The sequence below is a fragment of the Pseudooctadecabacter sp. genome (genome assembly GCF_020627745.1).
Taxonomy (GTDB): domain Bacteria; phylum Pseudomonadota; class Alphaproteobacteria; order Rhodobacterales; family Rhodobacteraceae; genus Octadecabacter.
Window position 1 is genome coordinate 17176 of record NZ_JAHDGE010000002.1, and the last position, 55780, is coordinate 72955.

55 protein-coding genes (1 of these 55 cut by a window edge) are annotated in these 55780 nt (G+C 61.3%); 40 read left to right on the forward strand and 15 right to left on the reverse strand.

Annotated features, from left to right (window positions below):
- Nucleotides 1-937, forward strand: a 937-nt coding sequence (locus tag QZ653_RS01140) for a 3'-5' exonuclease (protein ID WP_296417126.1), incomplete at its 5' end; no start/stop codon positions are given.
- 8 nt (nt 938-945) lie between these two features.
- Here QZ653_RS01140 and QZ653_RS01145 read toward each other — a convergent pair.
- Entirely contained in the window at nt 946-1581 is a 636-nt protein-coding gene (locus QZ653_RS01145) for a LysE family translocator (RefSeq protein ID WP_296417127.1), read from the reverse strand.
- Nucleotides 1582-1653: 72 nt separating this feature from the next.
- Here QZ653_RS01145 and QZ653_RS01150 point away from each other — a divergent pair, with 72 nt between their 5' ends.
- Complete coding sequence (locus QZ653_RS01150; protein ID WP_296417128.1) at nt 1654-2106, forward strand: Lrp/AsnC family transcriptional regulator; 453 nt, start codon at nt 1654-1656, stop codon at nt 2104-2106.
- A gap of 239 nt (nt 2107-2345) precedes the next feature.
- Here the strand turns inward: QZ653_RS01150 and QZ653_RS01155 are convergent, their stop codons facing one another.
- Nucleotides 2346-2696 carry a DUF1127 domain-containing protein gene (locus tag QZ653_RS01155; protein WP_296417129.1) on the reverse strand — a complete coding sequence of 117 codons (351 nt, stop codon included), beginning with the start codon at nt 2694-2696 and terminating at the stop codon, nt 2346-2348.
- 150 nt (nt 2697-2846) lie between these two features.
- Between QZ653_RS01155 and QZ653_RS01160 the strand changes: the two genes are divergently transcribed.
- The 10 genes from QZ653_RS01160 to murD all read left to right on the forward strand — a co-directional run bounded on the left by QZ653_RS01160 (nt 2847) and on the right by murD (nt 14142).
- Nucleotides 2847-3947 (forward strand): Mrp/NBP35 family ATP-binding protein, encoded by a 1101-nt coding sequence (locus tag QZ653_RS01160; RefSeq protein ID WP_296417130.1) that lies wholly within the window; start codon nt 2847-2849, stop codon nt 3945-3947.
- Nucleotides 3944-4423, forward strand: coding sequence for a GNAT family N-acetyltransferase (locus QZ653_RS01165; RefSeq protein WP_296417131.1), 480 nt, complete (start codon nt 3944-3946; stop codon nt 4421-4423). Before QZ653_RS01160 ends, QZ653_RS01165 begins: the two co-directional genes overlap by 4 nt.
- A gap of 627 nt (nt 4424-5050) precedes the next feature.
- Entirely contained in the window at nt 5051-5545 is a 495-nt protein-coding gene (locus QZ653_RS01170; RefSeq protein WP_296417132.1) for a division/cell wall cluster transcriptional repressor MraZ, read from the forward strand.
- Nucleotides 5546-5548: 3 nt separating this feature from the next.
- Complete coding sequence (gene rsmH, locus QZ653_RS01175) at nt 5549-6526, forward strand: 16S rRNA (cytosine(1402)-N(4))-methyltransferase RsmH (RefSeq protein ID WP_296417133.1); 978 nt, start codon at nt 5549-5551, stop codon at nt 6524-6526.
- The gene (locus tag QZ653_RS01180; protein ID WP_296417134.1) at nt 6526-6879 is read left to right on the forward strand and encodes a cell division protein FtsL; all 354 of its coding nucleotides are present in this window, start codon (nt 6526-6528) and stop codon (nt 6877-6879) included. The genes rsmH and QZ653_RS01180 overlap by 1 nt, the downstream gene beginning before the upstream one ends.
- Nucleotides 6876-8669 (forward strand): peptidoglycan D,D-transpeptidase FtsI family protein, encoded by a 1794-nt coding sequence (locus QZ653_RS01185; protein ID WP_296417135.1) that lies wholly within the window; start codon nt 6876-6878, stop codon nt 8667-8669. Before QZ653_RS01180 ends, QZ653_RS01185 begins: the two co-directional genes overlap by 4 nt.
- Nucleotides 8670-8679: 10 nt before the next feature.
- A complete protein-coding gene (locus tag QZ653_RS01190; protein WP_296417136.1) occupies nt 8680-10176 on the forward strand; it encodes a UDP-N-acetylmuramoyl-L-alanyl-D-glutamate--2,6-diaminopimelate ligase in 1497 nt (498 codons plus the stop codon).
- On the forward strand, nt 10173-11597 hold the full coding sequence (locus QZ653_RS01195; RefSeq protein ID WP_296417137.1) for a UDP-N-acetylmuramoyl-tripeptide--D-alanyl-D-alanine ligase: 1425 nt from the start codon (nt 10173-10175) through the stop codon (nt 11595-11597). Before QZ653_RS01190 ends, QZ653_RS01195 begins: the two co-directional genes overlap by 4 nt.
- Before the next feature lie 55 nt (nt 11598-11652).
- The gene (gene mraY, locus QZ653_RS01200; protein WP_296417138.1) at nt 11653-12735 is read left to right on the forward strand and encodes a phospho-N-acetylmuramoyl-pentapeptide-transferase; all 1083 of its coding nucleotides are present in this window, start codon (nt 11653-11655) and stop codon (nt 12733-12735) included.
- Nucleotides 12736-12750: 15 nt separating this feature from the next.
- Complete coding sequence (gene murD / locus QZ653_RS01205) at nt 12751-14142, forward strand: UDP-N-acetylmuramoyl-L-alanine--D-glutamate ligase (protein WP_296417139.1); 1392 nt, start codon at nt 12751-12753, stop codon at nt 14140-14142.
- Nucleotides 14143-14447: 305 nt separating this feature from the next.
- Here murD and QZ653_RS01210 read toward each other — a convergent pair whose 3' ends face one another.
- A complete protein-coding gene (locus QZ653_RS01210) occupies nt 14448-15635 on the reverse strand; it encodes an NAD(P)/FAD-dependent oxidoreductase (protein WP_296417140.1) in 1188 nt (395 codons plus the stop codon).
- A 95-nt stretch (nt 15636-15730) separates the two neighbouring features.
- Here QZ653_RS01210 and QZ653_RS01215 point away from each other — a divergent pair, with 95 nt between their 5' ends.
- The 16 genes from QZ653_RS01215 to recN all read left to right on the forward strand — a co-directional run bounded on the left by QZ653_RS01215 (nt 15731) and on the right by recN (nt 31050).
- Nucleotides 15731-16357, forward strand: coding sequence for a hypothetical protein (locus QZ653_RS01215; protein WP_296417141.1), 627 nt, complete (start codon nt 15731-15733; stop codon nt 16355-16357).
- A 135-nt stretch (nt 16358-16492) separates the two neighbouring features.
- A complete protein-coding gene (ftsW, locus tag QZ653_RS01220) occupies nt 16493-17662 on the forward strand; it encodes a putative lipid II flippase FtsW (protein WP_296417142.1) in 1170 nt (389 codons plus the stop codon).
- Nucleotides 17659-18753, forward strand: a complete 1095-nt coding sequence (gene murG, locus QZ653_RS01225) for an undecaprenyldiphospho-muramoylpentapeptide beta-N-acetylglucosaminyltransferase (RefSeq protein WP_296417143.1) — start codon at nt 17659-17661, stop codon at nt 18751-18753. Before ftsW ends, murG begins: the two co-directional genes overlap by 4 nt.
- 34 nt (nt 18754-18787) lie before the next feature.
- Entirely contained in the window at nt 18788-20185 is a 1398-nt protein-coding gene (gene murC, locus QZ653_RS01230) for a UDP-N-acetylmuramate--L-alanine ligase (RefSeq protein WP_296417144.1), read from the forward strand.
- Nucleotides 20182-20409 carry a hypothetical protein gene (locus tag QZ653_RS01235; protein WP_296417145.1) on the forward strand — a complete coding sequence of 76 codons (228 nt, stop codon included), beginning with the start codon at nt 20182-20184 and terminating at the stop codon, nt 20407-20409. Before murC ends, QZ653_RS01235 begins: the two co-directional genes overlap by 4 nt.
- 127 nt (nt 20410-20536) lie before the next feature.
- The gene (locus QZ653_RS01240; RefSeq protein WP_296417146.1) at nt 20537-20791 is read left to right on the forward strand and encodes a DUF2484 family protein; all 255 of its coding nucleotides are present in this window, start codon (nt 20537-20539) and stop codon (nt 20789-20791) included.
- The gene (locus QZ653_RS01245; protein ID WP_296417147.1) at nt 20788-21054 is read left to right on the forward strand and encodes a DUF2484 family protein; all 267 of its coding nucleotides are present in this window, start codon (nt 20788-20790) and stop codon (nt 21052-21054) included. Before QZ653_RS01240 ends, QZ653_RS01245 begins: the two co-directional genes overlap by 4 nt.
- Entirely contained in the window at nt 21051-21296 is a 246-nt protein-coding gene (locus QZ653_RS01250; protein ID WP_296417148.1) for a hypothetical protein, read from the forward strand. Before QZ653_RS01245 ends, QZ653_RS01250 begins: the two co-directional genes overlap by 4 nt.
- A 41-nt stretch (nt 21297-21337) precedes the next feature.
- Nucleotides 21338-22276, forward strand: coding sequence for a UDP-N-acetylmuramate dehydrogenase (gene murB / locus QZ653_RS01255; protein ID WP_296417149.1), 939 nt, complete (start codon nt 21338-21340; stop codon nt 22274-22276).
- A 54-nt stretch (nt 22277-22330) separates the two neighbouring features.
- Nucleotides 22331-23281 carry a D-alanine--D-alanine ligase gene (locus QZ653_RS01260; protein WP_296417150.1) on the forward strand — a complete coding sequence of 317 codons (951 nt, stop codon included), beginning with the start codon at nt 22331-22333 and terminating at the stop codon, nt 23279-23281.
- Nucleotides 23269-24150, forward strand: a complete 882-nt coding sequence (locus tag QZ653_RS01265) for a cell division protein FtsQ/DivIB (protein ID WP_296417151.1) — start codon at nt 23269-23271, stop codon at nt 24148-24150. Before QZ653_RS01260 ends, QZ653_RS01265 begins: the two co-directional genes overlap by 13 nt.
- A 28-nt stretch (nt 24151-24178) precedes the next feature.
- Nucleotides 24179-25513: a cell division protein FtsA gene (ftsA, locus tag QZ653_RS01270; protein WP_296417152.1), complete on the forward strand. Its 1335-nt coding sequence runs from the start codon at nt 24179-24181 to the stop codon at nt 25511-25513.
- 177 nt (nt 25514-25690) lie between these two features.
- On the forward strand, nt 25691-27283 hold the full coding sequence (gene ftsZ / locus QZ653_RS01275) for a cell division protein FtsZ (RefSeq protein ID WP_296417153.1): 1593 nt from the start codon (nt 25691-25693) through the stop codon (nt 27281-27283).
- Nucleotides 27284-27492: 209 nt separating this feature from the next.
- A complete protein-coding gene (gene lpxC / locus QZ653_RS01280) occupies nt 27493-28410 on the forward strand; it encodes a UDP-3-O-acyl-N-acetylglucosamine deacetylase (protein ID WP_296417154.1) in 918 nt (305 codons plus the stop codon).
- A gap of 106 nt (nt 28411-28516) precedes the next feature.
- Nucleotides 28517-29365, forward strand: a complete 849-nt coding sequence (locus QZ653_RS01285; protein WP_412765983.1) for an outer membrane protein assembly factor BamD — start codon at nt 28517-28519, stop codon at nt 29363-29365.
- Nucleotides 29366-29400: 35 nt separating this feature from the next.
- Nucleotides 29401-31050, forward strand: coding sequence for a DNA repair protein RecN (gene recN / locus QZ653_RS01290; RefSeq protein WP_296417156.1), 1650 nt, complete (start codon nt 29401-29403; stop codon nt 31048-31050).
- A gap of 88 nt (nt 31051-31138) precedes the next feature.
- Here recN and QZ653_RS01295 read toward each other — a convergent pair whose 3' ends face one another.
- Complete coding sequence (locus QZ653_RS01295; RefSeq protein ID WP_296417157.1) at nt 31139-32515, reverse strand: FAD-binding oxidoreductase; 1377 nt, start codon at nt 32513-32515, stop codon at nt 31139-31141.
- A gap of 67 nt (nt 32516-32582) precedes the next feature.
- Here QZ653_RS01295 and QZ653_RS01300 point away from each other — a divergent pair, with 67 nt between their 5' ends.
- Nucleotides 32583-34271, forward strand: a complete 1689-nt coding sequence (locus tag QZ653_RS01300; RefSeq protein ID WP_296417158.1) for a chloride channel protein — start codon at nt 32583-32585, stop codon at nt 34269-34271.
- A 10-nt stretch (nt 34272-34281) separates the two neighbouring features.
- Here QZ653_RS01300 and QZ653_RS01305 read toward each other — a convergent pair whose 3' ends face one another.
- The 4 genes from QZ653_RS01305 to cobS all read right to left on the reverse strand — a co-directional run bounded on the left by QZ653_RS01305 (nt 34282) and on the right by cobS (nt 39432).
- Nucleotides 34282-34623 carry a DUF427 domain-containing protein gene (locus QZ653_RS01305; RefSeq protein ID WP_296417159.1) on the reverse strand — a complete coding sequence of 114 codons (342 nt, stop codon included), beginning with the start codon at nt 34621-34623 and terminating at the stop codon, nt 34282-34284.
- 90 nt (nt 34624-34713) lie between these two features.
- Nucleotides 34714-36498 (reverse strand): aminopeptidase P family protein, encoded by a 1785-nt coding sequence (locus tag QZ653_RS01310; RefSeq protein ID WP_296417160.1) that lies wholly within the window; start codon nt 36496-36498, stop codon nt 34714-34716.
- A gap of 64 nt (nt 36499-36562) precedes the next feature.
- Nucleotides 36563-38437, reverse strand: coding sequence for a cobaltochelatase subunit CobT (cobT, locus tag QZ653_RS01315; RefSeq protein WP_296417161.1), 1875 nt, complete (start codon nt 38435-38437; stop codon nt 36563-36565).
- A gap of 5 nt (nt 38438-38442) precedes the next feature.
- Complete coding sequence (gene cobS / locus QZ653_RS01320) at nt 38443-39432, reverse strand: cobaltochelatase subunit CobS (RefSeq protein WP_296417162.1); 990 nt, start codon at nt 39430-39432, stop codon at nt 38443-38445.
- Nucleotides 39433-39591: 159 nt separating this feature from the next.
- Here cobS and QZ653_RS01325 point away from each other — a divergent pair, with 159 nt between their 5' ends.
- The 5 genes from QZ653_RS01325 to QZ653_RS01345 all read left to right on the forward strand — a co-directional run bounded on the left by QZ653_RS01325 (nt 39592) and on the right by QZ653_RS01345 (nt 42834).
- Entirely contained in the window at nt 39592-40134 is a 543-nt protein-coding gene (locus QZ653_RS01325; RefSeq protein ID WP_296417262.1) for a sigma-70 family RNA polymerase sigma factor, read from the forward strand.
- Nucleotides 40131-40829, forward strand: coding sequence for an anti-sigma factor domain-containing protein (locus QZ653_RS01330; protein WP_296417163.1), 699 nt, complete (start codon nt 40131-40133; stop codon nt 40827-40829). Before QZ653_RS01325 ends, QZ653_RS01330 begins: the two co-directional genes overlap by 4 nt.
- 105 nt (nt 40830-40934) lie before the next feature.
- Entirely contained in the window at nt 40935-41495 is a 561-nt protein-coding gene (locus QZ653_RS01335) for a fasciclin domain-containing protein (protein WP_412765982.1), read from the forward strand.
- Nucleotides 41496-41648: 153 nt separating this feature from the next.
- Complete coding sequence (gene msrB, locus QZ653_RS01340; protein ID WP_296417164.1) at nt 41649-42113, forward strand: peptide-methionine (R)-S-oxide reductase MsrB; 465 nt, start codon at nt 41649-41651, stop codon at nt 42111-42113.
- A 187-nt stretch (nt 42114-42300) separates the two neighbouring features.
- On the forward strand, nt 42301-42834 hold the full coding sequence (locus QZ653_RS01345) for a hypothetical protein (RefSeq protein ID WP_296417165.1): 534 nt from the start codon (nt 42301-42303) through the stop codon (nt 42832-42834).
- A gap of 3 nt (nt 42835-42837) precedes the next feature.
- On the opposite strand, the gene QZ653_RS01350 is transcribed toward QZ653_RS01345, so the two are convergent.
- Nucleotides 42838-43470: a J domain-containing protein gene (locus QZ653_RS01350; RefSeq protein ID WP_296417166.1), complete on the reverse strand. Its 633-nt coding sequence runs from the start codon at nt 43468-43470 to the stop codon at nt 42838-42840.
- 75 nt (nt 43471-43545) lie between these two features.
- On the opposite strand from QZ653_RS01350, the gene QZ653_RS01355 reads away from it, so the two are divergent.
- Nucleotides 43546-43800: a BolA family protein gene (locus tag QZ653_RS01355; RefSeq protein ID WP_296417167.1), complete on the forward strand. Its 255-nt coding sequence runs from the start codon at nt 43546-43548 to the stop codon at nt 43798-43800.
- Here the strand turns inward: QZ653_RS01355 and QZ653_RS01360 are convergent, their stop codons facing one another.
- Entirely contained in the window at nt 43801-44268 is a 468-nt protein-coding gene (locus QZ653_RS01360) for a DUF4177 domain-containing protein (protein ID WP_296417168.1), read from the reverse strand.
- Between the two features lie 218 nt (nt 44269-44486).
- Nucleotides 44487-45998, reverse strand: a complete 1512-nt coding sequence (gene gatB / locus QZ653_RS01365; RefSeq protein ID WP_296417169.1) for an Asp-tRNA(Asn)/Glu-tRNA(Gln) amidotransferase subunit GatB — start codon at nt 45996-45998, stop codon at nt 44487-44489.
- A gap of 179 nt (nt 45999-46177) precedes the next feature.
- On the opposite strand from gatB, the gene QZ653_RS01370 reads away from it, so the two are divergent.
- Nucleotides 46178-47008, forward strand: a complete 831-nt coding sequence (locus tag QZ653_RS01370) for a transglycosylase SLT domain-containing protein (protein WP_296417170.1) — start codon at nt 46178-46180, stop codon at nt 47006-47008.
- On the opposite strand, the gene QZ653_RS01375 is transcribed toward QZ653_RS01370, so the two are convergent.
- From QZ653_RS01375 to pepN, 4 genes are all read right to left on the reverse strand, one after another.
- Nucleotides 47005-47862 carry a lysophospholipid acyltransferase family protein gene (locus QZ653_RS01375; protein ID WP_296417171.1) on the reverse strand — a complete coding sequence of 286 codons (858 nt, stop codon included), beginning with the start codon at nt 47860-47862 and terminating at the stop codon, nt 47005-47007. The genes QZ653_RS01370 and QZ653_RS01375 overlap by 4 nt on opposite strands.
- 77 nt (nt 47863-47939) lie before the next feature.
- Nucleotides 47940-48359, reverse strand: coding sequence for a hypothetical protein (locus tag QZ653_RS01380; RefSeq protein ID WP_296417172.1), 420 nt, complete (start codon nt 48357-48359; stop codon nt 47940-47942).
- Nucleotides 48356-48877 (reverse strand): hypothetical protein, encoded by a 522-nt coding sequence (locus QZ653_RS01385; protein WP_296417173.1) that lies wholly within the window; start codon nt 48875-48877, stop codon nt 48356-48358. The genes QZ653_RS01380 and QZ653_RS01385 overlap by 4 nt, the downstream gene beginning before the upstream one ends.
- 52 nt (nt 48878-48929) lie before the next feature.
- Nucleotides 48930-51491 carry an aminopeptidase N gene (gene pepN, locus QZ653_RS01390; RefSeq protein WP_296417174.1) on the reverse strand — a complete coding sequence of 854 codons (2562 nt, stop codon included), beginning with the start codon at nt 51489-51491 and terminating at the stop codon, nt 48930-48932.
- A 103-nt stretch (nt 51492-51594) separates the two neighbouring features.
- On the opposite strand from pepN, the gene QZ653_RS01395 reads away from it, so the two are divergent.
- From QZ653_RS01395 to QZ653_RS01410, 4 genes are all read left to right on the forward strand, one after another.
- On the forward strand, nt 51595-53082 hold the full coding sequence (locus tag QZ653_RS01395) for an FAD-binding domain-containing protein (protein WP_296417175.1): 1488 nt from the start codon (nt 51595-51597) through the stop codon (nt 53080-53082).
- The gene (locus tag QZ653_RS01400) at nt 53083-53256 is read left to right on the forward strand and encodes a DUF2256 domain-containing protein (protein WP_296417176.1); all 174 of its coding nucleotides are present in this window, start codon (nt 53083-53085) and stop codon (nt 53254-53256) included.
- A gap of 100 nt (nt 53257-53356) precedes the next feature.
- Entirely contained in the window at nt 53357-55489 is a 2133-nt protein-coding gene (locus QZ653_RS01405) for a malate synthase G (protein ID WP_296417177.1), read from the forward strand.
- 106 nt (nt 55490-55595) lie between these two features.
- Nucleotides 55596-55780: the start of a GlcG/HbpS family heme-binding protein gene (locus QZ653_RS01410; RefSeq protein WP_296417178.1), read on the forward strand. 244 nt of this gene lie beyond the right edge of the window; the window shows 185 of its 429 coding nt (coding positions 1-185); the start codon lies at nt 55596-55598; its stop codon lies beyond the right edge, outside the window.

The following is a 55780-nucleotide window of genomic DNA, read 5'->3' on the forward strand; positions in this document are numbered from 1 at the left end:
CAAGGGCAAAGGTGGCGCAGCGCTGCGTGAATTGGTGCAGGGGTTGGACCGGTGGTACAAACAGCTGCGCGACGAGGCGGACACCCACGTCGAAGTGGCCGAAATGATCCTGGACGAGAGCGGCTACACCGGTTTCTGGCAGAACGACAAAACGCCAGAGGCCCCGGGGCGGTTGGAGAACCTCAAGGAACTGGTCAAGGCCCTTGAGAATTTCGAGAACCTTCAAGGGTTCCTCGAACATGTGTCGCTGATTATGGACAATGCGCAGGATGAGGAAGACGACAAGGTCACGATCATGACGCTACATGCGGCCAAGGGGTTGGAGTTTCCGGCGGTGTTTTTGCCCGGCTGGGAGGACGGGTTGTTCCCGTCGCAGCGGTCCATGGATGAAAGCGGTCTTAAGGGTCTCGAAGAGGAACGGCGGCTGGCCTATGTGGGCATCACGCGGGCGGAGCGGCATTGCTGCATCAGCTTTGCGGCCAACCGGCTGGTGTACGGCCAGTGGCAAAGCCAGATGGCGAGCCGGTTTATTGATGAGTTGCCGGAAGAACATGTCGAGGTCCTGACGGCCTCTGGCCTCTATGGTGGCGGCATGGCGGCGGCGGCCAATCCGGCATCGGTGGGCATGGGATCGGACCTGCACCAGAAGGCGGCGGACGCCAATGTCTACAATTCACCCGGCTGGCGCAGGTTGCAGGCGCGCAGCCAGCAGCGCGGCGTATCGCAGCCGCAAGAAAGCCGCAACATGGTGATCGACATGACGGCGTCGTCCTCGTTCACGGTGGGCGACCGCGTGTTTCACCAGAAATTCGGCTATGGCGAGGTGATGGAGATTGAGGGCGACAAGCTGGTGATTGAATTCGACAAGGCCGGTGAAAAGAAGGTGGTGGCGAAATTTGTGGTGGGTGCTGCGCAGGCCAACGATGTGCCGTTTTGAGGCGCGCGTCAGAATTTTAGACCGCCGGTCCAGCCGTCTGGCCACAGGATCGGGTAGAGCGTTGCAACCAACAGTACGGCCATAACCACATTGAATACACGCAGACGTGCAGTCGAAGTAAGAAACCGGCGCATCTGTTGTCCCAATACCGTCCACGACGCCACACAGGGAATGTTGACCGCGCCAAAGACCAACGCAACCAACCCCACTGCCACCATGGACCTTTGCCCGTCCACAGTGGCGTAATTGGTGATTGCATAGACCGCCATGGTCCAGGCCTTCGGGTTGACCCATTGAAAGGCGGCGGCTTGTAGAAAGGTCATGGGCACGCCGCCGGTTTCGGGCGCATCGGGCAGTTTCGGCGCGGCGGTGGCGATTTTCCATGCCAGCCACAGCAGATACAGGACAGACACGATCTTTAGGATGCGATCCGTCACTGGATAGGCATCAAACACCTGCATCAGGCCCAAGCCCACCAGCACGATCATCACCGAAAACCCGATCCCCACGCCCAGCATGTGGGGCAGGGTCCGGATCAGGCCGAAATTGGCACCTGACGCCATCAGCATCGTGTTGTTCGGCCCCGGTGTGATGGAACTGACGAAGGCGAAGGCCACAAGGGCAAGGAAGATGTCATAACTCATGACGCAACCCTATCGCGCAAAGGGCACAATGAAATTGCTTTGTTGCTGCCTTTTCGGGTAATGTCACAATCCATGACCGAGAATGACCCCATCAACGCGCGGATATTGCGTGAATTGCAGGCCGATGGCCGCATGTCGAACCTTGATCTGGCGGACAAGGTGGGCCTCAGCCCCTCGGCCTGTTTGCGGCGCGTGCAGGATCTGGAACGGCGGGGCATCATCACCGGATACCGCGCCCGCCTTGATCCGGCCCAAACGGGGCGGGCCTATGTGGTCTATGTGGCTGTGGGTCTGGCGGAGCATTCCAAGGCGGCGCAAGAGGCGTTCGAGGCGGCGATGGCGCGGTTCGAGGACGTCACCGAATGTCACAATATTGCAGGTGCCTTTGAATATCTGCTGAGGGTCGAGGTCGCGGATTTGGCGGCCTACAAGACCTTTCACACCGACCGGCTTGGCACAGTGGCCCATGTGCGGTCCATTACCAGCTACATGGTCATGGGATCGCCCAAGGACACGCGGGCCTAAATTCCCCCCCACAAACGAAAAGCGCCGGAACCCGGGAGGAGGTGGGTTCCGACGCTTGTCTGTTGCCCCGAGGGAGGACGGGGACTTGGTGTTCCTGGATCAAGTGCGGCGGTGTCAGGGAGGAGGAGAGACACCGCCGCGTCTTGATCACAACGTCCTGGCCCTAGGGAGGAGGTGGGCTTGGACGCTAGTTACGGGGTCCCTAATGGGAGGAGAAAGAACCCCGATCCTGTGAGCCGTTAGCGAATGGATGCTTCCAACGCGATGCGATCAATGTCGCCGGCTGTGATACCGATGTCCGCCAACTCACGACGGGACAAACGGTTCAATTCTTTTTTCGTCTGGGCGTACTTTTCTTTCTGAGCCCGACGAACTGCGGCAGTTTCGCGCCAGTTTGCGATCAGGGCGGTGATGGAAAAGCCACCGGTACGGATATCAGTTACAAACGCCATTTTTGGCCTCTTTCGGTTGCGACCCTTGTCTGCGGGTCTCGGGTTGCGACGCCGTGTTGCGCCTTCGAGATCACATTTAGGCTTTTGCTGCGGTTGCACAATGTTTTCGTTGGCAATGCTGCTATGCAGAAAGCGCATGGTTAATGACTTGAAATGCCTGCCTTTTGTCCAAAGGGTCAAATTGACGCGAGGGAAGTTTAGAGATTGGACACCTGTGTCCCTCTGTTGTCTAAGGATCGGGCGGTTTATGAACGCCGCGACGTATTTGCAGGGAAGTGGACACAATCCATGACACAGACCAATGACAGCATTCAGGCCGCTTTGGGCACAATCGGCCTGCCGGATGGGGGCGATCTGGTGTCGCGTGACATGATCCGCGCCCTGTCTGTGTCCGGTGGGACCGTTCGATTCGTCATCGAAGCCCCCGATGCAGCCACCGCCAGCCGGATGGAGCCTATTCGCCAAGCGGCTGAGGCGATCGTGTCCAAAATGGACGGGGTCGACAGCGTCTCTGTCGTGCTGACGGCCCATGCACCGCAGGGCGGGGCGGCCAAGCAACCGCCGCCGCCTGCGGACAAAACACCGCCGAACCTGACCATCGGTCGCCACCCCACGCCACAAGCAGGGCCAGAGGGCGTGCCGGGTGTGGACCGGATCATCGCCATCGGGTCGGGCAAAGGGGGCGTGGGCAAATCCACCGTATCGTCGAACCTAGCCGTGGCGCTGGCCAAGCAGGGCCGTCGCGTTGGCCTGCTGGATGCGGATATCTACGGGCCAAGCCAGCCGCGCATGATGGGGGTGAACAAACGTCCCGGCTCACCGGATGGCAAAACAATCATTCCGCTCCAGGCCCACGGCGTGACGATGATGTCCATTGGTCTGATGGTCGATCCGGCCAAGGCCGTGGTCTGGCGGGGGCCGATGTTGATGGGTGCGCTGCAACAGATGCTGACGCAGGTCGAATGGGGGGAGCTCGATGTGCTTCTGGTCGATTTGCCGCCCGGCACCGGTGATGTGCAGTTGACGTTGTGCCAGAAAACCCACCTGACCGGCGCGATTGTCGTCAGCACGCCGCAGGATGTGGCTTTGCTGGATGCGCGCAAGGCGCTGGATATGTTCGGGACGCTGAAGACCCCGATCCTTGGTTTGGTTGAGAATATGTCGACATATATCTGTCCCAACTGCGGGCATGAGGCGCATTTGTTCGGCCACGGCGGCGTGGCACAGGAGGCGCAGGACATTGGGGTGCCGTTCCTTGGCCAGTTGCCGATTGATCTGGACACGCGCCTTGCCGGCGACGCAGGCACGCCCATTGCCGCAGGCGACAGCGCCATGGCCGAGGCCTATGCGACGCTGGCCAAGCGTCTGATCGACGGCGGCATGGGATGATCATTCGCCGCGCGACACCGACCGATTGGCCCGCCATCTGGAACATTCTGGAACCCGTGTTCCGCGCAGGCGAAACCTATGCCGTGGCAACAGACATCACCGAGGACGCGGCGCGGGCCAAATGGCTGGACACGCCAGCGGCCTGTTTCGTGGCTGAAAGCGACGGCATTTTGGGCACCTATTATATACGTGCCAATTTTGACGGGCACGCGGATCATATCTGCAACGCAGGATACGTGACCGCGCAGGACGCCGCAGGGCAGGGGGTGGCCACGGCCATGTGCCGCCATTCCCTGACAGCGGCCCGTGATCTGGGCTTTGCCGCGATGCAGTTCAATCTGGTGCTGGCATCCAACACCCGCGCGGTGGCGTTGTGGCACCATCTGGGATTTGTCACTGTGGGCACCTTGCCGGACGCATTCCGCCACCCGACCCATGGGCTGGTGGACGCCCATATCATGCACAAAACTCTGTAACGGGATGTCACGGCACCCATGGGAAACCGTGGGACGGCGGGGGATTTACGAATCAAACCCTTGTGAATCGGCATGATTCTGCCGCGATCAGCAGGGGAATGACCCCGTTCAGGGTCACAAAACGCCCGTTTTGGCCCCCGACAATGGCCCGAAGTTGCGAATTAACGGGAATATCTGGAACTTTTTTCAACTTTCGGCGCTCCACCATATGTTGTGGTCCCGATTGCACAGAACCGCCCCATCTGCTCGAAATCGACCAAAATTCACACAAGATCCAGTGTTGGAAGGTGCCCGAAAACACCATCTAGTACCATGAAGTGCCAAAAAATCCTTGGCGGACCATGAATTCCCGTGCATACAGGATCACAAGAAGACGGGCAGACAACACGGGGCACCAAACGACCCCACCGACCACCCAGGTCAGGTTTCATACAGGCACCCAAGCTTCTTGAACGAAGAGATCCGGCGCGCGAGCGAGCAGACATCCCCCCAGGTGGCGCGCGCAGCTGGACATCCCGGCAACGGGAAGAAGTCGGCGGATCAGGCAGTGGCAGCAGTCTGATCCGCCGTTTTCCGTTTAACGGACCAAATTTCATCGGGGGGCGAACGAGAAGGGGCCGCGGGACAGTGGGTCTGAGTTTCAGAGGCGAATTCCACCAGAAGGTGGACGGCAAGGGACGCATGTCGATCCCGGCTGATTTTCGTGCTGTTCTCTCAGACGGTGATCCGCGTTGCCCTGAAAATCCCCTTCCGCGACTGGTCGTCTTGCATGGCTCCCACCTTGAGGGCTGCCTGCATGTCTACACCATCGAAGCCATGACCGAGATCGAAGAGGGCATCAAAAAGCTGCCCCGCGGGTCTGTGGCACGCAAAAAGGCATCCCGCAAAATCCTTGGCAAATCTTGGGAAACCGAGGTCGACAAAGACGGTCGCATCGTGCTGCCCCAGCGATTGCGCGAACAGATCGGCCTGACGGGGCTGGCGACCATGACCGCCATGGGCGACTATTTCGAGCTTTGGGATGCGGACACCTACGAACGCTTTGAGGCAGAGGAGGACGATGACGACGACATTGATCCGCTTCTCTACCTCGACAGCACGCAGCCACCGGGCGACGACTGACCGATGGGAACCGCTGCCGCCTCTCCCCCCCATATTCCCGTTCTGATCGGGCCGCTGATTGCGGCCTGTTCGCCTGTTCAGGGCACGTGGCTGGATGGGACGTTTGGCGCTGGCGGCTATGCGCACCGCCTGCTTGAGGCGGGCGCAGACCATATTATCGGCGTCGATCGTGATCCGTCGATCTTGCAGATTGCCGGGTGGGCGGTGGACCACCCCCAAGTCACGCTGGTCGAAGATACATTTTCCAACCTTGACGCGGTGGCCACTGATCTGGACGGCGTTGTCCTCGATCTCGGCGTGTCGTCGATGCAGCTTGATCAGGCAGAGCGCGGATTTTCATTCATGAGGGACGGTCCGCTGGACATGCGGATGGGACAGGAGGGGCCAAATGCAGCTGACATTATCAATCACGCGGCGGAAGCCGACATTGCTGACATTCTATTTACGTACGGCGAAGAGCGCGCAAGCCGCCGCATCGCCCGCAAAATCGTGGCCGAGCGCGCCGACAGCCCCATCGAAACTACCCTCCGTCTTGCGAAACTGATCGAAAGTTGCCTGCCGCGTCCCAAGCCGGGCCAGTCGCATCCCGCGACACGCAGCTTTCAGGCGATCCGTATTGCGGTGAACGACGAATACGGGCAGCTGGCCGCAGGGCTTGAGGCCGCCGAACGTGCGCTCAAACCGGGCGGCCATTTGGCGGTGGTGACCTTCCATTCGGTCGAAGACCGCATGGTCAAACGGTTCTTCCAGCAACGCGCGGGCACCACCGGCAACGCCAACCGCTACGCCCCCGCACTGGCCGAAGAAACGCCCGCGTTCAGGATTGTGACCAAAAAGGCCGTGGGCCCCGACGCGGATGAGCTTGAGGCCAACCCCCGCGCGCGGTCGGCGAAACTGCGGGTGGCCACGCGCACAGATGCGCCCGCCGGACCGGTGGACCGGTCAAAACTGGGAATGCCAATGTTGAAGGATAAGCGGTGATGCGGTCACTTCTTTATATCATGTCGGGATTGATGGTGATGGGGCTGGCCTATTGGGCTTATCACGAAAATTACGAAACTCAGGCGTCCTTGCGTGAGGTGCGCGATCTGCACCGTCAGATCGGCGCCTCCCATCAACGCCTGAACGTGCTTGAGGCCGAATGGGCCTACCTCAACCGTCCTGATCGTCTGCGTGATCTGGCGGAGTTGAACTTTGACCGGCTGCGTCTGTTGCCCTTGATGCCCGATGGTTTTGGCCGGATCGACCAGATCGCCTATCCGGGCGGCATCGTGTTTGACCTGACCAATTCGGTTGAGGTGTCCTCCGACAATGCACCTGAGGCCTCCCAATGATCCGCACACCCCTTCGCCCGCTGGCCCGTATCCTCAAAGCCCGCGAACAGGGTCAGAACCCCGACGCGATTGAGGCTGAGAACAAACGCATCCGTCACGAAGACGACCGCGACCGCGCGCGCCTGCAGGCGGAATCGCGGCTGCTGGTCATGGGGGTCGCGTTTTTCTGCGCCTTTTTGGTGGTCGGTGCGCGGATGGGCATGTTGGCGGGATCTGTTCCGCAAGAACCCACAGCACAGGCCACAGGGTCGCCCATCATCGGGCAACGCGCTGATATCGTGGACAGAAATGGCCGCGTTCTTGCGACAAACCTTGATACGCATAGCCTTTATGCGCAAATCCCCGATATGATCGACCCGCCCAAAGCGGCGCGCGAACTGGCGGCGATTTTCCCTGAGCTGGACGAAGAAGAATTGCTGGCCGATTTCACCGGCAGCCGCCGTTTTCTGTGGATCAGACGTGAGATTTCGCCCGAACAGATGCAGGCCGTCCACGACATTGGCGACCCCGGTTTGCTGTTTGGCCCCCGTGAAATGCGGCTTTATCCCAACGGGTCTGTCGCGGCCCACATCCTTGGCGGCGCAAGCTACGGACGTGAAGGCGTGCATTCGGCGGAAGTCATCGGCGTGGCAGGTGTCGAAAAGCATTTCGACGATTTTCTGCGCGATCCGGCCAACGAAGGCGCGCCACTGGAATTGTCGCTTGATTTGACAGTGCAGGCCGCATCCGAGCGTGTTTTGCATGGTGGCATGATGTTGATGCAGGCCAAGGGCGCGTCGTCCGTGCTGATGGATGTGCACACGGGCGAAATCATCTCAATGGTGTCCTTGCCCGATTTTGACCCCAACGACCGTCCCCGCGTGTTGACGGCTGAGGACAACGCGACGGATCAATCCGACAGCCCGCTGTTCAACCGCGCCGTACAGGGCGTGTATGAATTGGGATCGGTGTTCAAAATCTTCACTGTGGCGCAGGCGATTGAACTGGGCTTGATCAACGCAGGCACGATGATCGACACCTCCGGACCGCTGCAATGGGGCCGGTTCCGCATCCGCGATTTTCACAACTACGGGCCGGAACTGACCGCCGAAGACGTGATCGTGAAGTCGTCGAACATCGGCACCGCACGGGTGGCGATGATGATTGGTGGCGAACGTCAGCGTGATTTCCTCGGCCAGTTGGGGCTGTTGGAAGAAACAGAGGTCGAGATGGTCGAGGCCGCGACAGGCGATCCCTTGTTGCCGCCCAACTGGTCGGAAATTTCAACGATGACAATCTCTTACGGACATGGGCTGTCATCCTCGCCGGTGCATTTGGCGGCGGCCTATTCCAGCCTGCTGAATGGCGGCACGCGGGTTTTGCCCACGCTGATCCGCCAGGATGGCCCACAGAACGGACCGCGGATTGTGTCTGAACGGGTGTCTGCCACGGCGCGCGATATGTTGCGCGCTGTGGTGTCGCGCGGCACGGCATCCTTTGGCGATGTTGAGGGCTATGAGGTCGGCGGCAAAACCGGCACCGCCGACAAACCGCGCCCCACAGGCGGCTATTACGACGACCGCACCATCGCGACCTTCGCATCAGTCTTTCCGGCGGATGACCCGCGTTATGTTCTGATCGTGACGCTGGATGAACCCACGGTTGAGGCATTGGGCGAACAGCGCCGCACCGCCGGTTGGACAGCCGTGCCGGTGGCCGCTGAAATGATCCGCCGCGTGGCGCCGTTGTTGGGCATGCGACCGGACGTTGAAACCATCACGCCAACGGGTGTAACACTGACTTCGAATTAAGGAGTCAGGCATGAGCAGCGACGCGGATCACCACACATCGACCCTCGCGGCTTTGGGTCTGACAGCGCAGGGCGGCAAGAACCCGACGATCACGGGGTTGAGTGTGGACAGCCGCACCGTGACCGATGGCACCTTGTTTTTCGCTCTGCCCGGAAGCGCGGTACATGGCGGTGAATTCATTCAATACGCCTTGCGCATGGGGGCCGCCGCGATCCTGACGGACGCCAAAGGCGCGCAGATCGCGGCCAAGGAACTGGCCGCCAGCGATGCCGCCCTGATCGTGGCCGAAGACCCGCGCGGGGCGCTGGCGCAGACGGCGTCCCTGTGGTTCGGGGCGCATCCTGAAACGGTGATTGCGGTGACGGGCACCAACGGGAAGACCTCCGTGTCGACCTTCGCGCGCCAGATCTGGGTCGAGATTGAACAATCTGCCGTCAATCTGGGCACCACCGGCGTCGAAGGCGTCTGGACCCATCCGCTCAAACACACCACGCCCGAACCCATCACGCTGCACCGCACCTTGGCCGCCGCGAAGGCGCAGGGCGTGACCCACGTGGCGATGGAGGCCTCGTCCCACGGGTTGGACCAGCGCCGGTTGGACGGGGTGGTGCTGTCTGCCGCGGGCTTCAGCAATTTCACGCAAGACCATCTGGATTATCACCACACGTTTGAGGCCTATTTTGACGCCAAAATGGGCCTGTTCACGCGGCTGCTGCCCGACGATGGCGTAGCGGTGATCAACATCGACGACCCAAAGGGGCCGGAGGTGGTGGAAATCGCGGAACGCCGTGGTGTCGAAGTCATCACCGTCGGTCGCCACCCGGACGCGCGCCTGCATCTGAATGCCCAACGTTTTGATGCCACGGGCCAGCAGATCCTCTTTGACTGGCAACGGGGGCGGTTTTCCGCGCGCCTGAACCTGATCGGCGGGTTTCAGGCCGACAACGTGTTGCTGGCCGCAGGGCTGTGCATCGCATCCGGGTCCGACCCCGAAGAGGTGTTTGACACGCTGCCCTATCTGACCACCGTGCGGGGCCGGATGGAACATGCCGCCACGCGCAAAAACGGCGGGTCGGTCTTTGTGGATTACGCGCATACGCCCGATGCGGTGGCCACGGCTTTGCAGGCCATGCGCCCCCATGTGATGGGCAAACTCATTGCCATTGTCGGGGCAGGGGGCGACCGCGATGCGGGCAAACGGCCCCTGATGGGGGCCGCTGCGGCAGAACATGCCGATGTGGTCTTTGTCACCGACGACAACCCAAGATCCGAGGATCCGGCGACAATCCGCGCCGCCGTCATGGCCGGCGCGCCCGAGGCCACCGAAGTGGCCGACCGGGCCGAGGCGATCCTGCGCGGCGTTGATGCCCTTGGCCCCGGTGATGCGCTGCTGATTGCAGGCAAGGGACATGAAACCGGCCAGATCATTGGCGACGATGTGCTGCCCTTTGACGATGTGGAACAGGCCAGCGTGGCCGTGTCGGCTCTGGACGGAGACATCATATGACCCTCTGGACAGCCGAAGACGCCGCCGCCGCCACAGGGGGTGAGGCCACGACCGGTTGGGCGGCCACAGGCGTCAGCATCGACACACGCACCATTCAGCCGGGCGATTTGTTTGTGGCGTTGAAAGCCGCGCGCGATGGCCATGACTTTGTGAAAATGGCGCTGGACAAGGGGGCTGCGGCGGCGCTGGTGACCCACCGGCCTGATGATGTGGCCGAGGACGCGCCGCTGTTGATTGTGCCCGATGTTCTGGCAGGGCTTGAAGCGATGGGCCGCGCGGCCCGCGACCGGACCGACGCCCGCGTTCTGGCCATCACCGGCAGCGTGGGCAAAACATCCGCCAAGGAAATGGCACGCGAGGTGTTGTCGCGCCAAGGCAGGACCCACGCGGCAGAGGCGTCCTACAACAACCACTGGGGTGTGCCGTTGACCCTTGCACGGATGCCCGCCGACACGGAATTTGCCGTGATCGAGATTGGCATGTCCAACCCCGGCGAGATTGCCCCGCTGTCCCATATGGCCCGCCCGCATGTGGCTATGATTACGACCGTCGCCGCCGCCCATCTGGAGGCGTTTGACGATATCACCGGCATCGCCATCGAAAAGGCGTCCATTTTCAAGGGGCTGGAACCGGACGGCATTTGCATCTTCAACACCGATATCGACGCGGCGTCCCTTGCAAAGGTGAACGAAGCCGCAAGGGGTACGCCGACGTTGCGCGTGGGCACCGACCCCGAAAACCCCTTCCACCTTGAGGATGTGCAGCTTTCCGAGGGCAGAACGCTCGCCCGCGCGCAGGTCCGTGACCTTGGCCCGCTGATGTTCAAACTGAACACCGCCGGTCGCCATTTTGCGGCCAATGGTCTGGCCATTCTGGCGGCCACACAAGCCCTGGGTGCCGATCCGGTTCAGGCCGCCCTTGATCTGGGCCACTGGCAGCCGCCTGCGGGGCGTGGCACCCTCGAACATGTGTCAACGGATCCCGCGCGCGAAGAAACGGTGGCGTTGCTGGATGATGCGTTCAATGCCAATCCCACGTCGATGACCGCCGCGTTGGAGGTTCTGGCCTCCTACATGCCGACCGACAATGTGGGGCACGTGGTTAAAGGCCGCCGCGTGGCGATTTTGGGCGATATGCTGGAACTGGGCGCGGATGAGATGCAGATGCACGCGGCCATCGCCAGCGATCCGCATATGGCGGACATCCATCTGGTTCACTGCGCAGGTCCGCGCATGAAGGCGCTTTATGATGCGCTGCCCGAAGACAGGCGTGGTCAATGGCATGACACAGCCACGGCACTGGCCGCCCAAACGACCCGTTTGATTGACGCGGGCGATGTGGTGCTGGTCAAGGGGTCCAAAGGGTCGAAAGTCAGCCTTGTCGTTGACGCCATCCGCAAACTGGGGCATCCCGACAGCTAGGTCGGACCCGCGAAAGCGGCCTGAATGTAGTGATAAGACCACAAGGAACAGGCACATGTTGTATTGGCTTACGGCGCTTAGCGATGGCGGCGATTTCTTTAACCTCTTTCGCTACATCACGTTTCGCGCCGGCGGATCGTTTCTGACAGCGCTGATTTTCGGCTTTCTGTTTGGTCCGACCCTGATCCGTGTGCTGCGGGCCAAACAGGGCAAAGGCCAGCCCATCCGCGACGATGGCCCCGAAAGCCATATGGCCAAGGCGGGGACGCCAACCATGGGGGGGCTGTTGATTGTGGGCGCGTTGCTGACATCGACGCTGCTCTGGGCGCGGCTGGACAACCCGTTCATCTGGATGGTGCTGTTTGTAACGCTATCCTTCGCGTTGATCGGGTTTGCCGATGACTACGCCAAGGTGTCCAAACAGACGACCGCCGGTGTCAGCGGCCGTGTGCGCCTGTTGATCGGGTTCGGCATCGCCGGTGCGGCGGCGTTCTGGGCTGCGCAATATCACCCCGAAGACCTGACCTACCAACTGGCCCTGCCTGTCTTCAAGGACACGTTGCTGAACCTTGGTATCCTGTTTGTCCCCTTCGCCATGATCGTGATCGTGGGTGCGGCCAATGCCGTGAACATGACCGACGGTCTGGACGGTCTGGCGATCATGCCGGTGATGATCGCAGCAGGCACCTTTGGCGTGATCGCCTACTTCGTGGGGCGCGTGGATTTCACGACCGAACTGGGCTTGCATTATGTCCCCGGCACCGGTGAACTAGCGATCTTCGCAGCCGGTCTGATCGGCGGGGGCCTTGGGTTTTTGTGGTACAATGCCCCGCCTGCGGCCGTGTTTATGGGCGACACCGGCAGCCTCGCCCTGGGCGGCGCTTTGGGGGCCATCGCGGTGGCCACAAAACACGAAATCGTGCTGGCGATTGTCGGGGGTGTCTTTGTGGTCGAAGCCCTGTCTGTGATCATTCAGGTCCTCTATTTCAAACGCACGGGCAAACGTGTGTTTCTGATGGCGCCGATCCATCACCATTATGAAAAAAAGGGCTGGGCCGAACCGCAGATCGTCATCCGGTTCTGGATCATTTCGCTGATCCTTGCCGTGATCGGTCTGGCCACGCTCAAAGTGCGTTAAGCAAGGGGCAAGACCATGATTCCAGTGCAGGGTGTTACCGGCAAAATCATCGCCGTTCTGGGGCTGGGGCGGTCCGGCCTTGCGACAGTTGCAGCCTTGCAAGCAGGCGGCGCGCAGGTTGTTGTCTGGGATGACAGCCCGACGGCCGACGTTAAAGCCAATGATGCGGGCGCGGACCTGCGCGATCTGACAAAGCAGGGCGCATTTGACGGCATTGATGCGCTGATCACCTCGCCCGGGATTCCGCATCTTTACCCCGAACCCCATCCCGCCATCGCCAACGCCATGGCTGTGGGCGTGCCCGTGGACAACGACATCGGCCTGTTTTTTCGCAGCTTTGCGACCGCCGAGTGGGACAATTTCGACACGATGCCCAAGGTCATCGCGGTCACGGGCAGCAATGGCAAATCCACCACCTCCGCGCTGATCCACCACATTCTGGAAGAGGCGGGCCGCCCCACCCAGCTGGCCGGCAACATCGGGCGCGGCGTTCTGGACATCGACGAGGCGCATGACGGCGAAGTGGTCGTTCTGGAACTCAGCAGCTATCAAACCGAACTGGCCCGCGCGCTGACCCCCGATGTGGCGGTCTTCACCAATATCAGCCCCGATCATCTGGATCGCCACGCAGGTTTCGGCGGCTATGTGGCGGCCAAACGGCGGCTGTTTTCCGAAGGCGGGCCGGACCGTGCCGTAATCGGTGTGGATGAACCCGAAGGCCGCTACATTGCCAATCAACTGACCGAAGGCCCCACCGATGACCGCGTCTTGCGCATCTCATCGGGGCAAAAGCTGGATCGCGCCGCGTGGTCGGTCTTTGCGCGCAAAGGGTTCTTGAGCGAATACCGCAAGGGGCGGCAGGTGGCGTCAGTGGATTTGCGCGACATGCCCGGTTTGCCAGGGGCGCATAACCATCAGAACGCCTGTGCCGCCTTTGCGGCCTGTCGCGCCCTCGGCATCGGTCCGCGCGTCATCGAAGCGGCCTTTCACAGCTTCAAGGGGTTGCCCCACCGCAGCCAGTTGATCGCGGAAAAAGACGGCGTGAAATACGTCAACGACAGCAAAGCCACCAACGTCGACAGTGCGGCCAAAGCGCTGGCGGCCTTCAAAAACATTCGCTGGATTTGTGGCGGGCTTGAAAAGGAGGGCGGGCTTGCGGCGCTTCTGCCCGCTCCAAATGTGACCAAAGCCTATGTCATCGGGCGTGAGGCTGCGGGTTTTGCCATGCAACTGAAGGGGCTTGAGGTTGAGGTCTGCGGCGACATGGCCACCGCCGTCGCCAAAGCCGCCGCCGATGCGCAGCCCGGCGACACTGTCCTGCTGGCCCCCGCCGCCGCGTCCTTTGATCAATACGACAGCTTTGAAAAGCGCGGGGAAGACTTCATCGCCCGCGTCCAGGCGCTCTAGGGCCTGTGGACATTCATATTCCGCCCCCCGCGCGAGACGCATTTTGCTGCTGGCTCTCTGATTTGAGGGCAGCACTGTGATCATTGGAAGCGAAAATCTGAGATGGCAGAGGCAAAATGCGCCGCGCCCCGAAGGGGTTTCGCCAAAATTGCCCATTTCTGCGTTAAGAGAGCTTGAAATAGCCGGCTATTCCTGCGCTCTCCTGCCTTGAACTGAGCAATTTTTGTCTGAAACGGGGTGTGGACTATGAATGCCCACAGGCCCTGACCCTGTTTCGTTTTGCCAAAAATACTCAAAATCTGACGTCAGCCAAGCCGCGCGGCAATCGCGGTTCCTGCGGCATAGCCCGATGACCACGCCCACTGGAAATTGTAGCCGCCCAGCCAGCCGGTCACATCCACGGCTTCGCCAATGAAATAAAGACCCGGCACGGCCTTGGCCTCCATGGTTTTGGACGACAGACCGTCCGTATCAACCCCACCCAACGTGACCTCCGCCGTGCGGTATCCTTCCGTGCCGGACGGTTTTAACGACCAGTTTGCCAAAACCTCACATATCGCGTCTATGCGCCCGTCCGAGATGTCGCCCACATTGCCGGTCAAATCCATTTCGCCGCTGAGGTAGTCCACCAGACGGGGTGGCAGGTGGGCGCCAAGCGCCGTGGTGAGGGCCTTCCGGCCCTGATCGCGGCGCTGGTCTTTCAACAAGGGGGCAAGGTCAAGGTCGGGTGCGACGGCCACGGTCACGTCCTCACCGTCGTGCCAGTAACTTGACGCTTGCAGGATGGCGGGGCCGGACAGGCCGCGGTGCGTGAACAACATCGCCTCGTCAAAAGATGTCCCGTCTTGTGTCGTCACCCGGGCGGGCGTTGCCGTACCCGCCAGCGGTTTGAATTTCTCGTCCGAAAAGGTGAACGGCACAAGGGCAGGGCGGGTGTCGGTGACGGCCAGCCCGAACTGCGTCGCGATCTGGTAGGCCAGCCCTGTCGCGCCCATTTTGGGAATGGATTTGCCCCCCGTCGCCACGACCAGGGCGCGCGCCTGAACCGTGCCGACCTTGCCGTCGCGGCTGAGGCGGACATGGAAAAGATCACCGTCGTGGCTGACCTCCTCGACCGCCGTATTCAGCCATAGCCGGGCCTGGGCGGCCTCCATCTCGGACCGGAGCATGGCAATGATGTCTTTGGCGCTGGTGTCACAGAAAAGTTGGCCCAGCGTTTTTTCATGCCACGGGATGCGATGGCGGTCCACGAGGTCGATAAAATCCCACTGGCTGTAGCGGGCGAGCGCGGATTTCGCGAAATGGGGGTTCCGGCTGATGAAATTTGCAGCCGTCGTCCCAAGGTTGGTAAAGTTGCAGCGCCCCCCGCCTGAGATGCGGATTTTCTCACCCGGCGCTTTGGCGTGATCAATGACGAGCGTCTTGGGGCCTGCGAAGGCCGCAGCCTGTAATCCGGCGGCCCCCGCGCCGAGGATGAGTGTGTTGACCTGCATCCTGTCGAGGTGCATGAGAATGTCGCAATGTGCAAGTGCGGCCATGCCGCAGTCAACTTAACCGGTGACCCCCGTCAGAGAAAGGGACAGCAAAGGTGTCAAATCCCGCAGCCACTCAGGGTGCGATGTCGCACCGTCCGGTTGTCATCACGGGCCCGCCGCGTGTCGGGAAATCCATCGCTGCCGATCGTGTTGCCCGTGCATTGGGATTTATCGTCATGGCGGCTGATGAGCTTCGTCTGTCGTTCTGGGGGCTGGCTGATCGGGACGAACGGCAGGCCAAACGCCGATCTGTTTATGACGACGCGATTTACGGGTCTGATGGCAGGGTCGTGGTGGAGGGCTGGGATTTGATGCTTCATGATATGCTGGAAAAATCCCTGCGGTTCGAACTGGGCGCGTTTGACGGCGGCCGCGTGGATTTGCGTCATGCCGTTGATCTGCGGACACGGTTCGGCGCGCGTGTCTTTGCTTTCGGGGCCGCTTTGGATGATGCGGGCACCCGCATTGCGGCCATGCGGCGACATGCGCAAAGCGGCTATTCGTGGATCGCCGGTCTGTCCGACGCAGAGATTTTGCCCATCGCCGAACAGTCGCGCACCATGAGCCTGTCCCTGCGGGACGCCGCACGAACAGCGGATGTGCCCTATTTCGAATGCCGGTCGGCCAGCTTTGAAAACGACATGGACCGCGCCGTCGCGGCCATTCTGGCAACTGCCTGACAAACCGCCGTCAACGACCGCCATTGTCTGACACGTTTGCAGTCTTCGTTTTTTCTGGAAAACGAAGGGGGAAGGGGCTACTGTTCTATTCAGACCCGGCAAACGGGCGCATCGAGGCAGTAAGGCAGCAGTACCATGACAGAGATGGTCTATGGCGCGATCCCCGTGGGGTCGGGTGATCCGGTTCTTCCACGTTGGTGGCGGACGGTCGACAAATGGACGTTGTCCTGCATCCTTGCCCTGTTCGGGATCGGGTTGTTGCTGGGGCTGGCCGCGTCGCCGCCCCTGGCTGCTAAAAACGGGTTTGAGCCGTTTCACTATGTCCAGCGTCAGGCCTTTTTCGGCTGCGTGGCGATTGTGGTTTTGTTTGTCACCTCAATGATGTCGCCCACGCTGGTGCGTCGTTTGGCGGTGTTGGGGTTTCTGGCGGCTTTTGTGGCCTTGGCGGGGTTGCCGTTTCTGGGCACCGATTTTGGCAAGGGCGCTGTGCGCTGGTATTCGCTGGGCTTTGCGTCCGTGCAACCGTCCGAATTTCTGAAACCCGGATTTATCGTTGTGGCCGCATGGTTCATGGCCGCCAGCCAAGAGATCGGCGGACCGCCCGGCAAGATGTATTCCTTTGTGCTGACGGTCATTATCGTGCTGATGCTGGCCATGCAGCCCGACTTTGGTCAGGCCGCTTTGCTGCTGTTTGGCTGGGGCGTTATGTATTTCGTGGGCGGCGCGCCGATCCTGTTGCTGGTTGCCTTGGGCGGCGCGGTGATTTTTGGCGGCACCATTGCCTATTCCAATTCCGAACACTTCGCGCGCCGGATCGACGGGTTTCTGAACCCTGACGTCGATCCCACCACGCAGCTGGGCTATGCCACCAACGCGATCCGCGAGGGCGGGTTCTTTGGCGTGGGCGTGGGGGAGGGCACCGTAAAATGGTCGCTGCCCGATGCCCATACCGATTTCATTATCGCTGTGGCCGCCGAGGAATACGGGCTGATCTGTGTGCTGGCGGTGATCGGGCTTTATGCCACGATTGTGGTGCGCAGCCTGATGCGGCTGATGAAGGAACGGGACCCGTTTATCAGGCTGGCAGGGTGTGGTCTGGCCTGCATCGTGGGCGTTCAGGCGATGATCAACATGGGCGTGGCCGTCCGGCTGTTGCCCGCCAAGGGGATGACACTGCCGTTTGTCAGTTATGGTGGATCGTCCGTCATTGCGTCAGGCATTGCCGTGGGCATGTTGCTGGCCTTCACACGGTCGCGTCCGCAGGGGCAGATCGGCGACATTCTTTTGCGGCGGGGGCGCACATGACACAGCCTCTTTTGATCATCGCGGCCGGTGGCACAGGCGGGCACATGTTTCCCGCGCAAGCCCTGGCAGAGGCGATGCTGGCGCGCGGCTGGCGCGTGAAGCTGAGCACGGACGCCCGCGGCGCACGATACACCGGCGGGTTCCCGCACGCGGTCGAGATCGAGCAGGTCGGATCGGCCACATTTTCGCGGGGCGGTATCGGCGCAAAGCTCGCCGCGCCGTTCAAAATTGCAGGTGGAATTCTCGCAGCCGCCAGCCGGATGATGCGAGACAAACCGGCGGTGGTCGTGGGGTTTGGCGGCTATCCGGCCATTCCGGCCATGGCATCGGCATGGATATTGCGCAAACCGCGCATGATCCACGAACAAAACGGCGTATTGGGCCGCGTGAACCAGATTTTCGCCAAACGTGTCGATACTGTTGCCTGCGGCACGTGGCCTACAGAGCTTCCGGCGGGCGTGGACGGGGTGCCCGTGGGCAATCCGGTGCGCCAATCCATCCTTGAACGTGCGGGCGCGGGATATATCGCGCCCGGTGACTATCCGATGTCCATACTGGTCATGGGCGGGTCGCAGGGGGCCCGTATCCTTAGCGATGTGGTGCCGCCGGCAATCAGCGCTTTGCCATCGGAAATCCGCCGCAACATCCGTGTCAGCCATCAGGCGCGCGAAGAAGACCTTGAGCGTGTCGCGCAATATTACGCCGACGAAGGCATTCCGGCGGACGTTCAGACCTTTTTCAACGATGTTCCCACGCGCATGTCCGAGGCCCAGCTGGTCGTAACCCGCGCCGGTGCGTCGACCATTGCGGACCTGAGCATCATTGGCCGCCCGTCAATTTTGGTCCCCCTTGCCGCGGCGGTGCGCGATGAACAGACCGCCAACGCCCGCCAACTGGTTGAGGCAGGGGCCGCGATCATGGTGCCCGAAAGCAAATTGCATGTGGACAGTCTGGCCGAACAGATGGCGACCGTTCTGAGCGATCCGAACGGAGCGCTGAAAATGGCGCAATCGGCGCTCGCTTGCGGAAAACCCGATGCCACGCAAACGCTGGTTGATCTTGCCCTCGGATTGGCCGAAACGCCCTCCTGACCGAAGGACGATACGAATGGACGGAAGCCCGATCATGAACGCTGCAACAAAACTCCCCCTTGACGTTGGCCCGATCCATTTTGTGGGCATCGGTGGCATCGGCATGTCGGGCATTGCCGAAGTGCTGTTGAGCCATGGCTATGTCGTTCAGGGGTCCGACCTGAAGGAAACGCCGATCACCAAACGTCTGCAGGGGATGGGCGCGTTGATCTATACCGGGCAGCGGGCGGAGAATATCGACGGCGCGGCGGTCATCGTCATTTCAAGCGCGATCAAGCCCGGCAATCCGGAGCTTGACGCGGCCCGCGCGCGCGGCCTGCCCATTGTGCGCCGCGCCGAGATGCTGGCCGAACTGATGCGTCTGAAATCCAACATCGCCGTGGCAGGCACTCACGGCAAGACGACGACCACAACGATGGTTGCGGCCCTGCTGGATGGCGGCAATTTCAACCCGACGGTTGTGAACGGCGGGATCATCCACGCCTACGGGTCCAACGCGCGGGTGGGCGATGGCGAATGGATGGTGGTGGAGGCCGACGAAAGCGACGGCACCTTTAACCGGCTGCCAGCCACAATCGCGATTGTGACCAACATCGACCCAGAGCACATGGAACACTGGGGCACCGAGGAAAACCTGCACCGCGGGTTTTACGATTTCGTGTCCAACATTCCGTTCTACGGCGTGGCGGTATGCTGCACCGACGACAGCGATGTGCAATCGCTGGTGGGCAAAATCACCGACAGGCGGGTGGTAACCTATGGCTTCAACGCGCAGGCCGATGTGCGCGCGGTAAACCTGTCATACAAAGGCGGTCAGGCCCATTTCGATGTGGCCCTCCAGAACGAAGACCAGATGATCGAAGGCTGTGTGCTGCCCATGCCGGGCGATCACAACGTGTCCAACGCCTTGTCCGCCATCGCCGTGGCACGGCATCTGGGCATGAAGCGCGAAGAGATCCGCACTGCGCTGGCAGCTTTCGGGGGCGTCAACCGCCGCTTTACCCGTGTGGGCGAGGTGGGCGGCGTCACCATCATCGACGACTACGGCCACCACCCCACGGAAATCGCTGCTGTGCTGAAAGCCGCACGACAGGCCTGCGACGGGCGCATTATCGCCGTGCACCAGCCGCACCGCTACACGCGGTTACACCACCATTTCGATGACTTTTGTGCCTGTTTCAACGACGCCGATGTTGTTGCCATCGCCGAGGTTTTCGCCGCCGGCGAAGACGTCATCGAAGGGGCCACCCGTGACGATCTGGTCGCAGGACTGATCCGGGGCGGTCACCGGCATGCCCGCGCGATCACCGATGAGGACGATCTGGTTCGTCTGGTGCGCGAACAGGCCAAAGAGGGCGATATGGTTGTCTGCCTTGGTGCCGGTTCCATTTCCACATGGGCCAATAGCTTGCCAAAGCGGCTGGCCGATTGACTTATGAATGGCTGATCCTTGGCGCGATCGTGCTGGTGTCGGTCCTGCCGATGATCAAATGGCTGCGCCGGTTGCTATGGGCGTTTTCCGTGGCTTTTGTTGCGATGTTGTTGATCCATATGCAGCATAACCCCGGTGAGGCGACATTGGCGCTCGGCATGATGGGCAGCGGGCTGATGATTGCGCGTCCTGTCCGGCGGGCGGTTCTTGGGGGGCTGTTTTGATGTCGAATGGGCTGCGCCCATCCGATCCGCGCCGCTGCGCGGCGCAGGGGACAGCCGGGCAAGGGGGTGTGCATGTGCGAGAGGTGGATTTAGGTATTTTTGAACCAGAGAAAACAAGGCGTGGCGCGTGACCTGGTCTGTCATCGCCTTTTGCATCTGGGTGCTGTTGGCCAGCGTTACCGCGATGTTGCCCATGCGGCGGCAGTATGTTCCGGGTGTTACGCTTTTGGTGTTGGCACCGGTCTTGATCGGCTGGCTGGGCTATGATTTCGGCTGGGTCTGGGCCGCGGCTGGTCTGGCGGCCTTTGTGTCGATGTTCCGCAATCCGTTGAAATATTTCTTGGCCCGTGCGCGGGGCAAAACGCCGGAGATTCCGAAATGATGGCGGTGGGCGTCGGGTTTGTCTGGATCATTGCAGCCAATGTTCTCGCGCTTGTGCCCAGTCGCGACAATCACTGGACGCGGGCCTATGTGCTGATCGCGATCGGCATTCCGTTGCTGGGCTGGATCACCTATGCCAACGGGCCCTTTATCGGCCTTGCCTTCTTGCTTGGCGGGGCGAGTGTGCTGCGCTGGCCGGTCATATATCTGGCGCGGTGGCTGCGGCGAACTGTCGGGTCTGCGGATCATGGAGGGGGTAAATGAGCCTTCTTTTGCTGGCTGCAGTGACGGCCTCCTTTGTGTTTGTGATCTACACCGGTCTGTGGGGCGATCCTGCTTCGACATCGCTGATTGGTGCATATGTCGCCGCCAGCCTTGCGGCCTGGGCGTTGTCCATGGTGCGCAAGACATGGTCTGCGCGGGTCAAATGGGCGTGGATCGGCCTGTCCCTTGTTGTGATTTACGTCATTTTGTCCGGCCCGCTGAATTTCCTGCGACTGGGTTAGCGGTGCTTGGCACCGCGCCTGTCGCAGGCTAGGACGGGGCCATGATACAGCTGACCGATCTTCCGCCCGTGCGCGGTACCGTGACCGCAAACCGCGACCTGTCGTCCCTGACGTGGATGCGCGTGGGCGGGCCTGCTGATGTGCTGTTCCAGCCGGCAGATATTGATGATTTGAGCACCTTTCTGGCCGCCTTGCCGAAGGATATTCCGGTCTTTCCCATGGGGGTCGGGTCCAATCTGATCGTGCGGGACGGCGGCGTGCGCGGGGTCGTGATCCGTCTGGGGCGCGGGTTCAATGGGATTGCCTTTGACGGTGATCTGGTGCGCGCAGGCGCGGCGGCCCTTGATGCCCATGTGGCGCGTAAGGCTGCGGCTGAGGGTCTGAACCTGACGTTTTTGCGCACCATTCCCGGCTCCATCGGGGGGGCTGTGCGGATGAACGCGGGCTGCTACGGAGATTATATGGCCGATGTGCTGCAAGAGGTCCGCGTGGTGCTGCGCGACGGCACTGTCCAGACGCTGGCGGCGGCGGAGCTGAACCTTGCCTATCGGTCCTCGGACCTGCCCGAAGGGGCTGTGTTGGTCGAGGCCACGTTGCGCGCCCCGCGGGAAGACGCGCAGGTGTTGGAAGACCGGATGGCCGCCCAACTGGCCAAACGCGATGAGACCCAGCCCACCAAGGACCGCACCGCAGGCAGCACGTTCCGTAATCCGTCAGGGTTTTCCAGCACGGGACGCGCCGATGACACCATGGACCTGAAGGCGTGGAAGGTCATTGATGACGCGGGCATGCGCGGCGCTGTGCGAGGCGGGGCGGTGATGAACACCATGCATTCCAATTTCCTGACCAATGCAGGTGGCGCCACGGCGGCGGACCTTGAAGGATTGGGTGAAGAGGTCCGAAAAAAGGTTTACGACACCAGTGGCATCACGCTACACTGGGAAATTATGAGGGTCGGCGAACCGGCCCCAAAGGACTGATCCACCTGAACGGATCATAAGCCCCACAGGCAGGGGCCACGGCAAAGACAAATGATGGCCCGTCCAAAAGGGCCACGAAAGAGGCGGACAGTGTCGAGCAGGACACCCAAAACAGTCGCTGTCCTTTTGGGCGGCCCGTCGGCTGAACGTGAGGTATCCCTCAGTTCAGGGCGCGAATGTGCGGCCGCCTTGCGGACCGCCGGTTTTGACGTCGTGGAAATTGATGCGGGCGCGGATTTGCCCGAACAGCTGAAGGCGGCAAAGCCGGATGTGGTGTTCAACGGATTGCACGGGCGCTGGTGCGAAGACGGCGTGGTGCAGGGCGTGCTGGAATGGATGCGGCTGCCCTATACCCATTCGGGCGTCATGGCCTCGGCCATCGCGATGGACAAACAAAAGACCAAAGACGTCTACCGCGCCGCAGGGCTGCCCTTTGTGGACAGCGTTCTGGCGACCAAGGACCAGATCGAAAGCACGCATATGATGGAACCACCTTACGTGGTCAAACCCTTCAACGAAGGGTCCAGCGTGGGCGTTTATATCGTGACCGAACGGGCCAATGGCACGCCGACCCTCGCGCCTGATCTGCCCGAGACGTTGATGGTCGAAACCTATGCGCCGGGGCGGGAACTCACGACCGCAGTGATGGACGGGCGTGCGCTGACGGTCACGGATATCATCACCGACGGCTGGTATGATTACGCCGCCAAATATGAAACCGGCGGGTCGCGTCATGTGATCCCTGCCGATATCCCCCAGCCGATTTTTGACGCTTGCATGGAATACGCCGTGCGCGCGCACAATGCTTTGGGGTGTCGCGGGATGAGCCGCACAGATTTCCGCTGGGATGAAGCGCGCGGCCTTGAGGGCCTGATCCTTCTGGAAACGAACACCCAGCCGGGGATGACGCCCACGTCGCTGGCCCCTGAACAGGCGGCCCATTGCGGCATGTCGTTCCCGGATTTGATGGCTTGGATGGTGGAGGACGCGTCATGCGACCGATGAAGGCTGACCGCAAAGACCTGCCGCGCCGCGATCCGGCACCCAGCCGTTGGGGCTACCGCTATCAGCGGCTGATGCTGACACCGGGGTTCCGGCGGATGCTGCGGGTGGGCGTGCCTGCCTTGTTGATCGGCGGCATAGTTGCCGGATGGACGGCCCGTGATGCCAACCGCCAGATGATTGCCGATGCCTATGCGGATATGAAAACCCAGATCCAGCAGCGTGAGGAATTTCTGGTCAAGGTTATGGCCGTCGACGGGGCGGACGAGGGCCTTGCGGCAAATGTGCGCACGGTGTTGCCGGTGGAATTTCCGGTCTCCAGCTTTGATCTGAACCTTGAAGAGATGCGCCAGACGGTGGCGGCGCTTCCTGCGGTGGCTGAGGCATCGTTGCGGGTGCGGCCCGGCGGGATTTTGCAGGTGAATGTGACGCAGCGCCAACCGGTGGCGGTGTTCCGCGCGGCCGAAGGGCTTAAGCTGATCGACGGTGACGGCGTGTTGATCCGGTCTATTGTGGCACGCGCCGACCGTGCGGATTTGCCATTGATCACGGGGGACGGCGCCCGTGATGCTTTGACCGAGGGGCTTGAGATTTACCGCGTGGCGGGCCCCTTGGCCCCGCGCATGCGCGGCGTTGTTCGGATGGGGGAACGTCGTTGGGATGTGATCCTTGACAGCGGACAGCGCATTTTGTTGCCCACGGCCGATCCTGTGATCGCCTTTGAACGGGTGGTGGCCATGACGCAGGCGCAAGATTTGCTCGACCGGGATGTGGCCGTCGTCGATATGCGGCATCCGGCGCGGCCTACGATCAGAATGAACGAACAGGCGTTGACGAATTTGCGGCAGACAAGTGCGTCGGCGGAACAATAAAAAGACCATTCAGGCAGGTGTGTAGATTATGAGAGACCTTTACCAATCCCAACGCGCCCAACGGGCCATGCGTCAGGCGGCCATGCAACGTGGTGTTGTGGCCATTCTGGACGTGGGGTCGTCAAAAATTGCCTGTCTGGTGTTGCGCTTTGATGGGCCTGAACATTTTGGCGACAGTGACGGTGTAGGGTCCATGGCGGGGCAATCATCGTTTCGGGTGATCGGCGCTGCGACGACGCGGTCGCGCGGGGTAAGGTTTGGTGAGATTGACGCCATGGCCGAAACCGAACGCGCCATCAGGACTGCTGTGCAAGCGGCCCAGAAAATGGCCAATGTGCGCGTGGATCATGTGATTGCCTGCCTTAGCGGCGGGCGTCCCCGGTCCTACGGGCTGGACGGACAGGTCGATGTGCAGGGCACGGTTGTGACGGAAGGCGACATTGGTCGTGTGCTGGCCGAATGCGATGTGCCTGACATCGGGGCAGGGCGCGAGGTGTTGCACGCCCAGCCGATTAACTTTGCCCTCGATCATCGCAGCGGCCTCGCCGATCCGCGCGGGCAGATCGGGCAGACCCTGACGACCGATATGCACATGATGACCATCGAAGACAGCGTCATCGAAAACCTGCTCTACTGCATCAAACGGTGCGATCTGGAATTGGCGGGCGTTGCATCCTCGGCCTATGCGGCGGGGATTTCGTCGCTGGTGGAAGACGAACAGGAACTTGGGGCGGCCTGCGTTGATATGGGCGGCGGGTCCACCGGTATTTCGATCTTTATGCGCAAACACATGATCTATTCCGACGCAGTGCGCATGGGCGGCGATCACGTGACCTCCGACATTTCCATGGGCCTGCAAGTGGCCCCCGCCATGGCCGAACGGATCAAGACATTCTACGGCGGGGTCCTTGCCACCGGCATGGACGACCGCGAAATGATTGAGGTCGGCAGCGACACCGGCGATTGGGAACATGACCGCCGCACGGTCAGCCGCGCCGAACTCATCGGGATTATGAAGCCCCGTGTTGAAGAAATTCTGGAGGAGGTCCGCGTCCGTCTGGATGCCGCAGGCTTTGAACATCTGCCCAGCCAGCAAATCGTGCTGACCGGGGGCGGCAGCCAAATTCCGGGGCTGGATGGTCTGGCCTCCAAAATCCTCGGCCAGCAGGTGCGCATCGGGCGGCCCTTGCGCGTGCAGGGCTTGCCGCAGGCGGCCACGGGGTCGGCGTTTTCGGCGGCTGTTGGCCTGTCTCTCTTTGCGGCGCACCCGCAAGACGAATGGTGGGATTTCGACATTCCGGCGGAAAAATACCCTGCGCGGTCCTTCAAACGTGCGGTCCGCTGGTTCAAAGAGAACTGGTGATACGCAAGATTTCGCCTAAAACCCCAAATACGGCGAAAAATCACGGGCGACGCCCCACATTTTGCGGTGTTTTTGCGTTTTTTCCGTGACCATTCCGGCCAAGACCGTTAGGGTTTTGGGAAGATTCAGGCAAATACGCCCGGTGGGACGGGCCAAACAAAACAGGCGGACAGACACATGACATTGAACCTTTCCATGCCCGGTCAGGAAGAATTGAAGCCCCGCATCACCGTGTTCGGTGTGGGGGGCGCTGGCGGCAACGCGGTCAACAACATGATCGAACAGCAGCTGGAAGGCGTTGAATTTGTTGTTGCAAACACCGACGCGCAGGCACTGCAACAGTCCCGGTCGGATGCGAAAATCCAGATGGGCGTGAAAGTCACCGAAGGTCTGGGCGCAGGCGCACGGGCCACCGTGGGCGCCGCTGCCGCCGAAGAATCAATCGAACAGATCGTCGATCATCTGGCAGGTGCGCATATGTGTTTCATCACCGCCGGTATGGGCGGGGGCACCGGCACAGGGGCCGCGCCGATCATCGCGCAGGCCGCCCGTGAATTGGGTGTCCTGACCGTGGGCGTTGTGACCAAGCCGTTCCAGTTCGAAGGCGGCAAGCGCATGAAGCAGGCCGAAGACGGCGTCGAGGCGCTGCAAAAGGTCGTCGATACGCTGATTATCATTCCCAACCAGAACCTGTTCCGCCTCGCCAACGAAAACACCACCTTCACCGAGGCGTTCAGCCTCGCCGATGATGTGCTCTACCAAGGTGTCAAAGGCGTGACCGATCTGATGGTCCGTCCGGGTCTCATCAACCTCGACTTTGCGGACGTGCGCGCTGTGATGGACGAAATGGGCAAAGCCATGATGGGCACGGGTGAGGCCGACGGCCCCGATCGCGCCGTTCAGGCTGCCGAAAAGGCCATCGCCAACCCGCTGCTGGACGAAATTTCGCTGGAAGGCGCGCGTGGCGTGTTGATCAACATCACCGGCGGCTACGATCTGACCTTGTTCGAACTGGACGAAGCGGCCAACAAGATCCGCGAAAAAGTCGATCCAGAGGCGAACATCATCGTGGGGTCCACGCTGGACACCGACATGGAAGGCAAGATGCGCGTCAGCGTTGTGGCCACCGGCATTGATGCTGTCGCCAAGCCCCATGACATCCCCGTGCCACGCCGCCCCATGGCCGCCCCTTTGACCCAGCAGGTGACGGCTGAAGTGAAAGAAGAAGCGCCTGCCGCTGTGGTCGAAGCCCCTGCGCCCGCCGCCGAAGTTGAAGCGCCTGCACCGCAGGTCGCAGCCGAGGCCGCACCAGAGCCGTCCCTGTTCGACGCGGCCCCTGTCGCCGCGCCGACGTTTGACGCGCCCGCCGCCGCAGCAGCCGCCGAAGCGGACCTGCCACCGGCAGCCTACCAGCCCCGTCCGGAGCCTGCGATCGACGCGCCGGTTGACGGCTTCGTGGCCCCGCAGCGCCCTGCCGTTGGCACGCCAAGCCAAGAAACGCTTGATCGTTTGCGCACTGCAGCAGCACGGTCCGCACCTGCGGCCCCAACTGCCGCACCTGCGGAATCCGAAGATGCGGCAAAGCCCCGCATGGGCGGTTTGAACAGCCTGATCAGCCGGATGACCGGCCAGCAGGGCGAAGGTCAGGCAAAGGAGCGGCCCCAGCCGCCGGTTGCGTCGCTGCGCGAGGATCCGACGACTCAGCCCGAGGCCGACGAAGATCAGGAACGGATTGAAATTCCGGCATTCCTGCGCCGTCAGGCAAACTGATCCGACAGTGACGTAAGGTCACAATTTATTGGGAAAGGCCGCCGAAGGGCGGCCTTTTTTATTGTAAATACAGCGACTTGCCGCGCTGCAGCGAATATTTTGGCGGCTTTGTGCCGGATTGTGACAGTTGTGTTTCAGACCGTTGCAAACTGTGTGTTGAGGCCGGTGCCCGCCATCCTTAGGTCTTTATCAACCAAAAGGAGACGTTCGTGCAAACCACGCTGGACACCACTGTCGCATTCGAAGGAAAGGGCCTGCATACGGGCGCTTTCGCGTCTGCTGTGGTGCGACCGGCCCCTGCGGATCACGGGATTGTCTTTCGCCGGACCGATGTGTCGGAAAATGCGGACGTTCCGGCGCTGTGGTCCAACGTCATTGTGTCCCCCCTCAACACCCGGATTGAAAATGCCGCCGGCACCAAAGTGTCGACGATTGAACATATCATGGCGGCGTTGGCGGGCTGTGGCATTCACAACGCACTGATCGAAGTCAGCGGGCCGGAAGTGCCGATCCTTGACGGGTCTGCGGCAGAGTTTGTCGAAGGCTTCATGCGGGCAGGGCTGCGGTCCATGTCGGCCCCGCTGCGCGTGATCGAGGTTCTGAAACCGGTCACCGTGACGGTCGGCGGGGCGACGGCCACGCTGGCACCAGCGGACACGTTGCACATCGCATTCGAGATTGATTTCGCAGACCGCGCCATAGGCCACCAGACGAAGACATTGAACATGTCGAACGGCGCATTCGTGCGTGAATTGTGCGACAGCCGCACGTTCTGCCGGTCGTCGGATGTAGATGCCATGCGCGCCCAGGGTCTGGCGTTGGGCGGGACGCTGGAAAATGCGGTCGTTGTGGATGGTGCAGATGTCCTCAGCCCTGGTGGCTTGCGCCACCGCGATGAGGCTGTGCGCCATAAGATGTTGGACGCATTGGGTGATTTGTACACGGCCGGCGCGCCGATCCTTGGCCGGTATACGGGACAGAAAGCCGGTCACGCCGTGACGAATGCCCTGTTGCGTGCCCTGTTTGACGATCCTGACGCATGGGGCTGGGCCGTGGCGGATGCGGCGACCGCAGCGCGGTTGCCCGGTGTTGGAATCCGCTGGTCCGACCTTCCTGCGGTTGCATAAGCGTGATCGCGCAAAAGGCATTTTTCCTCTCATTTTTCTGTGCTAGACCCGTCGTAACCGAAGGCTATCTTCGGATCAGACATTGACGCGGGGGCGCCTTTTCATGATGGGCCGCAGCAGTACATCACTTCGATTTGGCCTGATTGCAGGCACCTTGGCTCTTGGCCTGCTGGCGGGGTGTGGCGGGTTCGACAGCCGTGCCGAAGGCGCGCTTGACGGCTACACCGCGCAAGAAATTTTCGAGCGCGGGGAATATGAACTGGCCCAAGGGGACGCCGATGACGCGGCCTTTTATTTCGGTGAAATCGAGCGGCTTTATCCCTATTCGGAATGGGCCAAACGCGCGCTGATCATGCAGGCGTTTGCCTATCACCGTGATCAGGATTATCCCAATTCACGGGCTTCGGCCCAGCGTTACATCGACTTTTACCCTGTCGATGAAGATGCGGCCTATGCCCAGTATTTGCTGGCGCTGTCCTATTACGACCAGATTGACGAAGTGGGCCGCGATCAGGGGCTGACATTCCAGGCGTTGCAAGCGCTGCGCGTTGTGATCGAACGCTATCCCGACAGCGAATATGCGCAGTCGTCTGTCCTGAAGTTCGATCTGGCGTTTGACCACCTTGCCGCCAAAGAGATGGAGATCGGTCGGTTCTACCTGAAACGCGATCACTTTGCCGCTGCCGTGAACCGGTTCCGCACGGTGGTCGAGGATTTCCAGACCACATCCCACACGCCGGAGGCGCTGCACCGTTTGGTGGAATCCTACCTGTCACTGGGTCTGGTCGAAGAGGCGCAGACCGCCGGTGCCATCCTTGGGTTCAACTACCAGTCCACCGAATGGTATGAAGACAGCTTTGCCTTGTTGACCGGTCAGGGGCTTGAACCGCAAGTTCTGGGCGACAACTGGCTGGCTGCGATTTATCGCCAGATGGTGCGTGGCGAATGGCTCTGATGGGGGAGGCGGGGTAACCCCCCGCCCTGTGCGACATGCTGCGCCATCTTGATATCCGCGACATGCTGATCATTGACCGGTTGGAGCTTGCGTTCCAGCCCGGCCTGAATGTGCTGACGGGTGAAACCGGTGCGGGCAAGTCCATCTTGCTGGATTCACTTGGTTTTGTTCTGGGCTGGCGGGGCCGTGCCGAACTGGTGCGCCAAGGGGCCGAACAGGGGGAAGTCACGGCAGAGTTCGATTTGCCCGACACCCATCCCGCATGGGACGTGTTGCGGGAGGCCGGTTTTACCTATGACGACGCGCTGATCCTGCGCCGCATCAACACCCGCGACGGTCGCAAGACCGCGTGGATCAATGACCGGCGCGTGAGTGGCGACATCCTGCGGCGTGTGTCTGAAACTCTCGTCGAATTGCACGGCCAGCACGATGATCGCGGACTTCTCAACCCCCGTGGGCACCGGATGTTGCTGGATGATTTCGGTGGGCTGACGGCCAAGATCGCCAAGGTCCGCACCGCGTGGCGCGCGCTTAGCGATGCGCGCAAGGCACTTGTGGCGGCTGAGGCGCGGGTGGCCGAATTGCAAGCGGAAGAGGAGTTTTTGCGCCATGCGGTGGCGGAGCTGGACAAGCTGTCGCCCGAGGCTGGCGAAGACGCGACCCTTGATCAACAACGCCGCCGGATGCAGGCCGCCGAGAAGATCGGCGAAGACATTTCCAAGGCATATCAGGCGCTTGGCCTGCAAGGGGCCGAAGGTATGTTGGGTGACGCGGCGCGTTGGCTGTCAGATGCGGCAGGGCAGGCGGACGGCACATTGGAGGGGGCCTTGGCCGCCCTTGATCGCGCGATGACCGAATTGAGCGAGGCGCAATCGGGTGTTGAGGCCTGTATGGACGCGCTGGCCTTTAACCCCCACGAACTGGAACAGATCGAAGAACGGCTGTTTGCCATTCGCGGTCTGGCCCGCAAGCATGATGTTCTGCCGGATGAATTGGGCACCTTTGCCGATGATTTGCGCGCACGGCTGACGGCCTTGGACCAAGGCGCGTCCGATCTGGCCGATTTAACGGCTGCCGTCACGGCGGCGCAGGCGCATTACGACACGGCGGCGGATGATCTGACGGCAGCGCGCACAAAGGCCGCCAAGGCGTTGGATACCGCCATGGCCAAAGAACTCGCCCCGCTGAAAATGGAACGCGCGGTCTTTGTCACCAATGTCGGTCCCGCAGAGGCAGGCCCCGACGGCGTGGACGAGGTGGCCTTTACCGTCGCCACCAACCCCGGTGCCCCTGCGGGGCCCATCGGCAAGATCGCCTCTGGCGGTGAACTCAGCCGGTTTTTGCTGGCGTTGAAGGTGTGCCTGACGGGGACGGACTCGGGTCTGACCTTGATCTTCGATGAGATTGATCGCGGCGTTGGCGGGGCCACGGCCGACGCCGTGGGGCGGCGGTTGTCACAGTTGGCGGGGCAGGGACAGGTGCTGGTCGTGACCCATAGCCCGCAAGTGGCGGCCCTTGGGGATCATCACTGGCGTGTCGAAAAGCGTCAGACAAAGGACGCGACGCTGTCGACGGTGGTCGGCCTGTCCGAGGGCGACCGCGTGGATGAAATTGCCCGTATGATCTCAGGTGATCGGATCACGGATGAGGCCCGCGCGGCGGCGAAATCCCTTCTGGTCGCGTGACCGCGTCAGATTGAAAATCCGGCAGGAATCGCCCTATCTTCGGTCCCATCGACGCCAAAAATGTTCGAAATAGACAAGCCGAATTGGCCTAGCCGTTGATGCGCACGACCTTGCCGGGGTTCAGGATGTTCTGCGGATCCATGGCGCGTTTGATCAAAGCCATGACGTCCCATCCGGTCCCGTGTTCAGCGCCCATAAAATCCAGTTTGCCCATGCCCACACCGTGTTCGCCGGTCACGGTTCCGCCCAAGGCCAGCGCACGGTCGGCCATCCGGTTGGACAGGTCCTTGGCCGCCGCGCGTTCCTCGGCGCTGTCGGGGTCGATTAACAGGATCGCATGAAAATTCCCGTCCCCCACATGGCCTAGAATTGGGGCCGGAATGGGCGAGGCGTCGATGTCCGCTTGGGTTTCCGCAATCGCCTGCGCCATGGCACTGATCGGCACGCAAACGTCCGTGACGATGGCCTTTGCGCCCTTGCGCCACCCCAGAATGGCCCAATAGGCGTGGTGCCGCATCCGCCAAAGCCGCGTGCGGTCTTCGGGGCGGGTGGCCCAATCGAAATCGGACCCTCCGAATTCAGCCGCAATTTCACCAAACCGCGCGACGTGTTCGGCCACGCCCGTGTCCGATCCGTGAAATTCGACCATCAGATGGGGCGTTTCTGGAAAGGTCGCGCCGGAATGGGCGTTGACGGCGACCACGCTGGCCGTGTCGAGAAATTCGATCCGCGCCATGGGGATGCCCATGGCGATGGTGGCCGTCACAGCGGCAATGGCGTCGTCGATTGTGCCGAAGGCGCAGGTGGCGGCGGCGACGGCTTCGGGCTGTCCCTGCAGGCGCAGGGTCAATTCTGTGATCAGGCCCAATGTGCCCTCGGACCCGACCATCAGGGCGGTCAGATCATAGCCCGCGCTGGATTTGCGCGCGCCTGATCCGGTGCGGATGATCCTGCCATCGGCCAACACGACCTCCAACGCCAGCACGTTGTCGCGCATGGTCCCGTAGCGCACGGCGGTTGTCCCGCTGGCACGGGTCGCGGCCATGCCGCCCAGCGATGCGTTGGCACCGGGATCAACCGGAAAAAACAGGCCGGTGGCGCGCAGGGCGTCGTTCAGCGCCTCACGTGTGATGCCGGGCTGGACGCGGACGGTCATGTCCTCTGCGCGGACCTCGACCACCTCGGCCATGTTGCGGAAATCAACGGTGACGCCGCCTTGAATGGCCGATGTGTGCCCCTCTAGCGATGTTCCCGCGCCGTATCCGATCACGGGGCAGGCGTGGTCGGCACAGATTGCCACGATCTGCGACACCTCGCCGGTGTTCTGCGGATAGGCGACCGCATCGGGCGGGGTCACGGCAAAGTGCGTTTCCGACTGGCCGTGCGCATCCAGATCGGACTTGGACAGCGACAGCCGATCGCCTAACAAAGAACGGAGCGCATGGAGCGCGGTTTCGATGGACATAAATCCCCCATTCCAATCGCCGAAAGTCTAGACCAGCCGTGCGCCAAGGAAAAGCAAAGGGGCTGCGATGAGCAAGCCGCAAAAGTCGGTGATCGGACAGGGGGTGGATGACGCCCTGTGCGCGTGTCGCGACGCCTGGGGTGTGATCCGCACCCGTGGGCCGAGCCAGGTCCAGTTCTGGTTCATTGCCTTGCTGGTGGGCATCGGGGCGAGCCTTCTGGCCATTGCCTTTCGTTTCGGGATCGAGACGCTGCAAACGCGGCTTTACGGCACCGATGACGTGGCCAATCTGCACACGACCATTGCCAATCTGGATTGGTGGTGGATTGTGACGATCCCTGTGCTGGGCGGTCTTGCCGTAGGCCTGTTGATGAACCGCTTTACCGAAGACGGACGCGTGCGGTCTGTGGCCGATGTGATCGAAGGGGCGGCGCTGTACGAAGGGCGCGTTGAACGCCGCCGGGGGCTGGCGTCGGGGGCTGCGTCCTTTATCACCCTGTCCACGGGCGGATCGACAGGCCGCGAGGGGCCGGTCGTCCATCTGGCTGCTATTTTGTCCAGCTATATCAGTAAGTTGATCCGTGCGGACGGTATCACCGGGCGCGATCTGCTGGGCTGTGCGGTGGCGGCGGCGGTGTCGGCAAGCTTTAACGCCCCCATCGCAGGCGCGCTTTTCGCGCTTGAGGTCGTGTTGCGCCACTTTGCCGTGCATGCCTTTGCGCCCATCGTCATCGCCTCTGTCGCGGGGACGGTCATCAACCGGCTGGTCTATGGCGATGTGACGGAGTTCATGTTGCCGAACCAAAACATCCTCGCCTTCTACGTGGAATTGCCTGCGTTCCTGATCCTTGGCCTCTTGTGCGGTCTGATTGCCGTCATCCTGATGCGGGTGATTTTCTGGATGGAGGACACGGGCACCGCCCTGCAACAGCGCACGGGTCTGCCGCGCTATCTGCGGCCCGCGCTTGCGGGGCTTTTGCTGGGCGTCATCGCGATCTTTTATCCACACATCATCGGTGTCGGCTATGAAACAACCTCTGACGCGCTGACAGGGCGGCTGCTGTTTCATGAGGCTGTGGTCTTCGTCATCATCAAGATCTTCGCCGTGGGCATCACCATGGCGGGCCGCATGGGCGGGGGCGTATTTTCGCCATCGCTGATGGTGGGCGCGTTGACAGGGCTGGCATTTGGTATCGTGGCCACCGCCATCTTCCCTGACGTGTCCGGTGAAGGCACGCTTTATGCGCTGGCAGGCATGGGCGCGGTGTCGGCGGCGGTGCTGGGTGCGCCGATTTCGACCACGCTGATCGTGTTTGAACTGACCGGAGACTGGCAGACCGGCATCGCGGTCATGGTGTCAGTGTCCCTGTCGTCCGCCTTGGCATCCCGTCTGGTTGATCGGAGCTTTTTCCTCACGCAGCTGGAACGACGCGGCGTGCATTTGGCGGCGGGGCCACAGGCCTATCTGCTGGGCACCTTTCAGGTGTCATCGGTCATGCGCAGCATGGATCACCCCCGTGCTGCCGATGCCGAGACGTGCGCGGACCTGATCAAAGAGGGGACTTACGTGTTCGAGGACAAGACCCTCGACCAAGCCATGCCGATCATCGAGGCGACAGGATCAAGCTTCATCCCCGTCGTGGCCCCAGCGCAGGGCGATGGCCCGCCGGAGTTACGCGGCGCCCTGTTTCAGGTGGATGCCTTGCGTGCCTTCAACCGCGCCTTGGCGGCGACGGCTGCGGAAGAACATTCCTAGGGTCCTGACCCTAAAGCTGCTCAACCGCGACCTTGTTGGTGTAAAACGCAAGGTGGCCTTTGATCTGCGCCACGTCGTCTTTCGGGTCCTCGTAGGACCATGCGGCGTCTTTGAACGTCCCGCTTTTGGCGACAAAATCATAGTGGGTTGCGACGCCTTTGTGCGGGCAGGTCGACACCGTGTCGGATGTTTCGAAAAACGCCATAGAGACGTCATCACGGGGGAAATAGATCACCTCGGGGTAGTCGCCTTCGGCCAGTTCCAGCGCGTTTTCCGTCTCGGCCAATACGGCGCCTGCCGCGCGCACAGACCATGTGCCCTGTGCTGGTCTGATCTTGATGTAATCGCCCATGCGATGTCCTCCCCAAAAAAGCGGTTGATCCTCGATCCTTCGATCCCGGATGTCTCGGCCTGCGCGTAGTTGTGTTGTGTAACGTCTAGGTTACAAGGGGGCGCAAGCGGCAGTGAGCCAATCAAGCGCCGCCCCATCTACACGTGGGCCGATTTTTTGCAGTGTATCAGAATGATAGCGATCAATCCAAGCGTGTTCGTCGGATGACAGCAACGTCACGTCAATCAGATGCCGGTCCAGCGGCACATAGGTGAGCGTTTCAAAATCCAGCATCGCGCGATCATCGCCGCCCTCAAGGGGGGCGGCCTCCTGCACAACGATCAGGTTTTCGATACGGATGCCAAAGGCACCCTCACGGTAGTACCCCGGTTCATTGGACAGGATCATACCGGGATCAAGCGGCGTCATCGACCGGCGCGACAGGCCCTGCGGCCCTTCGTGGACAGACAAATAGGCCCCGACGCCGTGGCCTGTCCCATGATCGTAGTCCTGTCCTGCCAGCCACAGCGGATAGCGCGCCAGCGCGTCCAGATCACTGCCGCGCACGCCCTTGGGAAACCGCGCACGGCTGATGGCGATCATGCCTTGCAACACGCGGGTGTAGCAGGTCTTTTCCAGCGCACCGACCTGACCCACAGCAAGGGTGCGGGTGATGTCGGTGGTTCCGTCCATATACTGCCCGCCGCTGTCCACCAGCAGCAGCTCGCCCACCGACACGGGGCGGTTGGTATCTTCGGACACGCGGTAATGCACAATGGCCCCATGGGGGCCTGCGCCGCAGATGGTCTCGAACGAGATATCGCGCAAGGCGTTGGTATCGCGTCGAAATCCTTCAAGGGCCGTGACCACGTCAATCTCCGTCAACCCGCCCTTTGGGGCCTCTTCGGACAGCCATGCAAGGAACCGCACCATGGCCGCGCCGTCGCGCAGATGCGCGTCCCGCGCGCCTGAAATTTCGGCGTCGGTTTTGCGGGCTTTGGGCAAGACACAGGGATCCTGCCCCTTGACCCAGTGATCGTCCTGCAGGGATTGTGCGATGGCGTAGGGTGTGCGGTCGGGATCCAGCCGCAAAGGGTGGTCCAGATCAGTCAAAGCGGCCAGAACAGCGCCTTCGGGTAGCACGGCCACGCCGTCGTCAAGAGACAGGCCAGCGGCCTGTTCCGGCTGGCAAAACACCTCAACCCGCGCGTCATCATGCAAGATCGCCATGGCATGGGGCACCGGATTGCGCGGAATGTCCGTACCGCGAATATTAAGCAGCCAGGCAACGCTGTCTGGCGACGCGATGAAGGCCGCACGGTGGCCCGCATCGCGCAAACCCTCAGCTAGTCGCGCGCGCTTGTCGGTCGACCGTTCTCCCGCCAGATCATCAGGATAGGCCGTGAACGGCGCACGGGGCGGGGCAGGGCGGTCGTCCCAGATCACATCAACCAGATTGTCCGTGGGCACCAAAGTAATGCCTGACCCGGCCAGTCCTTTTTCAAGGGCTTCGACTTGCCCGACCGTGTGCAGCCATGGATCGTATGCCAGCCGCTTGACGCCCTCTTGGGCGCGGACCCAGTCGTGCAGCTGGGTTTCGGGCCAATGGACGGGCGTGAACACATCCGCCACCTGATCGCGCACCTGAACACGGTAGCGACCGTCGATGAACACGCCAGCTATGCCCTTCACAACACAGGCAAAACCGGCCGATCCAGTGAAGCCCGTGAGCCACGCCAAACGATCATCGGCCGGCGCCACGTATTCGCCCTGAAACCGGTCCGCGCGGGGCACAATGAAACCGTCGACCCCGCGATCGGCCATAAGCCTGCGCAGTGCGGCCAGCCGAACCGGACCGGTCTGCGGTGAGGAAGTCACTTCAAACGTCTGAAACATGCGCTCGCCCTTGTTTCGTTTTGCCAAAAATACTCAAATCCGACGGCTGGGCCACGCGCGCGACTTATCCGGCGTTGCGCATTCCCAACACACGCGCCCGTTTGCGCGGGTCGCTGTCAAACAGGCTCGCCAGTTGTTCGGTCATGGCACCGGCCAGCTGTTCCACATCCGTAATCGTCACCGCACGGTCGTAATACCGCGTCACATCATGGCCGATCCCGATGGCGATCAGTTCCACCGCGCGCCGTTTTTCGACCATGGCGATCACATCACGCAGGTGTTTTTCCAGATAATTGGCGGGGTTTACAGACAGCGTGCTGTCATCCACCGGTGCGCCGTCGGAAATGACCATCAGGACCTTGCGGGCCTCGGGCCGGGCCATCATCCGGCGGTGCGCCCATTCCAGCGCCTCCCCGTCGATGTTTTCCTTCAGCAGACCTTCCTTCATCATCAGGCCAAGGTTGTCGCGGCTGCGCCGCCACGGCGCGTCGGCCCCCTTGTAGACGATATGACGCAGGTCATTGAGGCGGCCCGGTTGCTGCGGGCGGCCCTCGGCCAACCAACCTTCACGGCTCAGCCCGCCTTTCCATGCTTTCGTCGTAAACCCGAGGATTTCGACCTTCACCTGACACCGCTCCAGCGTCCGCGCCAACACATCCGCACAAATGGCCGCAATGGAAATGGGCCGCCCGCGCATGGACCCGGAATTGTCCAGCAAAAGCGTCACACAGGTGTCGCGGAATTCGGTGTCCTGTTCGACCTTGAACGACAAGGGCGTCGTGGGGTTGGCCACAACCCGCGCCAGACGACCCGCGTCCAGAATCCCTTCTTCCTGGTCGAAAGACCAGCTGCGGTTCTGTTGCGCCTGAAGGCGACGTTGCAGCTTGTTTGCCAGCCGCGACACAGCACCTTTCAGCGGTTCAAGCTGTTGGTCCAGATAGGCGCGCAGGCGTTCCAGTTCCGCCGGTTCGGCCAAATCCTCGGCCCCGATTTCTTCGTCGTGGTCGGTGGAATAGACCACATAATTGGGGTCGGCGTCGGACACGGGCTGGGGGGCGGGGGGCTCCATCGGGGCCTCGCCCTCGGGCATCTCGGCCTCTTCGGCCATCTCCGATTCCGCGCTGTCATCCATCGAAACCTGAGCTTCGGCGCTGTCCTGCTGTTCTTCCTGGGATTGTTCCGGCGTGCCTTCGGTTTCGTCCTCGTCACCGTCATCCTGACCGGTGGATTCGGGTTCCTGCTCCTCCTCCTCGCCGGTGTTGGCATCCTCTTCGTCGTCGCCCATATCATCGGGGTCATCGCCCAACTGGTCGCCGTAGCCCATGTCCTGAATGATCTGGCGCGCGAATTTGGCGAAGGCCGCCTGATCTTCCAGCGTGTCCTGCAACCCTTCCAGCGTGCCGCCGCAGTTGTCCTCGATGAATCCACGCCACAGGTCCATGACGTTTTCCGCTCCGCGCGGCATATCGCGGCCTGTCGCCAGATGACGGATCAGATAGCCTGCGGCGGTGGCCAGCGGCGCCTCGGACGCCTCGCGGATCTGGTCATAGCCCTTGCGGATCGCCTCATTGCCGATCTTGGCGTCGATATTGCCAGCCGTGCCCGGCATATGGCGCGCGCCCACGGCCTCAACCCGCGCGTTTTCCATGGCGGCATAAAGGTCCTGAGCCATCTGGCCCTGCGGCATGTATTTCGCGGCGACAGATGGATCGTGATACTTGTGGCGCAGCGCATAGGCATCCGCCGTCCCGCGCGCGATCAACACTTCCTCACGCGTCATCCGGCGGCTGACCTGAGGCAGACGCACGGTTTCGCGCGTGGCCCCGGGCGGGTCCACAGTAAAGCTGACGGCCAGTTCCGGATCGTCGGCCATGACCTTTGTCGCCTCGGCCAGCGCCTTCTTGAACGGATCAGCAGGGTTGTCGGAGGGTTTGTTCATCCAGGTCAGCCCAAGGATGTGCTCGCCGCACTCTCCGGCAGTTCCTCGTCAAAGCAGCGCTGGTAGAATTCGGCAACCGTCTGGCGCTCAAGCTCGTCGCATTTGTTGAGGAACGACAGGCGGAAAGCATAACCCACGTCTTGGAAGATCCGCGCGTTTTCGGCCCATGCGATGACGGAGCGGGGGGACATGACAGTGCTGAGGTCGCCGTTCATGAACGCCGTCCGCGTCAGATCCGCGACGGTGACCATCTGGCTGACTGTCTTGCGTCCGGCCTCGGTGTTGAATTGGGGGGCCTTGGACAGGACTATCGCGGTTTCCGCGTCGTGGCTGAGGTAGTTCAACGTGGCGACCAGCGACCAACGGTCCATCTGGGCCTGGTTGATCTGCTGGGTGCCGTGATAAAGGCCCGTTGTGTCACCAAGGCCCACGGTGTTGGCCGTGGCGAACAGGCGGAAATTGGGGTTGGGTGTGATGATTTCGTTCTGGTCCATCAACGTCAGCTTGCCGTCCGTTTCCAGCACACGCTGGATCACGAACATCACGTCGGCGCGGCCTGCGTCGTATTCGTCAAACACGATGGCGACAGGGTTGCGCAGCGCCCACGGCAGGATGCCTTCGTGAAATTCCGTGACCTGCACGCCGTCGCGCAATTTGATGGCGTCTTTACCGATCAGGTCGATCCGGCTGATGTGGCTGTCAAGGTTCACGCGCACGCAGGGCCAGTTCAAACGGGCCGCGACCTGTTCGATGTGGGTGGATTTGCCGGTGCCGTGATAGCCCTGCACCATGACGCGGCGGTTGTAGCCGAAGCCCGCCAGAATGGCCAAAGTCGTGTCGGGATCGAACTTGTAGGTCGGGTCAATTTCGGGGACGCGGTCGCTCATGCCCGCTGCGAACCCTTTGACGGTCATATCCGTGTCGATGCCGAACACGTCACGCACTGACACGTCTTCGGTGGGTTTCATCATCGGGTCCAGGGTTCCGTCGGCCATATCCGTGCCTTCACTTTCAAGAAAAATTGCGTCGTCGTTTGCGGTTCGGGATGCAACATATCGCGCCGCGCTGCAAGGGGAAGGGCGGCTGCGACATTGCTTGCCATAGCGGGACGATCTGTCATTGTCGGCGCGGGACTTCAGGGGGCGCGGATCACGATGACCACACCGGACGATATCGAACATATGATCCTTCGGGTCGGCATGGGCGACAGAAAAGCGTTCGAGGCGCTTTATTCTGCGACGTCTGCGAAACTCTTTGGGATCATGTTGCGTGTCTTGAAAGACCGCGCAGCAGCAGAAGAGGTTTTACAGGACGTATATTTGCGATTGTGGCAGGGGGGTGCGCAGACCTACTCCGCCGGAAAAGCAAGCCCGATCAGTTGGTTGGCGACGATTGCGCGCAATCGGTCCATCGACAAGCTGCGTCAGATCCGTCCCAGCACCACGCTGGATGACGCCCCCGAACTGGCCGATCCCGCCAAAGGCCCCGAGGCTTTGGCCATCGCGGCCTCAGAGCGTGCGCAAATCTTTGCGTGCCTTGACGAACTTGACCCGGACAGATCGGCCGCCGTGCAGGGGGCCTATCTGGATGGCGACACCTACGCCGATCTTGCGGCCCGTTTCGACGTGCCCCTGAATACAATGAGAACATGGCTGCGCCGCAGCCTGATGCGCCTGAAGGACTGCTTGAGCCGATGACCGATGACAGCCTGACCCCCGATGAATTCGGTGACGATGTGCTGGCCGCAGAATACGCCTTGGGCGTTCTGACCGGTCAGACCCATGCTGACGCCGCCGCGCGTGCCCGCACCGATCCTGCCTTCGCGGTCGAAGTGAACGCCTGGCAGGACCGGCTTGCGGCCCTGACGGAGGCCGTGGCCCCCGTGGCCCCGCCGCGCGGACTGTTCAAACGCATCCGTAGGGAGGCTTTTGGCGAAGCCCGCGGCGGATTTCTGCGCCAGTTGGGGATTATCCCCGCGATTATGGGCGCCACTGCGGCTGCCGTCGTGTTGTACGCGACGGTGCAGCTTGGCGTCTTTACCCAACCCGGAGAGCCAACGCCCACTTTGGTCGCGCAGATGGTCGCTGAGGACAACACCCTTGTCGTGGCCGCCGCCTATACCGATGACGGCAGCCTTTTCGTGGAACGCCGCGTCGGGGCCAGTGCGCCGGGCCGGGTGCTGGAACTATGGCTGATTTCGGGTGAGGATGCGCCAGTGTCTTTGGGGGTTCTCGCACAGGATCAGGTGCTGGACCAGATCACGGTCCCGGAAGGATTGCGCGACCGGCTGACTGGCGGGGTTCTGGCCATTTCTGATGAACCGCAGGGCGGGTCGCCGACTGGTGCGCCCACCGGTGCTGTGCTGGCTGTCGGCGAAATCATGACCCTTTAGGAGAAATAATTCCGCAGCACCTGAAACTCGGGCGCTGCGGAATTCGTGGCTACATCATAAGCGCCGCAATCACGCAGCGCAACGTCGAAAGACACTGGAGCCACTATGCTTACTAAACTTACAACAGCCGCGACCGTCCTGACCCTGACCGCAGGGTTCGCCATGGCCGACGCCCATGCCGAAAACCCGATGGTCGGCGGCGCAGAGATGCTGGCCGAGCAGAACATCATTGAAAATGCGGTAAATTCCCCGATCCACACGACTTTGGTTGCCGCCGTTCAGGCCGCGGGCCTTGTTGAAACCCTGTCCGGTCCCGGACCGTTCACCGTCTTCGCCCCCACCGATGACGCCTTTGGCATGATCGCGGATGCAAGCCTCGCGGCCCTGCTGGAACCATCCGCCAAGGCACAGCTGACGCAGGTTTTGACCTGCCATGTTGTCGGCGCGGAAGTGTTCTCGGATGCGATTGGCGGCATGATTGCCGACAGCGGCGGCACACAAGCTGTTGAAACACTTGGCGGCTGCGTTCTGACTGCACAGATGGACGGCGATGCAATCACCCTGACGGACGAAAACGGGCGCGTGGCAACTGTCACGATTGCCGATGTCGATCAGTCGAATGGCGTCATTCACGTCATCGACCGTGTGATGCTGCCAAAACAATAATTTGGCGGCGGGCCAAGGATCACAGGTGTGTATCCCAGACATGTAACCGTAAACGTGTCCTTGGTCACAAAACCGTGCGCCGCGCAATTTTCTGTCCCAGCCTGCGCGGCGCACCCTATATGTAGATTAGTACATCAAAGAAGGACGCCCCCTATGAACCGCCGCGCATTTTCTATCGCCGCCGTGATGTCCGCGCTGACAGCCGGACGCAGCCATGGGGCTGAGGGGTCTTTCGAAGTCACAAGGTCCGAGGCCGAATGGCGCGCAATGCTGACCCCCTTGCAGTATCGCGTCATGCGCGAAGAGGGCACCGAACGGGCAGGGTCATCGCCGCTCGACAAGGTTTATGATGCCGGGCTTTATCATTGCCGGGGATGTGATCAGGCGCTCTACAGCTCCGATCATAAATACGACAGCCGCACAGGCTGGCCGTCGTTTTTTGATGTGTTGCCGAATGCCATTGGTACACGGACTGACACACGTTTCTTTATGACCCGCACGGAATGTCACTGCGACCGTTGCGGCAGCCATCTGGGTCACATCTTTGACGATGGACCGCAGCCCACGGGAAAACGGCACTGCCTGAATGGCGCGTCGCTGGTATTTCGCGCGGCCTGAATTGATTCCAAAGTCAGGCGAAGGCCGACAAGGGTGCGTGGAAAAATATAACCTTTCAAACGGCTTACCCGCCTAGCCCCCCTGTATTGTTTTCCGCAGGGAAACAGACCATTTCGGCGATAGGATCCTGCGGTCACATCGGTGCCTCAAACCGCGTTCATAAGCACCTGAAGAAACCGGAGGACCGATGCGTCCATTTTTGCGCAAGAAAATCAGATTATCCGAAGGCACACGCGCCCGCGCGTTGGCCTTTTTGCTCGTTGCGCTCAGCAGCGGCGCGCTGGGTTTTCTGGCCGTTCTGCATCTGGATCAGACCGCATTGTTTGACCGGTTGACGGGCTACCAATGGTGGATTGTCACGGCCTCGGCATTGGGTGGGGTGATCGCGCTGTTTCTGTCCGGTGACCGTCTGGGGCAGACAGGGTTGAACGGCACATTCCGCGCCGCCGCGGGCGGGCTCTGGGTCACGTTTGTCGGCGCGCTGATTGGCGGAACGTTGGGCCTGCCGCTTTACGGGACCATGTTCGGCCCCTTCATCGTTTGCGTCACTCTTCTGGGGACGCCTGTCCTGTTGATGCTTTGGATAGTCAATTTGACAGGCATTCATATCCTGCTTGGCATTTATCAGCGGGAACGGGACTCCATCTTTACCCCGGCACGCATGACGATGCCCGATCATCCTGACAGCCTGACCGTCCGCCTGCGCGGGCGGTTCACCTGATCCTCAGTCCTTGAAACTGCGGCTGGATTTGATCTGGTCCCAGGCCCAGACAACTTCGGACAGCTGCTCTTCCTGTGACCGGTCCCCGCCGTTCATGTCGGGATGCAGCACCTTGATCAGCTTTTTGTAGGCTTTGCGAATTTCGGGCTTGGTCCAGTGGTCCTTGGCTTCAAGAATCTCGATCGCGCGGCGTTCGGTGGCGGGCAGACGGCGGGTCGATCCTGTGGTGGATTTGCCCGGATTCTGCGTCGCATTGGCACCCAGCACCTGATGGGGGTCATCCACGCCCAACCGCGCCCAGGCGCGCTGTTCGTCGGATTTCCCAAAAGGCTTGGTCTCACGTTCCCAAACGCGGTCCTTGCTGGCCTGCGCGTTCAGTTCCGCCTCGGTCGTATTTTCAAAGAAATTCCAGCCAAGGTTGTATTCACGCACGTGGTCCTTGCAGAACCAGTAATAGTCATCAAGCACATCGGGGTTCTTGGGTGCGCGGTACTTGCCCGCCTCTTCACAGCCCGGCTTTTCACAGACCCGGGTTGATGTCTCGGACGCGCCGGACATACCACGACGGCCCCGCGGGTTCTTCTTTTTCGAAGAAGACACCGACATATCAAAGCCAAAAGGATCATCCTTGCGCATCACGTCACCTTTCTTATCCGGAGAAGAGATACTAAACCATTGATCAGCGGATTGAAGGGGCAGGGGACAAAATAAATGACTTTGGAAGAACAAATTACAGACAGTCTGAAATCGGCCTTTGCGCCGTCCATGTTGAATGTCATCAACGAAAGCCATTTGCACGCAGGCCACGCGGGCGATGACGGCACGGGCGAAAGCCACTGGCGCGTCGAAATCGCGTCAGATGCGTTTGACGGCCAATCGCGGATCGCCAAACACCGCGCCATTCACGCCGCTTTGGGGCCAGACATCATGACGCGCATTCACGCGCTGTCGCTCAAGATCGAATAATTATTCAGCCGCAGGCAAAGCGTCATCTGTCCGGCGGGACGGGGTCGCGCCATTGGCAAACGGCACGGGTGTCGGCTGCGACGTCAAAGTCGCCTCGACGCGCGCATCGGCGCTCTTTGCGGTGTCTTCATCGGGGTCGTCAGTCGGCGCTGCCGCAACTTGCGGCGGTGCGCTCAGGTCGTCTGCCTTGGACCTGTCTTCAATAAGGGCTGTCACCTCGGCAGCAGGGGCCATTGCCAATCTGCGCCGGAACACCAGCATGTTCTGGAAGGTCGTGGTCTTGCCCGTCAGTCCCTGACGTTCCTCAACAGGCAATGTATCCGTGCGCTGATATTCCCAGCCATCGGTTCCAAGGTCATTCATCACCGTTTCCAGAGCATTGGCAAAGCGCGCGGACGTGCCTTTGACACCCTTCGCCTTCAAGGGGCGCGTGGGTGCCGGTACCACTTTATACTCATATCCCGTCATGACGATCCTCACATTTTCCCAACCGGTCATATCAAGAAGGCAAGCCAAGGCCAAGAAAAACAACAGTAATTCCTGATGCCACAAGAGATGGTGCGCAGACCGATGGCGTCCACCACATCTTCTCTGGTTCCTTAAATACCTCGGGGGGGCCGCGCTTTGCGCGGCGGGGGCAGCGCCCCCCAAACCAATAAAGAAAGCCTGCGCAGCAGTCCTTTGGATCAAAGACCCAGTTTGGACGACACCAGTTTGTTGACCGCCGCAGGGTTCGCCTTGCCGCCCGTCGCTTTCATCACCTGACCCACGAACCACCCTGCCAGCTTTGGATTGGCCTTGGCCTTTTCCACCTGCGCGGGGTTGGCGGCGATGATCTCATCCACAGCGGCCTCGATGGCGCCGGTGTCCGTGACCTGCTCCATCCCTTCGGTCTTGACGATCTCTTCGGGGTCTCGGTCCGATGTATAGGCGATTTCGAACACGTCTTTGGCGATCTTGCCGCTGATCTTGTCGGATTTGATCAGCGCCACAATCTGCGCCAGACGGGGGGCGGAAATCGGGCTGTCCGATATGCCCAGATCGTCCTTTTTCAGGCGGCCGAACAATTCGTTGATGACCCAGTTTGCCGCCAGTTTGCCATCGCCCCCTTCGGCCACGGCCTCGAAATAGGCGGCGTTGGTCACGTCGGCCGTCAGCACGGAGGCGTCATAGTCGCTCAGCCCGAAATCGCTCATAAACCGCGCCTTTTTGTCATCGGGCAGCTCTGGCAGGGAGGCCGCGATGTCGTCAACCCACGTCTGTTCAATCTCAAGCGGGAGAAGGTCGGGATCAGGGAAATAACGGTAATCATGGGCCTCTTCCTTGGACCGCATGGACCGCGTTTCGTTCTTGTCCGGATCATAGAGGCGCGTTTCCTGCACCACGGCACCGCCATCTTCGATGATCGCGATCTGGCGGCGGGCCTCCACGTCAATGGCGGCCTGAATGAACCGCATGGAGTTCATGTTCTTGATCTCGCACCGCGTGCCCAGATGCCCGAAATCGCCCGAGGCCTGGAATTTCTCGTAATCACCGGGGCGACAGACGGACACGTTCACATCCGCACGCAGGTTGCCGTTTTGCATGTTGCCATCACAGGTGCCCAGATAGCGCATGATCTGGCGCAGCTTGCCCACATAGGCAGCGGCCTCTTCAGGGCCGCGAATGTCGGGGAAGGACACAATTTCCATCAGCGCCACGCCCGTGCGGTTCAGGTCCACAAAGGACATTGCGGGGTCCATGTCGTGAATGGATTTACCGGCGTCCTGTTCCAGATGGATCCGTTCGATGCGCACATTGCGCGCTGTGCCGTCGCCCAGCTCAACCAGCACCTCACCAGTGCCCACGATGGGATGGTAAAGCTGCGAAATCTGATAGCCCTGTGGCAGGTCGGGGTAGAAATAGTTTTTGCGGTCGAAAGCTGACGTCAGGTTGATCTGTGCCTTCAACCCCAGACCGGTTTTCACCGCAAAAGCCACACATTCTTCGTTGATGACCGGCAACATGCCGGGCATGCCCGCGTCCACGAAGGCCACGTTGCTGTTGGGTTCCGCGCCAAACTGGGTGGAGGCACCGGAAAACAGCTTGGCCTTGGTGGCCACTTGGGCGTGGACCTCAAGACCGATCACAAGTTCCCAGTCTCCCGTCGCACCTGCGATGGTTTTGGGCGTCGGCGTGTCGTAGGTGAGGTCCAGCATGTCAGGCTCCGCTGCGGTGGGGTTTCACGCGTGAATAGCCGCGCGCGGGGCGGGCTTCAAGGCGGCGTGTTGCGTGTTCTGGCGCAGCCTCCCCAATATGTTGATGGCTGCAGGCGGGAAAGCGCCTCACGGCTTCGTTTTTCTTGCATCGGGACCAAACGCAGGCCATCAATCGCGGCATGTTTGCTATGAGAGCGATCCTGGGGGGGATTCTCACCATCGCGTTGGGCACGGCTGCATTGGCACAGGGTCCACAGACGGAGACACGTCCCTTTGCCCGCGAAGACGCGGCCAATTTGCGTGCCGATGCCGCCCGTGCGGCGCTGGCCGCGATCAGGCCGCCTGTCCGTCCCGTGCATATGGTGCGCTATCCTGTCGTTATCAGTGAAAACCCCAGCGTCCGTCCGGTGGCCCGAGTAAATTATATTCCCGACGCCCGCTGGGATTTCCGCGGCGACAGCGCAAGTTGGACCCGCGCGGCCCTGTCGGCCTTGCGCACACACGGATCGCGGCTGGAAGAAACCGAACCAAGGGACATCGCGAACTGGTGTCCCGGCTATGTGAACAATCCGCCGCATATGCGCCGCGCCTTCTGGGTCGGAATGATGTCGGCGCTGGCCAAACACGAAAGCACCTATCGACCCAACGCCGTAGGCGGGCCGAACCTGTGGTATGGTCTGCTGCAAATCTATCCCGACACCGCCCGACGTTACGGGTGCCGTGCGACAACGGGCGAGGCGCTGAAGGACCCCGAAGACAACCTGAGTTGCGCAATCCGCATCATGAATGTGACCGTACCGCGCGACAATGCCATCGCTGTCCGTGACACCCGTTGGCGCGGCGTCGCTGCGGACTGGGGACCAATGACAAGGCCCAACAAGATTGCTGAAATGGCGGCATGGACCCGTCGTCAGGACTATTGCCGGCCCAATTTCAATATGGCGACCAGCCCGCGCCCGCAGGCGCGTCCTGCGCCGTTGGTCACGGTTTCAACCCGCTCGGACGGCTAGGCGCGCGCCAGTTGGCGCGATGTGGTCACAAGGCTCACGCTTTGGCGGCCATCCTCACCCAGGGCCAGTGTCGCACGGCGTAACAGTGCAATCCCGTCTTCGGAATTCTTCGGCAGGGCAGACGGTGAAATCGCCTCTCCGACGGTGATGGCAAACGGCTGACGGTCCTTGTTCAGGGTTTCGTGAAACAAGGTGATGTCACGCAAGGTGGGATGGATCATGTCGAACAGATAAAACAGCGCCGAATTGCGGGCGCGGATATTGATGGGAATGACGGGCAGGTCGTATTTGCGGGCAAGCATGGCCGCCGACGCCATCCACGGACGTTCATGAAGCCGCAGACCGCGCCGCTGTGCCAACCGGCCGGATGGAAAAATGACGCCCAGACGGTCGTCCTTCACGGCATCGCGCAAAAACGCCATCGTCTCACGGGTTTTGCCGTGGCTGCGTTGGTCGGTGCGCCATTCCACAGGTGCAATCATCGGGGACAGCTGGGGCATGACCCTCAGGATGTCCTTGTTGGCGAAAAAGAACAGATCGGGGCGGATATCAGCCAGCAGACCGTGCAGGATGATGCCGTCCGCAATGCCGGTGGGATGGTTTGCCACCACCAAGGCGCCGCCCTGACGCGGTACATTGTCCAATCCATGGACGCGCACCCGGCGGGCCAGTTTGCAAAACATTTCGCCCATCACGCCGGCACCGCAGGTGTCGCGCAAATCGGTCGCGATCTGCACTGTTTGGTCATAGGACAAAGTCCGGTCCAGCGCGCGTCGGGCCAAACGGGCAGTCAGCCCTTTGCGGTATAACCACGGGGCGCGCTCTGCGATGAGGGGGTCTATCCGATCTCTCATAATCCGGACTTTCACCAAATTCGTGTAACAGATCGACAACACAGTTGTGACAGTTTTGTTCCGGCAGAATTTTGCCGTCAGAAGGGCGAGAACGGGTGGCGTTCCGCCGAAATACCGGCGGCGGTCAGCGCAGTTTCAAACGCATCTGCCGGAGGCGTGATATCAGGCGGCAGACGGGTGTGGGCCGTGTCCGAGTGGATCAGGGTGATCCGCAGGCCGCCGTCAAACCGTCGGTCAAGCCGGACCTTTTCTATGCTGGCACTGTCACCACTTTGCAGACCGGACACCCATAGGATGCGGCCTTCCCAGACCTCCAGCCTGAGTTCGGGGTTGCGGATCACGTCCCAAAGCACCGGCACGGACGCAAGCAGTGGCACCGCCAGAACGAACCATGCGGCATCAAACACGGCCCAAACCGCCGCAGCGCCGATCCAAGTGATAGCGAGGACAAAAAGCGTCGCAGGTCTGCGCCCCTGACGGGTCCATAGATAGATCACCGCACACGCAGGGCGCGGGTGATGTCCTCAAGGGCGTCACGTTGCTTCTGGGTCAGTTCCGACACTGTCGCGCCCTTCAGCACCGCCATAAGCGGGGCCATCTGTTCGGCGCCGCCCAGTTTATACAGTTTGCGCGATATACGGGCGATGGCAGGTTCAGCCCCGCCGCATTCAGTCATGAACCACCGGCCAAGTATTTCCATCTCTTGCGCTTCGTCTTCGTTGGCCCGCAGGTTGGCGCGCAGCTGCACCGTCAACCGTTGCCGGTCCTCTGCCGTGGGCAGATCATCCAGTTCAAGGAAGGCCGTCGCAATGGCCGCAATGGCCAGCTGCGGGTCTTCGATGCTTTCGACGGGGTGGATATTGGTGTTGCGTCTGAACCCGAACCGCCGCGCGGCCAAGCGCACGTCATTGGCCATATCCGACACGTCGCCCATGACATCACGGGCGCGACTGGCGCGCTGCGCCCAGATGTAGGCGGCGACGGCGATACCCAGCAGGGCGATCAGGACGGGCATGGGCAGTTTCCTTCGTGGCGGCGTGCCGTCAGACTAGCGGCTGATACGCCCCTCAGGAAGGGGTGTCGCCCAGCATCCGCCCCACCATTTCGCCTGTATCGCGGGACAGATTTGGTGTGGCCTCGAGCCCCTTTAACACCGTGCGGATCATGGCCTGACGGTTGCTGTCATAGCGTTTCCATGTGGCAAAGGCGGTGGTCATCCGTGCGGTGGTTTGGGGATTGATGGCGTCCAGTCGCGCCAGCCAGTCGCCCAACATGCGGTAGGACACACCCGATGGATCGTGAAACCCTGCAGCATGGCCTGCCAGTGCGCCAAAGACCGCACGGAAACGGTTGGGGTTCTTCATGTCGAAATCAGGCTCGGCTGTCAGGCGGTCCGCCGTTGCTGCGGCGTCCTGCGGGGCGGCGGAGCTGACCGTCAGGCCGAACCATTTGTCCATAACAAGGCGGTCCTCGCGCCATTGGGCGCGGAAGGCGGCACTTTCATCAGCGCCTTTGCCGATCTTCAGCAGGCAGGCCAGTGCTGCGATTTGCATGGTCATGTTGTCGGCGGCTTTGTACTGCGCCGCAGCCGCGGCCCCACCGTCAAGACGCGACAACAGCGCCAGACAGGCATTGCCAAGGCTGCGTTTTCCGGCGGATTTCGCATCGGGAGAATAGGGGCCATTGATCGCCATATCGGCGCGCACGCGGGGCAGGATATCTTGCAGATGCTGCGCCATGGCGACGCGCAACGCTTCGCCTGCGTGGTGAATGGCGGTGGGGTCGGGGATGTGGTCCGCATCCGCCAAGTCCTGCGCCATGTCGTCCTCGGACGGCAGGGATAGCACAAGCGCGCGGAAGGCCGGATCAAGGCTGTCGTCGCGCAGAATGGCGGCGATGCCATCAAGGTAGGCCGCATCAGGTGCTGCGTCCTCGGTCACCATGCGGCGGTAGACGTCACGCGCAAGCGCGTTGCCCGCGTCCCACCGGTTGAACGGGTCCGTGTCGTGGGCCATCAAAAACGCACGTTCCGCATTGGTCTGATCGCGCTGCAAGATCACAGGGGCAGAAAAATCGCGCAGGATCGACGGCACCGGTTTTGCGGCCAAGCCGTCAAAGGTGAAGGTCTGTTCCGCCTTTGTCATTTCCAACACCTGGGTTGGCAGAACCTCCGTCCCGTCGTCTGACATGAGGCCCACGGCCACGGGGATGACCTGCGGGGCCTTGGTGTCCTGCCCCGGTGTGGGCGGTGTCGTTTGGGTGAAGGTCAGCGCATAGGTGCCGTCCTTGAAGTCTTCGGTCACGGCCAGACGCGGTGTGCCCGCCTGTTCGTACCAGCGTTTGAACTGGGTCAGATCACGGCCCGTGCTGTCCTCAAAGACCTTCAGCCAGTCCTCGATCGTCGCGGCCTGTCCGTCGTGGCGCGTGAAATAAAGGTCGAGCGCTTTGTAATAGGCCGCGTCCCCGACAAGGCGTTTGAGCATCCCGATCAGCTCAGCCCCTTTTTCGTAGACCGTGATCGTGTAGAAATTGTTGATCTCAATGAAACTTTCAGGGCGCACGGGGTGGGCCAGCGGCCCGTTGTCTTCGCGGAACTGGTGGGATCGCAGCACAATCGCATCCTCGATCCGTTTGACCGCGTGGCTGCCCTGATCGCCGGTGTATTGCTGATCGCGGAAGACGGTCAGACCCTCTTTGAGGCACAACTGGAACCAGTCGCGGCAGGTGATGCGGTTGCCGGTCCAGTTGTGGAAATACTCATGGGCAATGATCGCGTCGATGCGTTCGAAATTGGCGTCGGTGCTGGTTTCCGGTGAGGCAAGAACACAGCTGGAGTTGAAGATGTTCAGCCCTTTGTTTTCCATCGCGCCCATGTTGAAGTCATCAACAGCCACGATGTTGAAAATGTCCAAGTCGTATTCGCGGCCATAGACCTCTTCGTCCCACGTCATAGACCGCTTCAACGCCTCCATCCCGAAGGCGCATTTATCCTCATCCGGGCCGGGACGGACGTAGATGTTAAGGTCGACGTCCTTGCCCGACATCGTCGTGAACTGACCCGGGTGGGCGACCAGATCGCCCCCCACCAGTGCGAACAAATAGGCCGGTTTGGGCCATGGGTCGTGCCATTCGGCCCAACCGTCGCCTTGGCCCATGGGGTTGCCGTTGGACAACAGCACCGGCAGATCGCCTTCGATGCGCACGGTAAAAACCGACATGACATCGGGGCGGTCGGGATAGAACGTGATCTTGCGGAAACCTTCGGCCTCACACTGGGTGCAATACATGCCGTTCGACATGTACAGCCCCTCAAGCGCTGTATTTGTGGCAGGCGAAATCTCAACCTCGGCCTCCCACACGAAGGGCGCATCGGGGACATCGCAGGTCAGGCCCGCGTCGGTCACATCCGGCGTAACCTCGGCCCCGTCGATCTTGGCCCAGATCAGTTTCAGATCCTGCCCATGCAGAAAGAACGCCCCCGGATACGCCGCATTGGGCCGCACGGACATGCGCGCCACCACCCGTGTGGCCTCAGGCGACAGGCGGAACGTCAGGTGCACATCGTCGATGTGATAGCCGAAGGGGCGATAATCCTTGAGGTAGATCGTCTGGGGGGCTGCGTCTTTCATCGAAGGCTCCGGCATAGGGGGGGCAGAGCGGACCCTATTCCGCGCCCCACTGGCGGACAAGACCCCACTGGCGGACAGGGGCGAAGCCCCTATGTGATGGGGCATGAATATCCTTTGGTTCAAACGGGACCTGCGCGTGCAGGACAATGCCGCCCTTGTACGTGCGGCGGAGGGGCCTGTGATTCCGCTGTATATATACGAGCCGGACTACTGGGCGCTGCCCGACACGTCAGGCCGACAATGGGCGTTCATCCGCGATTGTCTGGAGGAGTTGGACAGAGACCTCACCGCCCTTGGCGCGCCCTTGGTGGTGCGGTCCGGCGATGCGGTGCAAGTGCTGGAGGAGATGCGTCAGCAATATGGTGCTACGACAGTGGTTGCGCATGAGGAGACCGGCAACCTGTGGACCTACCGCCGTGACCTGCGGGTGCACGCATGGGCGCGGGGGCAGGGGGTGCGGTTTGTGGAATGTCCGTCCTCAGGCGTGGTCCGCCGCATGGCCTCGCGCGATGGCTGGGCCAAACAGCGCGACGCACGGATATTTGCGGCACAAGTTGAACCGCCACAGGCGCTGCAGGGGCCTGACGTGCCGTCTGATCCGCTGCCGCAGGGTCCCCATGATCCGATCCCCGATCGCCAGCCGGGCGGACGCCGGCGTGGTTTGGCGTTGTTGGGCAGCTTTCTGACCGAGCGTGGCCACGATTACCGCCGTGCCATGTCGACCCCGCTAGAGGGGGCGACGGCCTGTTCGCGTCTGTCGCCGCATATCGCGGCGGGCACCCTGTCGATCCGCGAAATCGCGCAAGCCACCGCCGCACGGCAGCGGGAGGATATTGACGGAGACTGGAAGAAATCCCTGAAATCCTTTCAGTCCCGTCTGGCGTGGCGCGATCATTTTATTCAGAAACTTGAAGACGAACCGAAGATCGAGACCCATTGCCTGCATTCGGCGTATGAAAATATGCGCGAGGACCAGCCCGTCTTGCGCGCGGCGTGGGAGGCTGGCGAGACCGGCCTGCCGTTTCTGGATGCCTGCATGCGGTCACTGGCCGCCACGGGATGGTTGAATTTCCGGATGCGATCCATGGTGCAATCGGTGGCGTCCTATCATCTTTGGATCGACTGGCGTGCCACTGGTCCACATCTGGCGCGCATGTTTACCGATTACGAACCGGGCATCCACTGGTCGCAGGCCCAAATGCAATCGGGGACGACAGGGATGAATACGGTGCGCATCTATAACCCCGTCAAACAGGGTAAGGATCAGGACCCTGCGGGTGTGTTCACGCGGGCCTGGGTGCCCGAACTGCGCAAGGTGCCCGATGCCTATTTGCAAGAGCCGTGGCGATGGGACGGCGCGGGCGCATTGGCCTATCCGCCCCCCGTGGTGGATGTGATGGAAGCCGCCCGTGCGGCCCGCGCCCGCATCTGGGCGGTGCGCAACGGGGAGGATTTTCGCGGTGAAGCGGCCGAGATTATCCGCAAGCACGCATCGCGCAAGGATACCAAGGGCCGGTTCGTCAACGACCGGTCCAAGAAAAAACCCAAAAGCGCAGCAAGTGCCAAGGGCCAGCTGCGGATGGACGTTTGAATGGCGCGCACCCGCAAAAAAGCCGACTTGCCGCAAAAGATATGTGCCACCTGCGGGCGGCCATTTACGTGGCGCAAAAAGTGGGAAAAAGTCTGGGATGAGGTGCGCTATTGTTCCGACCGATGCCGCCGTGACAGAGGACGTTCTGCAGGCGCCGTTGAAACGGCGGATTAAATTGGTCAAATAATCTGACCAGCGTGTTGCCTATCGGAAACTTCTGCCCTAAACCGGAACAAATTGCGGCCTTCGGGCCTGCGGACTGAAAGGACAAATCATGACACATCGCGTTGATCGCGCCGGGCTGCATGTGGCCGAAGAGCTTGCGACATTCATCGAAACCCGCGCCTTGCCCGGCACCGGGATTGATCCTGCGGCCTTCTGGGATGGTTTGTCCGGCCTTGTCCACGACTTTGGCCCGAAAAACCGCGCATTGCTGAACAAACGGGCTGATTTGCAAAGCCAGCTGGATGACTGGCACATCAAGCACGGTGGTTTGGGCGATATGGACGGCTACGAAGCGTTCTTGCGCGACATCGGGTATCTGCAGGCCGAACCGGACCCATTCGAGATTGAAACGACCGGCGTTGACCCCGAAATCGCGTCGATTGCGGGCCCCCAGCTTGTGGTGCCGATTACCAACGCGCGGTTTGCCCTGAACGCAGCCAATGCCCGCTGGGGCAGTCTTTATGATGCGCTTTATGGCACCGATGCCATGGGCGACCTGCCGGAGGGGGCAGGGTACAACCCCGACCGCGGCGCGCGGGTGGTTTCCTATGCAAAGGGGCATCTGGACAAGGCCGTGCCGCTGGCTGACGGATCGTGGGCGGAGGTCTCGCAGGTGTCTGTCAAGGATGGCGCGATGGTCCCCGCGCTTGCCGATCCAGACCAGTTCATCGGGCACAGCGGAGAGGGTGATACCCTCAAGGTTCTGTTGAAAAAGAACGGTTTGCACATCGAAATCGTGATCGACCCCAGCAGCGACATCGGGGCCACAGACCCCGCCGGTATCTCGGACGTGCGTCTGGAAAGCGCGCTGTCCACGATCATGGATTGCGAGGATTCCGTCGCCTGTGTTGATGCCGAGGACAAGGTCACGGCCTATGCCAACTGGCTTGGCCTGATGAAGGGCGACCTGACCGAGGACGTCAGCAAAGGCGGGCGGACGTTCACCCGCAAGCTGAACGAGGATGTCACCTATACCGCCGCCGACGGGTCCGACCTGACGCTGAAAGGTCGTGCGTTGCTGTGGATCCGCAATGTGGGACATCTGATGACAAACCCCGCCATTCTGGATCGCAACGGCGACGAGGCGTTCGAGGGGCTGCTGGATGCGATGATCACCACGCTTATTGCCAAACACGATCTGGCCCGCGACAGCGGAAATTCGGTGCGCGGATCAATCTATATCGTCAAACCCAAGATGCATGGCCCCGAAGAAGTGGCCTTTACCAACGACATCTTTACCCATGTGGAACAGGTGCTGGACCTGCCGTCGAACACGGTCAAAATCGGGATCATGGATGAGGAGAGACGCACCTCGGCCAACCTTAAGGCGTGCATCGCCGCCGCGCGGTCCCGTGTGGCCTTCATCAACACCGGTTTTCTGGATCGCACAGGTGATGAAATTCACACCTCGATGGAGGCAGGCCCGTTTTTGCGCAAGGACGAGATCAAGCAGGCCGGCTGGATTCAGGCCTATGAAAACCGCAACGTCGACATCGGTCTGGCCTGTGGTTTGTCCGGTCGCGCCCAGATCGGCAAAGGCATGTGGGCGGCGCCTGATGCCATGGCCGATATGATCGACCAGAAGATCGGCCATCCGAAATCCGGCGCCAACTGCGCATGGGTGCCGTCGCCCACGGCGGCCACTTTGCACGCCATGCATTACCACCTTGTTGACGTCTTCGACGTTCAGGCCGGGCTGAAGGAGGGCGGGATGCGGTCGACCTTGGACGCATTGCTGACCGTGCCGCTGGCGGGCGACACCCGTTGGGACCGCGATGTTATCTTGCGCGAGGTCGAGAACAACGCCCAAGGCATTCTGGGGTATGTGGTGCGCTGGATTGATCAGGGTGTGGGCTGTTCGAAAGTGCCCGATGTCAATGATGTGGGCCTGATGGAGGACCGCGCAACCTGCCGGATCAGTTCCCAGGCCCTTGCCAACTGGTTGCACCATGAAGTGGTGAGCCACGACGATGTCATGGATGCCATGCGCAAGATGGCGGCTGTTGTTGATGGGCAGAACAAGGACGATCCGGCCTACCGGCCTATGGCACCGGAATTTGACGGGATCGCGTTTCAGGCGGCCTGTGATCTGGTGTTTAAGGGGCGCGAACAACCGTCCGGATATACGGAACCTGTGTTGCACCAGCGGCGTCTGGAACTGAAAGCGCAGCGCAATTCGTAAGGGGTGAGGATCGAATGGGCTTCGCCCATCCGATCCGCTGGGGCTCTGCCCCGTCCTTCGGACCCCCCGAGGTATTTTTGAACCAGAGAACCCAAGGAGCCTGACCATGGCCGAGATTTCGATGAACAAAGCGCGGACGATGATCCGCAAGGCGCTGCAAAAGGGCCGCGAGATGGAGTTGAAACCACTGAGCGTTGTGGTGCTGGATGCAGGCGGTCACGTGAAAGCATTCGAGCGTGAGGATGGCGCGGCACCCGGCCGGTTTGCCATTGCCCAGGGCAAGGCTTTCGG

What these genes read in the sequence shown, in the direction of transcription:
- QZ653_RS01145 (WP_296417127.1), bottom strand. Translation starts at nt 1,581, where the DNA reads ATGAGTTATGACATCTTCCTTGCCCTTGTGGCCTTCGCCTTCGTCAGT.
- QZ653_RS01150 (WP_296417128.1), top strand. Translation starts at nt 1,654, where the DNA reads ATGACCGAGAATGACCCCATCAACGCGCGGATATTGCGTGAATTGCAG.
- QZ653_RS01155 (WP_296417129.1), bottom strand. Translation starts at nt 2,696, where the DNA reads ATGCGCTTTCTGCATAGCAGCATTGCCAACGAAAACATTGTGCAACCG.
- QZ653_RS01160 (WP_296417130.1), top strand. Translation starts at nt 2,847, where the DNA reads ATGACACAGACCAATGACAGCATTCAGGCCGCTTTGGGCACAATCGGC.
- QZ653_RS01165 (WP_296417131.1), top strand. Translation starts at nt 3,944, where the DNA reads ATGATCATTCGCCGCGCGACACCGACCGATTGGCCCGCCATCTGGAAC.
- rsmH (WP_296417133.1), top strand. Translation starts at nt 5,549, where the DNA reads ATGGGAACCGCTGCCGCCTCTCCCCCCCATATTCCCGTTCTGATCGGG.
- QZ653_RS01180 (WP_296417134.1), top strand. Translation starts at nt 6,526, where the DNA reads ATGCGGTCACTTCTTTATATCATGTCGGGATTGATGGTGATGGGGCTG.
- QZ653_RS01185 (WP_296417135.1), top strand. Translation starts at nt 6,876, where the DNA reads ATGATCCGCACACCCCTTCGCCCGCTGGCCCGTATCCTCAAAGCCCGC.
- QZ653_RS01190 (WP_296417136.1), top strand. Translation starts at nt 8,680, where the DNA reads ATGAGCAGCGACGCGGATCACCACACATCGACCCTCGCGGCTTTGGGT.
- QZ653_RS01195 (WP_296417137.1), top strand. Translation starts at nt 10,173, where the DNA reads ATGACCCTCTGGACAGCCGAAGACGCCGCCGCCGCCACAGGGGGTGAG.
- mraY (WP_296417138.1), top strand. Translation starts at nt 11,653, where the DNA reads ATGTTGTATTGGCTTACGGCGCTTAGCGATGGCGGCGATTTCTTTAAC.
- murD (WP_296417139.1), top strand. Translation starts at nt 12,751, where the DNA reads ATGATTCCAGTGCAGGGTGTTACCGGCAAAATCATCGCCGTTCTGGGG.
- QZ653_RS01210 (WP_296417140.1), bottom strand. Translation starts at nt 15,635, where the DNA reads ATGCAGGTCAACACACTCATCCTCGGCGCGGGGGCCGCCGGATTACAG.
- ftsW (WP_296417142.1), top strand. Translation starts at nt 16,493, where the DNA reads ATGACAGAGATGGTCTATGGCGCGATCCCCGTGGGGTCGGGTGATCCG.
- murG (WP_296417143.1), top strand. Translation starts at nt 17,659, where the DNA reads ATGACACAGCCTCTTTTGATCATCGCGGCCGGTGGCACAGGCGGGCAC.
- murC (WP_296417144.1), top strand. Translation starts at nt 18,788, where the DNA reads ATGAACGCTGCAACAAAACTCCCCCTTGACGTTGGCCCGATCCATTTT.
- QZ653_RS01245 (WP_296417147.1), top strand. Translation starts at nt 20,788, where the DNA reads ATGATGGCGGTGGGCGTCGGGTTTGTCTGGATCATTGCAGCCAATGTT.
- QZ653_RS01250 (WP_296417148.1), top strand. Translation starts at nt 21,051, where the DNA reads ATGAGCCTTCTTTTGCTGGCTGCAGTGACGGCCTCCTTTGTGTTTGTG.
- murB (WP_296417149.1), top strand. Translation starts at nt 21,338, where the DNA reads ATGATACAGCTGACCGATCTTCCGCCCGTGCGCGGTACCGTGACCGCA.
- QZ653_RS01260 (WP_296417150.1), top strand. Translation starts at nt 22,331, where the DNA reads ATGGCCCGTCCAAAAGGGCCACGAAAGAGGCGGACAGTGTCGAGCAGG.
- QZ653_RS01265 (WP_296417151.1), top strand. Translation starts at nt 23,269, where the DNA reads ATGCGACCGATGAAGGCTGACCGCAAAGACCTGCCGCGCCGCGATCCG.
- ftsA (WP_296417152.1), top strand. Translation starts at nt 24,179, where the DNA reads ATGAGAGACCTTTACCAATCCCAACGCGCCCAACGGGCCATGCGTCAG.
- ftsZ (WP_296417153.1), top strand. Translation starts at nt 25,691, where the DNA reads ATGACATTGAACCTTTCCATGCCCGGTCAGGAAGAATTGAAGCCCCGC.
- QZ653_RS01285 (WP_412765983.1), top strand. Translation starts at nt 28,517, where the DNA reads ATGGGCCGCAGCAGTACATCACTTCGATTTGGCCTGATTGCAGGCACC.
- recN (WP_296417156.1), top strand. Translation starts at nt 29,401, where the DNA reads ATGCTGCGCCATCTTGATATCCGCGACATGCTGATCATTGACCGGTTG.
- QZ653_RS01295 (WP_296417157.1), bottom strand. Translation starts at nt 32,515, where the DNA reads ATGTCCATCGAAACCGCGCTCCATGCGCTCCGTTCTTTGTTAGGCGAT.
- QZ653_RS01300 (WP_296417158.1), top strand. Translation starts at nt 32,583, where the DNA reads ATGAGCAAGCCGCAAAAGTCGGTGATCGGACAGGGGGTGGATGACGCC.
- QZ653_RS01305 (WP_296417159.1), bottom strand. Translation starts at nt 34,623, where the DNA reads ATGGGCGATTACATCAAGATCAGACCAGCACAGGGCACATGGTCTGTG.
- QZ653_RS01310 (WP_296417160.1), bottom strand. Translation starts at nt 36,498, where the DNA reads ATGTTTCAGACGTTTGAAGTGACTTCCTCACCGCAGACCGGTCCGGTT.
- cobT (WP_296417161.1), bottom strand. Translation starts at nt 38,437, where the DNA reads ATGAACAAACCCTCCGACAACCCTGCTGATCCGTTCAAGAAGGCGCTG.
- cobS (WP_296417162.1), bottom strand. Translation starts at nt 39,432, where the DNA reads ATGGCCGACGGAACCCTGGACCCGATGATGAAACCCACCGAAGACGTG.
- QZ653_RS01325 (WP_296417262.1), top strand. Translation starts at nt 39,592, where the DNA reads ATGACCACACCGGACGATATCGAACATATGATCCTTCGGGTCGGCATG.
- QZ653_RS01330 (WP_296417163.1), top strand. Translation starts at nt 40,131, where the DNA reads ATGACCGATGACAGCCTGACCCCCGATGAATTCGGTGACGATGTGCTG.
- QZ653_RS01335 (WP_412765982.1), top strand. Translation starts at nt 40,935, where the DNA reads ATGCTTACTAAACTTACAACAGCCGCGACCGTCCTGACCCTGACCGCA.
- msrB (WP_296417164.1), top strand. Translation starts at nt 41,649, where the DNA reads ATGAACCGCCGCGCATTTTCTATCGCCGCCGTGATGTCCGCGCTGACA.
- QZ653_RS01345 (WP_296417165.1), top strand. Translation starts at nt 42,301, where the DNA reads ATGCGTCCATTTTTGCGCAAGAAAATCAGATTATCCGAAGGCACACGC.
- QZ653_RS01350 (WP_296417166.1), bottom strand. Translation starts at nt 43,470, where the DNA reads ATGCGCAAGGATGATCCTTTTGGCTTTGATATGTCGGTGTCTTCTTCG.
- QZ653_RS01355 (WP_296417167.1), top strand. Translation starts at nt 43,546, where the DNA reads ATGACTTTGGAAGAACAAATTACAGACAGTCTGAAATCGGCCTTTGCG.
- QZ653_RS01360 (WP_296417168.1), bottom strand. Translation starts at nt 44,268, where the DNA reads ATGACGGGATATGAGTATAAAGTGGTACCGGCACCCACGCGCCCCTTG.
- gatB (WP_296417169.1), bottom strand. Translation starts at nt 45,998, where the DNA reads ATGCTGGACCTCACCTACGACACGCCGACGCCCAAAACCATCGCAGGT.
- QZ653_RS01370 (WP_296417170.1), top strand. Translation starts at nt 46,178, where the DNA reads ATGTTTGCTATGAGAGCGATCCTGGGGGGGATTCTCACCATCGCGTTG.
- QZ653_RS01375 (WP_296417171.1), bottom strand. Translation starts at nt 47,862, where the DNA reads ATGAGAGATCGGATAGACCCCCTCATCGCAGAGCGCGCCCCGTGGTTA.
- QZ653_RS01385 (WP_296417173.1), bottom strand. Translation starts at nt 48,877, where the DNA reads ATGCCCGTCCTGATCGCCCTGCTGGGTATCGCCGTCGCCGCCTACATC.
- pepN (WP_296417174.1), bottom strand. Translation starts at nt 51,491, where the DNA reads ATGAAAGACGCAGCCCCCCAGACGATCTACCTCAAGGATTATCGCCCC.
- QZ653_RS01395 (WP_296417175.1), top strand. Translation starts at nt 51,595, where the DNA reads ATGAATATCCTTTGGTTCAAACGGGACCTGCGCGTGCAGGACAATGCC.
- QZ653_RS01400 (WP_296417176.1), top strand. Translation starts at nt 53,083, where the DNA reads ATGGCGCGCACCCGCAAAAAAGCCGACTTGCCGCAAAAGATATGTGCC.
- QZ653_RS01405 (WP_296417177.1), top strand. Translation starts at nt 53,357, where the DNA reads ATGACACATCGCGTTGATCGCGCCGGGCTGCATGTGGCCGAAGAGCTT.